This is a genomic window from Nostoc sp. XA010 (assembly GCF_020829625.1).
In the GTDB taxonomy this organism is placed as follows: Bacteria; Cyanobacteriota; Cyanobacteriia; order Cyanobacteriales; family Nostocaceae; genus Nostoc.
Window position 1 is genome coordinate 57672 of record NZ_JAIVFX010000007.1, and the last position, 57671, is coordinate 115342.

At 40.4% G+C, this 57671-nt stretch carries 53 protein-coding genes and 3 pseudogenes (1 of these 56 only partly in view); 16 read left to right on the forward strand and 40 right to left on the reverse strand.

The annotated features are described in order from the left end of the window. On the reverse strand, window positions 1-1114 hold the 5' portion of the coding sequence (locus LC608_RS12645; protein ID WP_229553890.1) for a polysaccharide biosynthesis tyrosine autokinase. The gene continues 1073 nt to the left of window position 1, outside the view; only the first 1114 of its 2187 coding nucleotides appear in the window; it begins with the start codon at window positions 1112-1114; its stop codon lies beyond the left edge, outside the window. A gap of 604 nt (window positions 1115-1718) precedes the next feature. Further along, entirely contained in the window at window positions 1719-3146 is a 1428-nt protein-coding gene (locus tag LC608_RS12650) for a transposase (RefSeq protein WP_229553891.1), read from the reverse strand. A 74-nt stretch (window positions 3147-3220) separates the two neighbouring features. Here LC608_RS12650 and tnpA (LC608_RS12655) point away from each other — a divergent pair, with 74 nt between their 5' ends. Then, window positions 3221-3631: an IS200/IS605 family transposase gene (gene tnpA, locus LC608_RS12655; protein WP_229553892.1), complete on the forward strand. Its 411-nt coding sequence runs from the start codon at window positions 3221-3223 to the stop codon at window positions 3629-3631. 227 nt (window positions 3632-3858) lie between these two features. Here tnpA (LC608_RS12655) and LC608_RS12660 read toward each other — a convergent pair whose 3' ends face one another. The 22 genes and pseudogenes from LC608_RS12660 to LC608_RS12760 form a co-directional block, all read right to left on the reverse strand. Beyond that, on the reverse strand, window positions 3859-4398 hold the full coding sequence (locus LC608_RS12660; RefSeq protein ID WP_229553893.1) for a WcaF family extracellular polysaccharide biosynthesis acetyltransferase: 540 nt from the start codon (window positions 4396-4398) through the stop codon (window positions 3859-3861). 197 nt (window positions 4399-4595) lie between these two features. After that, a complete protein-coding gene (locus tag LC608_RS12665; RefSeq protein WP_229553894.1) occupies window positions 4596-5570 on the reverse strand; it encodes an SGNH/GDSL hydrolase family protein in 975 nt (324 codons plus the stop codon). Between the two features lie 361 nt (window positions 5571-5931). Beyond that, window positions 5932-6057 (reverse strand): hypothetical protein, encoded by a 126-nt coding sequence (locus LC608_RS36855; protein ID WP_267871067.1) that lies wholly within the window; start codon window positions 6055-6057, stop codon window positions 5932-5934. A gap of 76 nt (window positions 6058-6133) precedes the next feature. Further along, window positions 6134-7345, reverse strand: a complete 1212-nt coding sequence (locus tag LC608_RS12670; RefSeq protein ID WP_229553895.1) for a glycosyltransferase — start codon at window positions 7343-7345, stop codon at window positions 6134-6136. 34 nt (window positions 7346-7379) lie between these two features. Then, a complete protein-coding gene (locus tag LC608_RS12675; RefSeq protein ID WP_229554092.1) occupies window positions 7380-8552 on the reverse strand; it encodes a glycosyltransferase in 1173 nt (390 codons plus the stop codon). A gap of 37 nt (window positions 8553-8589) precedes the next feature. Next, the gene (locus LC608_RS12680; protein ID WP_229553896.1) at window positions 8590-9852 is read right to left on the reverse strand and encodes a glycosyltransferase family 4 protein; all 1263 of its coding nucleotides are present in this window, start codon (window positions 9850-9852) and stop codon (window positions 8590-8592) included. Beyond that, complete coding sequence (locus tag LC608_RS12685; protein ID WP_229553897.1) at window positions 9812-11239, reverse strand: hypothetical protein; 1428 nt, start codon at window positions 11237-11239, stop codon at window positions 9812-9814. Before LC608_RS12685 ends, LC608_RS12680 begins: the two co-directional genes overlap by 41 nt. A gap of 177 nt (window positions 11240-11416) precedes the next feature. After that, on the reverse strand, window positions 11417-12547 hold the full coding sequence (locus LC608_RS12690) for a glycosyltransferase family 4 protein (RefSeq protein WP_229553898.1): 1131 nt from the start codon (window positions 12545-12547) through the stop codon (window positions 11417-11419). An 11-nt stretch (window positions 12548-12558) separates the two neighbouring features. Then, the gene (locus tag LC608_RS12695) at window positions 12559-13242 is read right to left on the reverse strand and encodes a bifunctional 2-polyprenyl-6-hydroxyphenol methylase/3-demethylubiquinol 3-O-methyltransferase UbiG (RefSeq protein ID WP_229553899.1); all 684 of its coding nucleotides are present in this window, start codon (window positions 13240-13242) and stop codon (window positions 12559-12561) included. Between the two features lie 27 nt (window positions 13243-13269). Further along, window positions 13270-14361 carry a glycosyltransferase family 1 protein gene (locus tag LC608_RS12700; protein ID WP_229553900.1) on the reverse strand — a complete coding sequence of 364 codons (1092 nt, stop codon included), beginning with the start codon at window positions 14359-14361 and terminating at the stop codon, window positions 13270-13272. A 9-nt stretch (window positions 14362-14370) separates the two neighbouring features. Next, window positions 14371-15174: a bifunctional 2-polyprenyl-6-hydroxyphenol methylase/3-demethylubiquinol 3-O-methyltransferase UbiG gene (locus tag LC608_RS12705; protein ID WP_229553901.1), complete on the reverse strand. Its 804-nt coding sequence runs from the start codon at window positions 15172-15174 to the stop codon at window positions 14371-14373. A gap of 13 nt (window positions 15175-15187) precedes the next feature. After that, window positions 15188-16045, reverse strand: coding sequence for a glycosyltransferase family 2 protein (locus LC608_RS12710; RefSeq protein ID WP_229553902.1), 858 nt, complete (start codon window positions 16043-16045; stop codon window positions 15188-15190). After that, window positions 16042-16659, reverse strand: a pseudogene (locus tag LC608_RS12715) (hypothetical protein); the annotation flags it as partial. The gene LC608_RS12710 and the pseudogene LC608_RS12715, both read right to left, overlap by 4 nt. A 45-nt stretch (window positions 16660-16704) precedes the next feature. Beyond that, entirely contained in the window at window positions 16705-16920 is a 216-nt protein-coding gene (locus LC608_RS12720; protein WP_229553904.1) for a hypothetical protein, read from the reverse strand. 174 nt (window positions 16921-17094) lie between these two features. Next, window positions 17095-18213, reverse strand: coding sequence for a glycosyltransferase family 4 protein (locus LC608_RS12725; protein WP_229553905.1), 1119 nt, complete (start codon window positions 18211-18213; stop codon window positions 17095-17097). Between the two features lies 1 nt (window position 18214). Beyond that, window positions 18215-19072: a methyltransferase domain-containing protein gene (locus LC608_RS12730; protein ID WP_229553906.1), complete on the reverse strand. Its 858-nt coding sequence runs from the start codon at window positions 19070-19072 to the stop codon at window positions 18215-18217. A 65-nt stretch (window positions 19073-19137) separates the two neighbouring features. Continuing rightward, window positions 19138-19491, reverse strand: a complete 354-nt coding sequence (locus LC608_RS37260) for a DapH/DapD/GlmU-related protein (RefSeq protein ID WP_308189864.1) — start codon at window positions 19489-19491, stop codon at window positions 19138-19140. Between the two features lie 191 nt (window positions 19492-19682). Further along, window positions 19683-20963, reverse strand: a complete 1281-nt coding sequence (locus tag LC608_RS12740; RefSeq protein WP_229553907.1) for a lipopolysaccharide biosynthesis protein — start codon at window positions 20961-20963, stop codon at window positions 19683-19685. Between the two features lie 109 nt (window positions 20964-21072). After that, window positions 21073-22029, reverse strand: a complete 957-nt coding sequence (locus LC608_RS12745) for a GDP-mannose 4,6-dehydratase (protein WP_229553908.1) — start codon at window positions 22027-22029, stop codon at window positions 21073-21075. Between the two features lie 245 nt (window positions 22030-22274). Further along, the gene (locus LC608_RS12750) at window positions 22275-22703 is read right to left on the reverse strand and encodes a hypothetical protein (RefSeq protein ID WP_229553909.1); all 429 of its coding nucleotides are present in this window, start codon (window positions 22701-22703) and stop codon (window positions 22275-22277) included. Window positions 22704-22833: 130 nt separating this feature from the next. Next, entirely contained in the window at window positions 22834-24183 is a 1350-nt protein-coding gene (locus tag LC608_RS12755; protein ID WP_229553910.1) for a glycosyltransferase family 4 protein, read from the reverse strand. 879 nt (window positions 24184-25062) lie between these two features. Then, complete coding sequence (locus LC608_RS12760; protein WP_229553911.1) at window positions 25063-25683, reverse strand: hypothetical protein; 621 nt, start codon at window positions 25681-25683, stop codon at window positions 25063-25065. A gap of 241 nt (window positions 25684-25924) precedes the next feature. On the opposite strand from LC608_RS12760, the gene LC608_RS12765 reads away from it, so the two are divergent. Next, window positions 25925-26398 carry an MEKHLA domain-containing protein gene (locus tag LC608_RS12765; RefSeq protein ID WP_229553912.1) on the forward strand — a complete coding sequence of 158 codons (474 nt, stop codon included), beginning with the start codon at window positions 25925-25927 and terminating at the stop codon, window positions 26396-26398. A 348-nt stretch (window positions 26399-26746) separates the two neighbouring features. After that, entirely contained in the window at window positions 26747-27466 is a 720-nt protein-coding gene (locus LC608_RS12770) for a rhomboid family intramembrane serine protease (RefSeq protein ID WP_229553913.1), read from the forward strand. Window positions 27467-27514: 48 nt separating this feature from the next. Here the strand turns inward: LC608_RS12770 and LC608_RS12775 are convergent, their stop codons facing one another. After that, window positions 27515-28627 carry a transposase gene (locus LC608_RS12775; protein ID WP_308189871.1) on the reverse strand — a complete coding sequence of 371 codons (1113 nt, stop codon included), beginning with the start codon at window positions 28625-28627 and terminating at the stop codon, window positions 27515-27517. 1 nt (window position 28628) lies between these two features. On the opposite strand from LC608_RS12775, the pseudogene tnpA (LC608_RS12780) reads away from it, so the two are divergent. After that, window positions 28629-28859: pseudogene (gene tnpA, locus LC608_RS12780) on the forward strand (IS200/IS605 family transposase); the annotation flags it as partial. Between the two features lie 182 nt (window positions 28860-29041). Here the strand turns inward: tnpA (LC608_RS12780) and tnpA (LC608_RS12785) are convergent. Beyond that, window positions 29042-29444: pseudogene (tnpA, locus tag LC608_RS12785) on the reverse strand (IS200/IS605 family transposase). Window positions 29445-29490: 46 nt separating this feature from the next. Here tnpA (LC608_RS12785) and LC608_RS12790 point away from each other — a divergent pair. Both LC608_RS12790 and LC608_RS12795 read left to right on the forward strand, forming a co-directional pair. Further along, entirely contained in the window at window positions 29491-30615 is a 1125-nt protein-coding gene (locus LC608_RS12790; RefSeq protein ID WP_229554093.1) for a transposase, read from the forward strand. Window positions 30616-30706: 91 nt separating this feature from the next. Beyond that, on the forward strand, window positions 30707-31390 hold the full coding sequence (locus tag LC608_RS12795; protein ID WP_229554094.1) for a rhomboid family intramembrane serine protease: 684 nt from the start codon (window positions 30707-30709) through the stop codon (window positions 31388-31390). Window positions 31391-31603: 213 nt separating this feature from the next. On the opposite strand, the gene tnpA (LC608_RS12800) is transcribed toward LC608_RS12795, so the two are convergent. Then, the gene (gene tnpA, locus LC608_RS12800) at window positions 31604-32017 is read right to left on the reverse strand and encodes an IS200/IS605 family transposase (RefSeq protein WP_229553915.1); all 414 of its coding nucleotides are present in this window, start codon (window positions 32015-32017) and stop codon (window positions 31604-31606) included. 66 nt (window positions 32018-32083) lie between these two features. Here tnpA (LC608_RS12800) and LC608_RS12805 point away from each other — a divergent pair, with 66 nt between their 5' ends. Further along, on the forward strand, window positions 32084-33472 hold the full coding sequence (locus tag LC608_RS12805) for an RNA-guided endonuclease TnpB family protein (RefSeq protein WP_229553916.1): 1389 nt from the start codon (window positions 32084-32086) through the stop codon (window positions 33470-33472). 45 nt (window positions 33473-33517) lie between these two features. On the opposite strand, the gene LC608_RS12810 is transcribed toward LC608_RS12805, so the two are convergent. The 5 genes from LC608_RS12810 to LC608_RS12830 all read right to left on the reverse strand — a co-directional run bounded on the left by LC608_RS12810 (window position 33518) and on the right by LC608_RS12830 (window position 40471). Continuing rightward, window positions 33518-35692: a tyrosine-protein kinase domain-containing protein gene (locus tag LC608_RS12810; RefSeq protein WP_229553917.1), complete on the reverse strand. Its 2175-nt coding sequence runs from the start codon at window positions 35690-35692 to the stop codon at window positions 33518-33520. 104 nt (window positions 35693-35796) lie between these two features. Beyond that, complete coding sequence (locus LC608_RS12815) at window positions 35797-37155, reverse strand: polysaccharide biosynthesis/export family protein (protein WP_229553918.1); 1359 nt, start codon at window positions 37153-37155, stop codon at window positions 35797-35799. A gap of 210 nt (window positions 37156-37365) precedes the next feature. After that, complete coding sequence (locus LC608_RS12820) at window positions 37366-38088, reverse strand: cyanoexosortase B system-associated protein (protein WP_229553919.1); 723 nt, start codon at window positions 38086-38088, stop codon at window positions 37366-37368. A gap of 171 nt (window positions 38089-38259) precedes the next feature. After that, window positions 38260-39156 carry a cyanoexosortase B gene (gene crtB, locus LC608_RS12825; protein WP_229554095.1) on the reverse strand — a complete coding sequence of 299 codons (897 nt, stop codon included), beginning with the start codon at window positions 39154-39156 and terminating at the stop codon, window positions 38260-38262. A gap of 124 nt (window positions 39157-39280) precedes the next feature. After that, the gene (locus tag LC608_RS12830) at window positions 39281-40471 is read right to left on the reverse strand and encodes a DegT/DnrJ/EryC1/StrS aminotransferase family protein (protein ID WP_229553920.1); all 1191 of its coding nucleotides are present in this window, start codon (window positions 40469-40471) and stop codon (window positions 39281-39283) included. A 525-nt stretch (window positions 40472-40996) separates the two neighbouring features. Here LC608_RS12830 and LC608_RS12835 point away from each other — a divergent pair. Together LC608_RS12835 and LC608_RS12840 are read left to right on the forward strand one after the other, a co-directional pair. Further along, the gene (locus LC608_RS12835; protein WP_229553921.1) at window positions 40997-42550 is read left to right on the forward strand and encodes a GAF domain-containing sensor histidine kinase; all 1554 of its coding nucleotides are present in this window, start codon (window positions 40997-40999) and stop codon (window positions 42548-42550) included. A 267-nt stretch (window positions 42551-42817) separates the two neighbouring features. Then, window positions 42818-44236, forward strand: a complete 1419-nt coding sequence (locus LC608_RS12840; protein WP_229553922.1) for an IctB family putative bicarbonate transporter — start codon at window positions 42818-42820, stop codon at window positions 44234-44236. Between the two features lie 239 nt (window positions 44237-44475). Here LC608_RS12840 and LC608_RS12845 read toward each other — a convergent pair whose 3' ends face one another. Together LC608_RS12845 and smpB are read right to left on the reverse strand one after the other, a co-directional pair. Further along, the gene (locus tag LC608_RS12845; RefSeq protein WP_229554096.1) at window positions 44476-44772 is read right to left on the reverse strand and encodes a WGxxGxxG family protein; all 297 of its coding nucleotides are present in this window, start codon (window positions 44770-44772) and stop codon (window positions 44476-44478) included. Window positions 44773-45150: 378 nt separating this feature from the next. After that, on the reverse strand, window positions 45151-45618 hold the full coding sequence (smpB, locus tag LC608_RS12850; protein WP_100900463.1) for an SsrA-binding protein SmpB: 468 nt from the start codon (window positions 45616-45618) through the stop codon (window positions 45151-45153). A gap of 638 nt (window positions 45619-46256) precedes the next feature. Between smpB and LC608_RS12855 the strand changes: the two genes are divergently transcribed. After that, a complete protein-coding gene (locus LC608_RS12855; RefSeq protein WP_229553923.1) occupies window positions 46257-46940 on the forward strand; it encodes a response regulator transcription factor in 684 nt (227 codons plus the stop codon). A gap of 81 nt (window positions 46941-47021) precedes the next feature. Here the strand turns inward: LC608_RS12855 and LC608_RS12860 are convergent, their stop codons facing one another. The 4 genes from LC608_RS12860 to murC form a co-directional block, all read right to left on the reverse strand. Continuing rightward, on the reverse strand, window positions 47022-47492 hold the full coding sequence (locus LC608_RS12860) for a low molecular weight protein-tyrosine-phosphatase (protein WP_229553924.1): 471 nt from the start codon (window positions 47490-47492) through the stop codon (window positions 47022-47024). A gap of 62 nt (window positions 47493-47554) precedes the next feature. After that, entirely contained in the window at window positions 47555-47902 is a 348-nt protein-coding gene (locus LC608_RS12865; protein ID WP_100900466.1) for a YbaB/EbfC family nucleoid-associated protein, read from the reverse strand. Window positions 47903-48114: 212 nt separating this feature from the next. Beyond that, window positions 48115-49116: a UDP-N-acetylmuramate dehydrogenase gene (murB, locus tag LC608_RS12870; protein ID WP_229553925.1), complete on the reverse strand. Its 1002-nt coding sequence runs from the start codon at window positions 49114-49116 to the stop codon at window positions 48115-48117. A 123-nt stretch (window positions 49117-49239) separates the two neighbouring features. Next, window positions 49240-50703, reverse strand: coding sequence for a UDP-N-acetylmuramate--L-alanine ligase (murC, locus tag LC608_RS12875; RefSeq protein WP_229553926.1), 1464 nt, complete (start codon window positions 50701-50703; stop codon window positions 49240-49242). Window positions 50704-51105: 402 nt separating this feature from the next. Between murC and nadD the strand changes: the two genes are divergently transcribed. Both nadD and LC608_RS12885 read left to right on the forward strand, forming a co-directional pair. Further along, on the forward strand, window positions 51106-51732 hold the full coding sequence (nadD, locus tag LC608_RS12880) for a nicotinate (nicotinamide) nucleotide adenylyltransferase (protein ID WP_229553927.1): 627 nt from the start codon (window positions 51106-51108) through the stop codon (window positions 51730-51732). A gap of 116 nt (window positions 51733-51848) precedes the next feature. Continuing rightward, on the forward strand, window positions 51849-52862 hold the full coding sequence (locus tag LC608_RS12885) for a type I glyceraldehyde-3-phosphate dehydrogenase (protein ID WP_229553928.1): 1014 nt from the start codon (window positions 51849-51851) through the stop codon (window positions 52860-52862). 68 nt (window positions 52863-52930) lie between these two features. On the opposite strand, the gene thiL is transcribed toward LC608_RS12885, so the two are convergent. Further along, complete coding sequence (gene thiL, locus LC608_RS12890) at window positions 52931-53953, reverse strand: thiamine-phosphate kinase (RefSeq protein WP_229553929.1); 1023 nt, start codon at window positions 53951-53953, stop codon at window positions 52931-52933. A gap of 89 nt (window positions 53954-54042) precedes the next feature. Here thiL and LC608_RS12895 point away from each other — a divergent pair, with 89 nt between their 5' ends. Then, window positions 54043-54630 (forward strand): Uma2 family endonuclease, encoded by a 588-nt coding sequence (locus LC608_RS12895; protein WP_229553930.1) that lies wholly within the window; start codon window positions 54043-54045, stop codon window positions 54628-54630. 38 nt (window positions 54631-54668) lie between these two features. On the opposite strand, the gene LC608_RS12900 is transcribed toward LC608_RS12895, so the two are convergent. After that, complete coding sequence (locus tag LC608_RS12900; RefSeq protein WP_229553931.1) at window positions 54669-55775, reverse strand: peptidylprolyl isomerase; 1107 nt, start codon at window positions 55773-55775, stop codon at window positions 54669-54671. 187 nt (window positions 55776-55962) lie between these two features. On the opposite strand from LC608_RS12900, the gene efp reads away from it, so the two are divergent. The 3 genes from efp to LC608_RS12915 all read left to right on the forward strand — a co-directional run bounded on the left by efp (window position 55963) and on the right by LC608_RS12915 (window position 57610). Next, complete coding sequence (efp, locus tag LC608_RS12905) at window positions 55963-56520, forward strand: elongation factor P (protein WP_196523208.1); 558 nt, start codon at window positions 55963-55965, stop codon at window positions 56518-56520. Between the two features lie 109 nt (window positions 56521-56629). Beyond that, on the forward strand, window positions 56630-57187 hold the full coding sequence (gene accB / locus LC608_RS12910) for an acetyl-CoA carboxylase biotin carboxyl carrier protein (protein WP_229553932.1): 558 nt from the start codon (window positions 56630-56632) through the stop codon (window positions 57185-57187). A gap of 75 nt (window positions 57188-57262) precedes the next feature. Continuing rightward, window positions 57263-57610, forward strand: a complete 348-nt coding sequence (locus tag LC608_RS12915; protein ID WP_100900476.1) for a metalloregulator ArsR/SmtB family transcription factor — start codon at window positions 57263-57265, stop codon at window positions 57608-57610. Window positions 57611-57671: the final 61 nt, after the last annotated feature.

Here is a 57671-nt window from a genome sequence, read left to right on the forward strand (position 1 = left end):
GTGCTAAAACTGGCAGTTGCTTGCGTTTTTGTGCAATTTTCTGTTCTATTTTGGCAAGTTCTTGGCTTTGTACTTCTAACCCTTGAAGCTGCGTCGCCACTTCTGCAAACTTTACAGCTAATAATTGCTTTTCTTCTTGACGTAACAAAGGTAAAAGATTAGCTCGTTTTTCTTTCAGTGCTTGAATGATTGGGTTAGCATCTTGAAAACGAGTTGATTCTATAGCAATCTGAACATCAAATTGGCGAATTTGAGAAACCATTTGCTGATACAAAGGAGAATTATTCAGCGTTGCTAGTACCCCATTCTCTCCTTGTAAGATAGCAAAATTGGCACGAGCTTGAGCTAATTGTAGATCAATTACTTGCTTTTGTTCAGATAACTCAACAGTTAGTAAACCAATTTGGCTGTCTTGGCTTTCTGGATCATTAAAATTATGCTTTTGTCGAAAATATTGCAAATCTTTTTGGATTTGATCAACCCGATTCTGGATAAATGGCAGTTGTTTTTCAACAAACTGAACCCCTTGACGTAACTTGGTTTGCCTCTCTATTTGACTATAGTCTAAGTAATTATCTGCAATTCGTTCTAGTACAACTTGAGTCTGCTTTGGATTGGTACTTTGATAACGAACTTCTATAATCTTGGTTTCTTCTAACCGATTAATCTTTAGAGATTCGAGAAGAGAATAATAGTCGATTCCTGGATAGGAGGCTTGCAAATTTTTAATGGTTGTTCTCATGAGTTCTGGACTCTTCAGAACTTGAATTTGGCTTTCATAATCTAAACTAGACTTCTGTAAGTTAAAGTCTTTGACAACATCTACAGTTTTGCTTTCATCATTTACAGGTTCCACCAACAGTTGAAAACTGCCTTGATATTCTGGGGGTTTCCGGTTTAGCGCCAAGTTCGTAACTACAATTGTAAAAACACCAATAGTTACACCTGCCAAGATTACCGATCGCCGCCGTAAAACACTCAGAAATTCTTGTAAGTTCCAATCGTCTTCTTGTTCTTCAGCCCACCGAACAGGCTGAATTTGAGGTAATGGAGGGGCAGTGTTATTACTGCGATTAGAATTTGAAAGTTGAGAATGAGAAGTATAATTTTCCATGATGTGTTTAATACTTGGTAATACACTAAAGCTGACTCAGTACAAAAGCTTGAAAAAAATTAAGTAAGTTAGTAGAAGCATTAGTATTAATATATACAAAATTATATATTTGTTTGATCCTCTCTTATGAGAGAAGCTCAGTATCTATTCTTAAATGCAGTACGTAAGAGAGGAAATCAGAAATATAAACTTAGTATATTCTTGCTTCAACTATACCAATAGAATCTAAACATTGGTAGGAAATTTAAAGTACCAAATATAACATACAGATTTTAGCTACTAAAACTTGATTTTTCCAGGCTTTTTCAGCGATAGCAGGGTTTGGCTATACCTGGGCTACTTATCAAAGGATAATTCAGAAAAGCATGAAATGTCCTATTTTAAGTAGTGTCACATAATTAATTACACAAAATATGGGCTGAAATTACTGCTTAGTAAAGAATCGTAATGTAATTAATTATGTTGACTTACTTAGTATCCAGTTAATAAATCGGGGTAAGCAATTATTCTGATTGCCACGACCAACCGAAGAGATTAAAAATGCTTTTCTCCCGAATAATAGTCGCCACGCCAGAGATGAGATTGTTCCAGGTAACTACGTGAACTACCTACACCGATTTGGATTACCAAATACGGTATAGGCTTCTGGTACATCTCGCAATGCTGCCAGAACTTCCTTTGAGGTACTATTAGTAGTAGATTCACCCACTACCGGATTCCCTTTACGGCGCTTTATCGTCGGGAACAGTCCCAGCCCGACGCGCTTAATGTTCACAGCAGAATTAATATCGCGGTCAACATTAAGCGATTCTTGGGGGTCAAAATAATTCCTGATTGAGCAATCAGTAAACACAAACTCATCTCGATAGCTCAACAACATTGATGTGTAAGCAGGATTTACCTTCACTACTACTGCTCCAGCTTTTGAGGCTATGTAGCCCAGAGTAGTGAAGAATTGACCAAAGGCAGCATCATTCCAAGACTTGTTTAGTCCTGATTTAGCTGACTGTCGATTGGAAACAAACTTTCCATCCTGATCTTTTTTAACTTTGTTTCGTTTAGTTAATCCTCGTAAATTCAAGTCTTCGTGATAAAAAACTTTTTTGCCAGTCCTGATTATTGCATGAGCAGTTTTGTAAGCATGATCTTTACGGGAACGGGCAATACGCTGATGATGTCTGCCTTCACGTAATGCCAACTTTCTTCTAGACTTAGAACCTTTTTTCTTAGTCGCTTTCCGCTTTGAAGCAGAAGCTAATCGTATCTGATTTTTGCGGAACGATTTGACAGAAGGTAACTTGGTATTTTGGGAAGTAGCGAGATAATCATCTTCAAATAGTACTGCATCCATCCCTAACGAGTTATCCCAAGTTGGAATAACGTCGTCAAGGTTAAATGTTGGTACGGTTGGGTCAAAGAGTGCTATTGTTGCATACCAACCATCAGCTTTATGGGTGAAAAGAATATTCTTTAACTGAAAACCTTGTGGTAACGGTCTATGCAAACGAATTTTTAACCAACCAAAAAGTTTAGAAGCTGAGATGAATAGCCAGTCTTTTTCTGTCCTCTCAATAGTTATAGCTTGTCCTTCTATCTTTAATGTGCGAAACGAAGCAGTATTTTTAAAACGAGGTTTACCACTTCTTTTGCCATTAGAATCACCAGCCAAAAACCTATCAAAGGCAATACCTACCCGCCGAGAAATATCTTGCATTGTCTGAGAGGGTAACTTCGTGTAATCAAGCAATTCGCCTGAATGTTTAACTCTCACGAAGTCTTTTTTTAATGATGGGAGTAGTTTTTTCTGACTATAATAATTTGGATTATCTCGAAGCGTTAATGGAGGTAAAGAGCATGATATTTGACAGAATTCTCCTTGCGGAAATACTGCATAATCACGGTTATGTTCCCACCAATTAAATCTATCTCCTAGCTGATAATTGTACCAATATCGCCCAATCCTTAACCACTCGCTTAGTTGTATTTTCTGTTTAGTGTCTGGATAAGCACGGTACTGATAGTTAAGCAGCATAAAGAAAGCACCTGCTTGGTTGTATTTAGTGTCGGCATCTACTACTATAAGGTATTTAGAAGTTAGAGTCAACCATGAACAGTGATTATATCTCCCGCGCTAGGGGAGTTTCAGTCCTCAAAGCTCATTTAGTGTTAACAACAAAATACCGTAAGAGGGTATTGACAGGAGAGATGATTGATAGATTAGGTGAAATACTGAAAGACTTGCTTTTAAAATGGGATAGCAAGGTAGTGGATTTTAATGGAGAATCTGACCATGTTCATCTATTGTTTCAGTACACACCTCAAACAGACCTGCCAAAATTCATTAACAATATAAAAACAGTCACAAGTCGTTATTTGCGAAAAGAATTTCCTGACAGAGTTAATCAATTTTATTACAAGGATGTCCTATGGAATGGTTCTTACTTCATAGCATCTTGTGGAGGTGTCACAGTTGATGCTCTCAAAAAATATGTTGAATCGATAGACTTGCCAAAATAACAAGATTATTAATTACTCAACTGCCCCAATTACCGAATCAGCCTATGGCTAATATTGGTAATTGAGGCGTTTCGCAATTAATCGTCTTATATCCCGACACCAAATCCTAAGCGGATTATGGTGCGGGGCTTACGACGTAAAAGCTAAACGAGCGATGTCTAGCGACAAGCCGCGTTGCGTCTATGCTTCCACAGCCCAGGCAACTATGCGATCGCAAAAATTGGATATCAAAGCTTTCTCTGCTTGATGGGTTGAGCCGGATTACCTGCATAAATAGTCATAGGTTCTAGTGAATTGCCAGTCACGCCACCTAAAGTCAGTACTGCACCTCTACCAACAGTAACTCCTGGGCCAATTACCGACTTAGCAGCAATCCAACTACTCTCTTGAATATGGATTGGAGCATCAATCAATTTAAAATTGGGATGATTCCAGTCATGATTTCCTGTGCAGAGATAGACTCCTTGAGATAGACAAACATGGTTTTCGATGGTGATAGGAGCAAGGTTATCTATCCACACATCTTCTCCAATCCAAACAAAATTACCAATGTTTAATCGCCAGGGAAACTTTACTCGTACTCCAGGTTTGATACGAACACCTTGACCGATTTTAGCCCCAAAACTGCGGAGTACCCAAAGCTTAAAATCTGAAAATGGTAGCCAATAACTTTCAACTAAGGGCGACCCAACAAAATACCAAAAAAGTTGCTTCCAGTAGGTTGTGCCTGGAGTATAGTTGCCAATAGTATATTGATCTAGACGCATATGGTGGGTAGGCAAGGTAGGTTAAACAAGAATTCAATTAGCTAAAAGTTAGAGCGCTGGTTTCCAGCGCTCTAACTTTTCAAGATACTGAGGGATTGATACCAGCGATCGCCTTGGCTGTGGGTATACGAAAATCTGAAGTAATTAGCAATAGGTGTTATGTCTGCTGTTGCTAGAAAACCCTTACTAATGATTTTTTATTGCTTGTGAAAAATCGGGGATACCTGCTGAAACAGTAAATTCGCTAAGGCTTGATTCCCTACCTCATTTGGGTGTATGCCATCTCGAAATAAGGTTTCCACTTTTTTGCTAGGCAACGTTGACCACTCGGACTCAGCGTCAATTAAAGGAACCTGTAAAAACCTTAACTGCTGAATAAATTCCAATTTATATTTAGGTGAATTGCTGGAGGGAACTAAGTTAGAAAGTTCAGGTACGAACAATACAAAAATAGGAATTTTTTGAATACGCACTAGCTGTACTGTAGTTTTTAGGAGCTGCATATTCTGTTGGAACTGGCGATCAGGTTCAACTGATGAAGGAGTTAACGGAAAATCAGAAGGGGCAGAGCCAATTTGAAAAATTTTTGATAACCTTGGCCAAGTATACCGAGTCCAAGCTTCTTGAATTGCCAACAGTGGAGGATGAGTAGGAAAATTAGGGTCATTTCCTACAGGTGCGCTAGTACTTGTGGGTTGAGCTAAATCGTTAGTGCCAATTTCGAGAATGACAACATCACTATTAAAAGTACCAAATTCACGTAAATATCCTAAGTGGTTGCCAATTCCCCAGGAACCAGCAGAGGCATTAAGGACTTCTACAGGATGTTTAGCAGCCAATAATTTAGACTTAAAAATCTCAGAAATTATTTGCTGTTGATCAGTAGGACTACCACCATTAAGAATGGAATCACCGATCATCAGAATTCTTAGTACTCCCTGGGGCTTTTGGGGATTAATTGGCTCTGAACGCTGGGAGTACTGGTTATATTCTATTCTTTTACGAAAGCGAAATAATTTTTGGTTTGCTTGAAAGCGATAACCTGTATAAGGATCTGCTTGACTTAATACAGGATTACCTAATCCAAGCAGAAGCCTTAAAAAAACTTCAGTGCTTATAATAGCAATTGTTATATAAATGAGTGTTCTATATTTACGAAAATTTCTCTTCATTAATTTCTACGAACCTCGTTTTGATCCAACTTTTCATATTCAATCAAGCGTATTGATAATAACATTTCGGCTAGCATTCGCTGGAAAGCGTAGTATCGCCGATCCGTCAACTATACCTCCTAAAAAAAAGATAGAGACTGGATCAACTAATAGTTCACTTATTTTTATAAATTTTCCTGTAATTAAATATTTAAATAATCTTAATGATAAATAAATTAAACTCCAACTTAAGTAGGGAATAATTACAAACTGTAATCTTGAGGTAAAAGAATAAGGTCTATCACTAAAGCAAATTTTTTGAAGTAAAAAATAAAAATTATGTAGCTAAAAAGAAAGGAACAGTAAACCCCTGAAATAAATCTCATAATTGGACAGTCCAATAGCTTGGGCTACCAAATTCTCCAGTTGTTGAATGAATGAAAACTACACCATAAGCTGCAATTCCTTTTAATAAATCTATGCCTGTCAATCTATGTGCTTTGTTCATTGAGTTATTGATACCAACAGAGGAAAATAATTAAGGTTTAATTTATCACCTTTTATCAAATAAATAGCTAGTAAATCTAGATTTTTACACTTGAGTCTACAAGATTTTCTGGTAAAAGTTTTCTTTCAATAATCGCATGATAAACAGAGGTAAGATTTTGAGCGATCGCTTCCCAGGAATATTGCTGTTTGACAAGCTGTTTGCCATTATTGCCTTGCTGTTGTCTCAGATTGGGAGATTTTAGTAATTGGGCGATCGCTTCTGCCAATGTTTCAAGTGTACCCTCAACAACCAACCCAGCTTGGGCAGCAGCAACTTCTGGAGAAATTTGAATTCCGGGAGTTATAATCACAGGCAATCCAGCTGCCATTGCCTCAGCGACGGCGATACCGAAATTCTCCGAAAAAGATGGTAAAATAAACATATCTGACCCTTGTAGCAGCAAGTCTTTCTCTTGCCCCACCACAAAACCAGCAAAGGAAATTTGATCTGAGATGCCAAGGGACATTGCCAAGTTTTTTAGTTCAGTTTCATATTCTGGTTCTCCTGAACCCGCTACGATTAGGTGAAAATCATAGTTTTGTTTTACAAGACGGCCAAGTGCCTGTAGTAGTAAGTCTGGGCGTTTTTTGTAGTGAAGACGAGAAAGAAACAGTATTACGGGTGTTTCTGTAGAAATGCCGTAAATGTGTCGTAGTTTTTGTTTGGCATCGGGTAAAGGGTGAGGAATATTCACCCCAAGAGGTAAAGTGAGGACGGGTGTCTTAACACCGAAGTTACGGATATCTTCTGCTTCACCAACAGATGTAGAATGAATAACAGCCGCACGATTCAGATTATGATGCTCAATCAGCCGACTATAAACCTGTTTTTTCAAGCGGCTTTGAGCTAGTGCCCAAGGTGATAATTGCCCCATTGTGCGAACTAGATAGGGGATTCCTTGGCAACGAGCGATCGCCGCAGCACAAGTAGGAGCATAGGAAAAAAGATAGTGAGTTTCCACTAGCTTATAATCCCCTATATGTTCCCAAAGCCAAGGTGCTAACTCAGGAGAGAAGATATATTCTTTCATTCTGCTGGAAATACGGGGGAAAAACCAGATTGGCACTTCTTTATACTCAATACGCTGACGAAGAGGGACATTCAACAAAGTATTTCCATCATCGTTGGTGGTGACAATTTCAATATCTGAACCAAGCTGGCGCATGGCTTTGACCAAGTTTAGAACAACTTCACTAGGTCCGCCCATAGTCAGGCTGATGGAGGGTATGACTTGTAATATCTTCATCTAATTTTTAGGTTAATTGTGTTGATCAACTTCACTAGGTAGTGGGTAGTAGTTTAGTTTGAATTAACTTAGCCAGAGTTTTTTGGAACTGTTCAAATCCAAATCTGGCAATCACTTGCTCGCGTAAAATTTGAGGTTGATAGAGGATGGGGTGAGGATAAGTACCTTGTAAGATTTGAATCAGTGTTTGGGCGATCGCATTTAGATCATCAGGATTCACCAATACACCTAACTCACCATTACAGAGAGCATCAATTGCACCATCTTGATTCCCTCCTAAAGTTGGTTTGCCACAAGCGACAGCTTCCAAATACACAATTCCAAATCCCTCTCCTTTACTAGGCATGGCAAAAACATCGCAGAGATTGTAATAGTCACAGAGTTCTGAATCTGGTATAAATCCTGCTAAGGTTACACAGTCGGATAAGTTTAATTGAGAAATTAGTTGCTCAATTCGGGGGCGATCGCTTCCTTTGCCTACTAAGATGTAATGAGCATTGGGAATAGCGAGGCGAATCTTAGGCATTGCTAGTAAGATTTGGTCGTAGCCTTTGTAGCGTTCACTATTGTCTAATCGAGCTACAGTGAGAATGACAGGCTGATTAGATTTTAAGCCATGACGCTCAAGTAAATAATTTGGTTTAGGACTGAGATGAAATCGTTCAGCATCAAAAGTAACTGGTAAAAGCTCAATCTTTTCTGGAGATAAATTCTGCTCATTAATTAGGCGATCGCGGGTATAACTACTAATTGAAATTATTTTTTCAGCAGCATATAATGCTTTTATTTTCCATATACTTTTAATTTCCCAAGCATCAATACCATAAACAATAATTCCATAAGGAATACCCGTAAACAGATGAATAAAAAATGCTACAGGAGCAAAATTGATATGTCCACATAAAATAAATTTTGGACGATTGATTAATGATTTTGTAATTACTTTAAAAGTAAAGTGTGCTGTTTTTAAAAAATCAGGAAAATGACCACTAAAAGTAAATGAATAATTGGTTGAATTGAATTTGTCTACAGGTTTTATTCTATCGAGCTTATCTAAAATACATACAGATAAGCTGGGTAGTGCTTCTTCTATAGCCTGTAGAACATCATGGAGATAAACCTGAATACCACCCTTAAACTCAAACAGGTTAGGAAACCAAAGATGCAGAGAGCCTGGCGTTGCAGATTTTGATTTTTCAATATTCATTATTTGCATATTTATACCTCTAAAAATGTATACTTAGTTAAGTATTTAGATAATTGATAATTTCCTGAACTCGGCTAGCCAATCTCTGGCGATATAGACCCCAATTCAACTGTTCTGCTTTGCGTCGGGCGGCTCGTCCCATTTCTGCTAACTCTTGAGGATGGGAGTAGCACCACTCTAGTTTTTCTTTGAGTGCTTGTACATCCCGAATGGGAATAATAAACCCTTCTACCCCATCGGTTAAAATATCAGGGCCTGCTGTATGAGGGGTTGTAATTACAGGAATGCCACAAGCCATCGCTTCTAGAAGAACCAGTCCAAAGCCTTCTACTAAAGAAGGAAACACAAACACATTGGCATTACTGTAATATTGATTCAGCGTAGTATGGGGTACTGATGGGATGTAATTAACTCCATGAGGAAGTTGGGAAAGCCAGGTTTCTGGAAATTCGTTCACTCCTACCAGTATTAACTCTGCCTGGGGAAGTTGGAGTTCTTCCCATGCCTTAGTTAGGTAGTGAACTCCTTTGCGAGCACCGACGCGACCGACAAACAAGGCACGAAAAGTTTGATCTAGCTTGGGTTGGGGTTGAAAATAATCAATCGGTGCGCCGTAAGGGATAACCGTAATTTTGTCAGGACTAACCCCTTCCCTGAGTAAGGATTGCTGGGTAATGGAAGAGGCAACAAAAATATGATCAGCAAGAGCTACTTCCTGCTCTTTGCGTCTCAACTTCCAGTCAGGTTCTCGTACTGCTTGCAATGATGCAGACAGTGCTGGGAATCGTTCGACCTCCTCTTGTTGAATTTCTCGCGCCATGCGGTAGAACAGGATAGGCAAGTCGTACAGGCATAAAATTCCCTGCTGTTTGGCAGCCTCAAAGGTAGTAGCAGCGCCATCTTCATAAGCATAAACTGCTGCCAGACCCTGGAGGTGATGCTTGGCAACATGGCGATCAAGAGAAGCATAAACCCAATCTATGGGACCTTGAGAACCGAAGCCAAAACCCTTGCTGAGTCCAGTTTTAACCAAGGTCAACCGCATTGCTTCGCCCCAAGGGTGCGATCGCATGGCTACACCGTTTGGAGGAATCCAGGTACGCCGCCCTAATTCATTAGCAATAGAATTACTAATTTGAGCAGGAAGCCGCTTTAAGTACTGGCTGATATTTCCTTCTGGGTTATGGGCAATGGTTGTAATCACTTCCTGAAGTAGGCCTGCTTCTCCTAACGAGATTGCAGCGTTGCGGGCGAAAGGATTACCTGTAGGATGTATGAGGGCGATAGGTATCTGGACCATTGAAGTATTCCTGTTGTTGTTTCCAGTTCTCCATCTGTTCGAGTCGCGGTAGAAGGAAAATAAATCCTGCCAGGGACCAGTAGTAAACTAAGAGAGTATGGTTGAACACAAGCTGACTATTAAATTGGAGCGCATGAATCAAAAAAGCCGACAGCGCTAGCTGTCGCAACAGAGGGCGCTTTAATTTCAGGAATGTGCGCCATAGTACATAAATAAGTATGAGTCTTAGCAAATACCACAAGAAAAAACCGATAGGACCAATTTCCAAAACTATTCGCCCCATTTCCGACTCATAGTAGACAGGAATGGTTTCTCCTAGAGGTAAATTTAGAATCTTATGCAATACTGAAGTGGCTGGATGAGTTGCGCCTAGACCATAACTATCCAGTCCTTTTAACTTCATAAATTCAAATGGCTCAATGAAGCTTCCCGAAATGCGACTAGATACATCATTATTAGAATTAATGCGGAATAATAAGGAATTGATAGCAGGCTGAAACCAAGTGATAGTTGCAACAGTTATGGCGATAATAGGTACTGTAAACTGTTTTATCAAGGGAACAGCTGTTTTCAAGTTAGTTAGTAACTGTGCCCCAAAATAACCAATTAAAAACAGGATTTCACTGATAAAAAGAGCACGGGCACCGGTCATAAACGAGGTGCCAATAATTAGCAGTAATTCTGCAATTGTTGCCCAACGCCACCATCGAGATTGCGGAACTGCTAACAAGGGAACTAACAATCCAAAAGAAATAATTGCGTAAACTGAATAGCCATTAATGTAGGAAAAAGTCCCTGTGACACGAACACTCGTGGAATTTCCATCTCCAAAAGTTGCAATATCTTGTTTTATATCTTGGGCATAGGTGTTGAGGGGGCTTAAAGGGGGGCTAAAGAACTGTGCTATTGCTAATAGCCCCACTGGAATGACCAAAAGCAGGTAGGCTCGTAGAAATCTATATAGTTCTTCTTCTGAACGAAAGAGATTGGGTAACATCCATATTAAAGGAATGTATAACAAGTATCCTCTTATTCCAAAAATACCAATAATTGGAGAACCCAAGCTGGGATTAAAAACTTGTAACAGACACCAAGCAGTTAATAGCAAAATTACCGAAGCGATAGTTTCAGCTGCCGAATTACCTTTGATCCGAAAGGTTTTTTGAGTAGATGAGAAAATGTAATAACGAAGATAAGCCCCTATTAGTATAATATCTTTTAAAAAATAGATGAATTGACTGCTTTGGGGTAGAACCCATTTCCGTAAAGCACCTTCAACTACCACTAACACTAATATAGTTTTTATAGAAGTCCGCCAGTTTTGAGCAGAAAGATAGAGGATAAGGAGAATGGCAAAGGGAGCTAAAACTATAATGTACTCTTTCACGAAATTGTTGCCTCAATTACTTCTAAATTATTTTTCATAACTATATAGTTAAAGTTTGAAAAATTTTTTGACTAATATGGGATAAAGGCTAATTTTAAACATAAATGATCTCTAACTTACAGAATATGTTTTTTATAACTACTTGCCCCTAATTATGGCAATCATTTCTAATACATTTTATGTATAGCTCTTAATGACTTTGGCATAAATTTCTACGTATTTTTCTGTAAGTTTCACTTCATCAAATATTTCAAGCCTAGTATCAGATAATTTTAATTGTTGTTCAGCTAAACTTTCTTCAGATAGAATTACCTTCATACACTCATAGAGTGCATCAATATCTCCATTTTGGAACTTAAGACCAGCATTTCCAACACATTCTGCAAGACCTCCAGACTCAGAAACAATAACATTCTTACCTGCTGCGAGTAATTCTAACGATACTCCTCCCATTGGTTCTTCATAAGCTGAAGGAATAACCCCAATCTTTGCCGCACTAATAATATCAGTTAGTTCAGAACCATACTTAGGCCCTAGAAAAAATACATTAAGCTCCAGATTTAATTTATTAACCATTTCTTCCAATTTGGCTTTCATGTTTCCAGAGCCTACAATTGCAAGACTTTTATTTTCATATTCAGGTGTTGTGATTAATAGTTTAAATGCTTTAATTAAATCAGGTAGGCCCTTTTCGCTGACTAAACGGCCAACATAAATAAAGTCATACTTCCAGGTATTATTAATTTTTTTGGTATTTTTAAAGCGATTAATTGGGTAGGGTGTATAAGCAACAACCTGGTTTTTCAAGGGTTGGCGTTTTGCAACCCAGTAAGTTGCTGCAATGTTCAAGTCTACGTGATTTGCAACGTAACGCCTTACTCCAAGTTTTACAGACTCTTTTAAGGCATGAAATAAACCTTTCTTCCGAAAGTGGTAAGCCAGAGATGCAAGGGGAGTCATTGGTGTTGGTTCACCATCCAACCATCCTAATCCATCCACACAGGAAACCTGATATCCGTTGTGTGTCCAAATAAATGGTTTATTACTTAATTTAGCAAAAGGATACAGAGCAAGACTGGCACCGTTGGAGTGGACTATATCGGATTCACGAGTTAATGTGAATCGCTCTTTCCAAGTTGGTTGTCGTATAACTTTATAACTATTCTGTTCACTAGTATTAGTAGGAGTTTCAGTGATAACTATACATTCATGACCCAGCTGAGAGAGATTTGCCGCTAATGTTGCACTAATAGTTTCAATGCCACCCAGAGAAGGAAAAAAAACTGAGGAGTATAGTAAAATCTTCATGGTTGAAATAATTATGCTTTGTAAGCAATAGTTACTAAATTATCGCTGTAGCGTAAACCCTTAAGTAGTCCTCCTGAAATTTGTTGCCATTTAAATTGAGGAAATTTTGGAATACCTCCAAGATTAGTAAAAATAAATGTTGGCTCAGAAAAGCCTGCTTCATCTAAAATGCGCCGAATATCTTTGCGAAGAAGCGCTGTAATGTGCGCCGGATAGCAAGTATCACTGAAAAGTACAAAATGTCCTTGTATCAAAAGAGCAATTAACGCTCGCCAACTTTCATTATTAGGCGTGCTAAAAATTATAATTCCATTAGGACGTAGTAATCGAAACCATTCTCTGACAGTTGCTCTGGGATTTTCTAGATGTTCAATAACCTCAGCAGACACAATAACATCAAATTGTTGACTAGGTATATCTAGTGATTCATTAAGATCCCAGCTAATCCACTTAATTGAATTATCTATCCCGACGACAGGACGCTGCATTATGTCAGTAGCAGTAATAGAATTAAAGCAGTCTAGACTTTGAAGTAGTTGAGTTAAGTTTCCTATACCTGCTCCAAAGTCTAGGCAATCACCTTGAATATTTAACTTCTCTATTAATTCCAAAAAACTATCATATATTGGTTGGTTGCTAATGCCACCACTAGCTGTAGATGCAGCTTGTCTTTTTGTTTTTAAATTTAAGTTCATTTGATCTCCTATTAATTCGGGACTTAATTAGTTATTAATTAGTTCAGCAAAACTTTTAACAGTTATTGATAGTCTATGGGTTTGATACCAGGAATAAGCATTGTCTGCGATCGCCTGCATCTCCACGTCATTTCCTAAGTCATTCCCTTGAGGATTAGGAACCCAATAATGCTTGCCTGGTTCTATACCATCAATTATTGAGGTACTACCTTTGGCATTGATAGGTAATACTCGGTGAGCACAGTAAGAAGCAAAAATAGTTGACTTAGCTAAAAAATCGGGGTTATAGTCCGAGAAAGCAGCAACAGAATTTGCTAAAATATTACTCACATTTTCGGCAGATTGTTGTCCCATTTCTAAGATAGGTACTTTAATAAGTGAGGATAAATTTACTTCCGTTGGAGTTCCTACATCCCAAATCTCTTGAATATTTAACCTTTGACAAACGTACTCCAAAACTGCTTGAGACTCTTGGTAAACTCTTGCGCGGTTGGCAACACCTCCAAAGACAACTAACCTTTGTTGGCGTTTTAACAAAGGAAGTGCTTTATTAGGTTCACCAATGTTTGAAAAAACTGGTAGAAATGGAACTTGATTATGTTTTCCTTGGCTGATGCGAGTAATTATGTCAGCATAGAGTTGTTTACTAGTAATACAGCGATCGCTCATTTGTGCCAAACGTGCTGCTAAACTTCTCTGTAAGGATGATAGCCAAAAAGAACTTGTCCAAGGTGGGCCTGAAGCAGAAATTTCGTGGAACATGGTAACGAGCGATCGCTTTGGAAATAAACTTTTCCAACGCTGTAACCCATCGACTAACCAAACTGGACAGCCTCGTTGAGCATAGCCGTAACCTACGTAATGTAAAAGGATGCTGGATGAGTCATCGGTTGGTAACAAATTTAGCAGTGCATCAGGGGAGCGATCGCTAATTTTGCTCACAGGAAATCCTTCAATTTCTTCTGCACCAGTCCATGTGCGATTGCATACAATAAAATGAGTTTGAATATTGAAATCTTTGTGAAGCTGACGAGCTAAATTTAGCGCATAGTCTCCTACGCCATCAATTGCAGGAGGTAGCCTTGGAACGATTGAGATTACAGAAGCAACATTACTCATAATTCATCACTAATTAGCATGAGTTAATAAAGCAACTGTAGTCGTGTGCAATTTGCGCTTGATTACTAAGGGCATGGAACTAGTCAGCTTTTCACAAGTTTCAATCCAGAATTTTGGCAGCAGCTTTAATAAATAATGTAGTTTTATATGGCCGTTAGTTAATGGATTAGTAACTAAAGAAGTCTCCTTAACAACCAATCCAGCTTGATGTGACAACTGTTCTATTTCATCTGAGTGGAGTAAGAAAATATGCCCATCCGAGTTTGGCTTAAATTGTATTGCTTCATACTGACTCGGATCGGGGCAGTCTGAAAACCTGGGTAAACGATTGTTGAAATATTCGCCGTTAGGTGTGCTTAGTACTATATAACCTCCTGGTTTAAGCATCTGAGCAATGTTTCTCAAGAAATCGTCAGGATGAGCCACATGCTCAATCACCTCAGCAATTAAAATGATATCAAACTGAGCATTCAAGCCGAGCGTAAAAATATTGCCTGGTGCATAGTGAACTATCCCATAATCCCATTTTAATTTGACATAATCAATCAGTTCTGCTCGTAAATCATTCCAGGTAACTTCATATCCTAGTTCTGCCAATAATAAAGTAAAATTTCCTTGGGCAGCAGCTACATCTAAAACTTTTGCTCCTGGTTTAGCAACTTTATGGATTAACTCCAAAGTATGTTTACGACGGTTCTCATAGGAGTAAGAATATCCACATAAATTCTCATCTTTATAGACTTCTAATAAGTCGTATTGATAACTATATTTCCAACTATCATGCCAATCTTCTTGATATTGAATTTTTTTCATGTATTGAAAACAACTATAAAATTGATGTTCTTTGCTTTCTCAAAAGTATTATCACCATTTGCAAAAATACAATATGTTCTAAACAAGCTGACCAAAGACCTCGACCACTAAACTTTATGATGCCAGGTAATGTACTTTTAACAAAACCAGTTAATAGAAATTTCAAGTAGTATACAGAATTAATTCTCTGTGATTCATCAGGATGAATTGATAAATATATAAAAGTAGATTTTTGATGGTGTTTAAATTCTTTCCAACCTTTGTTATTTCTCCAAGGATGACATAATGAAGCAGCCTTAATAAATAAAATTTTATAGCCAGCTTTTGTCAGCCGTAGTTTCATATCTACATCTTCCATCGCAGCGTAAGGGAAGCGTTCATCAAAACCATTTAAATAATCAAATAGTTCTTTTTTAACCGCAAAGTTACATGACCAAAGATATCCACCCGATTCATTAACAGGAGATTTTTCTGATAAAGTCTGTTTAGGACGATCAACATATACTCGACCTTCAAATACAAGGTAGGAAGCTTCCTTTATAATTGCTTCAGCATATGATGCTAACCATTGAGAGTCAGGTAAACAATCGTCATCTGTAAATGCTAACCATTGACCTTGAGCATACTTTGCCCCATTATTTCGATTAGCAGCCGGGCCTTTGCGGGGGCCAGCAACCCACTTTGCCCAAGGATAGCATTGCTTAATTATCTCCTCAGCAATAGTTTGGGAACCATCATCTGTGACAATGACTTCATATTCTTCTGTGGGTAATGTTTGCACTTGTGGGGCGAGGCAATCTAGGCATTTTGCTAATAAATCATTGCGATGATAGGTTGGAACGATAACAGAAAAAAGAGGTTTTTGATTCATGATTGGACTAAGATTTTAATGGCCTGTTTCACTCTTTGAGCTACTGCCCGCAAAGAATGATTTTTTGAACTTTGTTGTAATTTCAAGTTTTTCAGTTGCTCTTCCCACTCAGCTATTTCAATTGCAGTGAGAAAGTTGTAGAATATTTTGTCTATGGGACGATTTGAATTTCCTGGTTTTTGTCCAGCCCAATGAATTAAATACGGTTTACGCTCTATGTCCGTCCAGTAGCATTCATATTCATTTGTATAATCACCTGCCCAAGTTGATTCCATCCGGACTGGAGGAAGTGTAAGATTTGAAATTTCACTTCCAGAATTCCAGACGAGTAAATTAAGACCTGGTTGTTCATGATGTGGGAAACGAATACAGGTTTCGATAAAATCAGGATGCATTGCTACTGATTTTAATGTCTCTACTGTGTAAAGAGAGCGATCGCAAGCAAATTGTCCTGTATTAAATACTTCTCTTTGCCAGACAGTGCTTCTTTTAGCTACCCAACGCTGAGATTCAGATGTATAAGTATGTTCAGTATTATGCCAATGTCCACAAGAGGTAATGAAGCCAGTCAAAGGCTGTAAAACTTCTTCAGGACTCCTTAAAAAGCAAATATCTGTGTCAACAAACTGGTAGTTACTAGTTGTTAGACATTGATATTTTCACATCATTGGATGGGATTTTTCAACTCTCAGCCAGTTAGTGATTTCAGGAATTTCCCACCAGCTTGAGCCTTCAGGTAATTTAAATAAATGATCATCGTATGGAATAACTAAAATAGGTAAATCGCAACCAGTAGTTCTCAGAGAGCGTTCCATTGCCAGGAACATTAGCCGAACTTTGCTATTTGCTAGTGAGATAATTTTGTCTATTTTCATAATATTAAAATTTTCACATCATAAATATTACTTAGGTGATTTCTGACAAAGAATATACCTGGGTTGACGAGTTTCGACTTCGCTCAACTCTCGACCACTCAGTTGGCTGAGCGAAGTCGAAACCAACGGTTATGGTAATTTTATTACTAGAATTCTCCTTACTACTCCTATTAATTAGCTTGAATAAGCAGCTACATGGATCATTTCTACATAGTCTGAGCATAATTTTTTCCAACTGAAACGCTCGTCAACACTTTTGTGTCTTCCTTGGCGCTGAAGATCATCATCACCTTCAGCCAAAACTTGACAGATTAGATTGGTTAAATTTCTTGGTTGCGTAAAGTCGGTGAAATAAGCTTTCTCACCTAAACTAAAATGGGCAACACTGTAATCATGAGCTATGCAAGGCAAACCATAGGACATTGCTTCTAGCAAAACTCTCCCCAAACCTTCTCCCAAAGAGGCTAGCACAAACACATCTGCCACTTGATAATAGTCTGCAATTTGATTAGGAGTAACGGTTTTAATTTGAAACTGATTTGGCTTTAGTAACTGTTTGCTCAATTCAACAATCTCTGGAGACTCTGCATCCATTTGTCCCAGCATTAACAAATAAGGACGTGGCTCTGGCAATTGAGCAACCTCACGGATTAGATAATCCATGCGCTTATGCGATTTGTTTATTGCTCCTACAGATAAGACAATTGGAACATCTTGTGGCAATTCTAACTTTCGTCTCAGAGTAGCTTTTTCTTCACCAGATAAAATCTTTAATTGAGAATCCATTTGGATACCATAGGGCACTAAACTTTGCTTCTTTAAAGGTTCTCCTGCTTCCACCGCAGCCTGAAGATGGATGGGTGCAACCTGCTGCACATGATCCCAGCGGTGAAAAGGTGGTGATAGAGGGCCGCCATTAGAAAATAGGAGTTTGTAGCGTTGTCCTGTTAGTTTTCGCCAGTGCCAAAGGATATTTCCTACTGCGCCGTCACTTAAGTAAATTACATCGGGTTGCTGTTGATAAATGTGGGGTAAGAGGCTACAAAAAAATGATGCCTGCTCAATAAAGTAACCACCTCTACCTGTAAGTTTACCCAGATAAATTCCTAGCCAACTGTCACGCGGAAAATTCCACAAAGTAATTTGGCGATAATTAGATTTTCCTCCCCCCTTAAAAAGGGTAATATCCAATTCTGGCTCTTGAGATAAGGCATCAAAGCACTCTTGAGTAAAAGATTCAAAACCTCGTTTAACATTACCCAGTCCAGAACAAACTAAAAAAACTTTTATCACTTTATAACCCCCGAAGCATTAGCAGGAAACGGTCTACGGGAATTGGCAATCTCGCGCAAAACTCAATCAAGCGAGCATTTCTTCTCATTTGAAGTGTGACGTCAGAAGTTTTTACAAAACCGTAAACAGTGCTTCCCCGACGTTCAAACCCATAAAACCCAAATCCCAGACTGCGAATAATCCAAAACATTAACGATCGCAGATGAAAATTTTGCGGTAAATGGCATTGGATACAGGGAGCAAAACTCCAACTTGCAGCAAAAGCACCACCTATTCTTAACAAACGATTGATCTCGATGATGGCCTCAATTGGCTCAATGAGATGTTCTAACACCTCTGTTGAGATTACAGCATCATAAAGTGGTTCTGGTTTTTCTAAAATACGAATGTTTTTAAAATCAGCCAAATGTTGTTGGATAATGTGGCGAAACTCTGTGATGTCTACTAAGTCAATTTTTTTTGCTTGAGGTAAGTTGATCGAACACAAACGAGAAACTGTCCCAATTCCTCCTCCAAAATCCAAAATTTTACTTGGCTGTACATGAGAAATTAAACGTACTGCTGCTAGGCGATCGCTAATCGTAGATTCATCAGATTCTGAAAACGCGGCATTGATTAACCAAACTGGATGCTGATAATAATGATGTAATAAATCTGGCAATTCCAACTCAATTTGTTCTGTGTGGTTTTTGTCTTGTAATTCCTGCCAGCCTGCATCTAAAACTGTCCAAAGTTTTTGTAATTTGAGACCATTTATCTGTTCTGATGGTGTCAGATATTTTGTCGCTTGCTGCCATCTGTCATCTATACTAAGGCGTGAAGTTGCCTCTTCCCAGCTATAAACTAGAGGTTGATTCATTTTGGTAAATTTAATTGTCAATTTATATATTTTCTTGAATAGCTATAAAAACTTTAGTCACCTTTTCATTGCTCATCGTGACATGCTAGAGTTGTTACATTCTCAAACTTGACTTCTTTTAGAAATTTAGCAGGATTACCAACAAAAACTTGCATCGCCGGAATACTTTTAGTAACTACTGCACCAGCTCCTACAACTGAATAGTCTCCTATCGTCACACCTGGAAGAATAATTGCACCAGTCCCAATCCAAACATTTCTACCAATAGTTACTGGTTTAGTAATTCCAAGCGAACGATCCGCAGAGTTAATAGAGTGTGTTACTGTTGTGATTGAACAATTACGGGAAATCATTGTTCCACTCCCAATTTTTACTCCTCCCAGCAAAAATATGGGTGAATGCATGAATACAAGCATCATTTCCTATTTCAAGACAATTTTCTGACCAGATAAAAGCTTTTGAGCTAATGTAGACATTATTTCCACAATATTTTAAACGTTTTTTAATTTGCTTTACCTGAAAACTATTATATTTATGCATTAAAGAATTTAAAATTTTAAATAATAAATCCATGCTGTTTGAACAACTTTTCATTTTAGCTCTTAGACTTTTAAACCGTGTTAGTCAACTGACGACTACCATAAATAAACCCATAAATAGAGCCAATTATATGTACAATTAATACAACTATGCCCGAAGCTAATGAAAATTGAATAACACCAAGAGTAGTATCTAGTCTCATAAACAATATACATATAGCTTGAGCTACAAGCAAAAGCACAATATATAAGGTTGTATGCCACCAATATATCCATTTACGAGCACTACTTATTGTCCATATTACTCCACCAATATAATTAATGCAGGATGATAAAATTAACCAACTAGTCTCGTTTTTTAAGTGTTGATATTTAGATCCCAAAACCCATAGTATAATTTCTGGAAATAGAAAAGCAATAGCATATAGCATAATACAAATAGTGAATGCTACACTCAATATCTGAAAATATGAAATTACAAGTCTCTGGCGCGATACTTTAGCAATATAAGGTTCAATAATTACACTATTAAATGCATTTAGAAGTAAAAATATTTGTGCAATACGGCTCAACGCAGCAACTTCAGCAATACTTTTAATATGTCCAAAAATAGTGATTATTAGAATAGAAATTTGTCCTTGGAAAGCTGTGAATATAATTACAGGAATTAAAGGTGCAATGTATGCTATCATTTCACGTTTAATTTTACTATTACTTGCATCAGGTTCCTCAATCCATTTTTCAGCATTTCTCTTGTAAAGAATAGCATTTACAACAATTACTCCAGAATTAATCCATAAACTTATCCAAGAAAATAAAGCAGAAATTATATAAAAACCAAAATTAAGAATTAATCGACCTCCTGCACTGGCTATTTGGACTTGGTAATACTCCCGTATCTGCTTGTGCATTAGTAGAGGTAGTGCATAGTAAGATGCCCATCCCTGAAAAAATAACGAAATCATAATAGAACTCAAAAGAAGTAATTGAGTTATCCAAGTCCAGTGATATTTAGCAGTAACCAAGGGAAAAACAATTATAATTATGGGTATTAAAATAAAAAACAGCAAATTACGAAAACTTTTTCCTGCATAAATATACGCTCCAACGGTATTTTTATCATAAATTCGATCACCAACTAAAGCAATAATTGTCCCTGAAAAACCCAAGTCAATCAAAATACTAAATGTACTTTGGAATCCAAATGTCACGCTGTATTGTGCATAATCCTCAACGCTTAACCAGCGTAGTAATAAAAATCCAGAAATTAAATTAAGTAGGTGTACAGAACCTTGCCCAGCCAAGAAACTAGTTAATAAAACGGTTAATTTATTAAATTTAGATAAGGTCACAGAAGTACTAAGTATTTTGATGTTTGCCTTTCACTCAGAGGATATTCTTGAAGTGCGATTGCTCGACTATATTTCACTCATGCGACCGCAAATATCAACATCTAGCAAATTAATTTGATAACCTTGCTCCCACCATCATTCGCACTACATCCTGCATCTTAAATTTCGCCTGCCAACCCAGCTTGTCCTTCGCCTTAGCTGGATTCCCTCTACCCACTGCCAAATCTGTAGGTCGCAGCAGGCTATTATCTATCACAACATGGTCACGCCAATCTAAATCTACAGATGCAAATGCTGCTGATACAAAATCCTCTAATAAAGAACTTTCTCCCGTAGCAATCACATAATCATCCGGCTGTTCCTGTTGCAGCATTAAATACATCGCCTCAACATATTCAGGTGCCCAACCCCAGTCACGCTGAATCTGTATATTGCCTAAATACAGTTTTTCATTACTACCTTGAGCAATACGACAAGCACCAGCAACAATCTTTTGTGTCACAAATCTTTCAGGACGTAAAGGAGATTCATGATTAAACAGAATCCCAGAACAGGCAAACAAACTATAAGCTTCTCGGTAATTAGCAACTTCCCAAAAAGCAGTAGCTTTAGCCACTGCATAAGGGCTTCTAGGCCGGAATGGCGTTGTTTCATCAGCGGCGATTTTGCCAGTATCACCAAAACATTCACTAGAACCAGCATTATATAGTTTGATTGGAACACCCAAAAAACGAATAGCTTCCAGTAAATTTAGAGTACCAGTGGCTATGCTTTCTAAAGTTTCTACTGGTTGTTCAAAAGACAAACCAACTGAACTTTGTCCTGCCAAATTATAAATCTCATCTGGCTGGATTTTTGTCAACACTTGCAACACGCTGCGAAAGTCATTTAGAGCCATTGACTCTAACTTTACTTGGTCTTTAATACCTAAGTTAACCAAATTTCGGAAAGAAGAAATCTGGGCATCTCGTGAAGTACCACAGACGATATAGCCTTTATTAAGAAGTAACTGTGTCAGGTAAGCTCCATCTTGACCTGATATTCCACAAATGAGAGCTTTCTTCATTGAGTTATCTTAGTTAATCCAAATTGTTCTCAGTGTTTTAGAAAGAGAGAAAACTTGATTTTGCAATTTATCTTTAAGAGGTTGTTTGAAAACTGTTTACCTGTGACTTTAGGCACTTTTATATCCCCCCTACCCCACCTTTTTAAGGGGAAATCGGAATCAAAGTCCCCCAATGGATCGAGGGATTTAGAGGGAGCTAGAACTTTTAATACCCAAAAGATAACTTTTCAAACATCCTCTAACACTTAACTCACAAACTGGAAACCTCTAAGACCTTCATAACCAAATTGTCTGGCACTCTTACGAGTAAACTCCCCAACGGAAGGGTTACCCAGACAATCAATAACTCCGCTTACTTGTTGCCATAGTTCTTGTGGTGCTACCGAAATATCATAAGTACCATCATCACGCTTGCGAACGTGATACCAAATTGTTTTCTGACAATCTTCACACCAAAAAGCTTCTAACCATTCTCCTTGTATCGCAACTGTGGTTTGAGATGCTACTAACATTAAGGCATTCCGTCGGCTCATACCTCGTTGCTGTAACTGACCTGCTTGGTCAGCAAACATATTATATTTCTGACTGACGCTATCGATATAGCAGCTATGAATTGGGCAAAAAATAGCCCGTCGTTTAGAACGTTTCCGATTTCGGTCACACCTTTTCTGCAATTTCACCTCCTGTATAGACAACACCTATGAGCAAGGAAGGCTATGTTGGAGGGACTGAGATCAATAAGACCATCGAAGCCCAACTCCTAAAAAATACTACAAAATATTCAATTAACTTCAATATCTTTACTTAGTTTACATCCGTTTGAGGCATAGTTATTAACTCATCAGATAATAGTGCCTGCTGTAAAACATGTAAGTATTGTTGAGAGATAACTTTCGGTGTAAAGTGCGATCGCAAATACTGACGACCTGCTTGGCCTATCTGCTTTGCAATTTGAGGATCTCGACTCAGAAAGCGAATAAATTGCGCTAGACCATGACTATCTCCATTCTCAAATGTCCCACCACAATTAGCTTCAGTCACCAGTTGTTTGAGATATGAAGTTCGGGAGCAAATTACTGCTATTGGTCGCCCAGAGGCTAAACCTGAATAAAATTTGCTAGGAACAACCAAACCCTCTGTAGTTTCATCTACACTCACTAGTGAGAGATCGCAAGCTGTTAATGAATACGGTAGCACCTGCTGATCTTGGTAAGGTAAAAACGTAAAATTTTTCAGCCCTAACCGATTTACTTCCGTGATTAATTCTTCACGTTTGGCACCACCACCAATGCAGACAAACTGAATTGGCTCATCTCGCAGTTCCTTGGCAGCTTCCAATATAGTATCGATGTCATGGCAACGACCCATATTGCCAGAATAGAGTACAGTAAATTTCTTAACTAAATTGTACTTCCAAGCAAACCAGTTTTCTCGCTTGGCAATCGGCACGATCGCTTCTGGGTTAGCCCAACTGTGAATTATAGAAATCTTATCAGCTATTTCCGGACAATGGGCTACTACCTGTTGTTTCATCGCTGGGCTAAGTACGATAATCCCCTTAGCATTTAACCAAACCTGCTTGTTGATTTCACGCCACAAGCGCACTAGCCAGCTATCTTTGGAAATTACACCTAGTGCGATCGCAATATCAGGGTATAAATCATAAAGTATGCACACATAGGGCAATCGGAACAATAAATGAGCCAAATATCCGATAACTGGCAAAAATGGGGGAGCTGTAGTTACTAGTAATATATTGTTGCGACGCCAAGCTTTTAGGACATAGAGCGTAGCGCGTAAAGTATATAGTACCCCATTAATAGCTTTACCACGAATCCTTCCCGGCCAGAGTTGGGCTGTGCGCGATCGCTGAATTCTGATTTGGTCAGCCCATTCAACCGCTGGGGCCGTATGAGAGCTAAACGCATATCCTGGCTGACTTGTAAAAACTTCAATATCTACCCCTTGTGCCCCTAACTGTTCCACTAGCTCTTCGAGCAATTGCCCTGTAGCTGCATAATCTGGGGGAAAAAATTGGGTGACTACAGATAATTTAATTGATTGTTGAACTTTTACAGAAGGTTTATTGTTTGTATCTAACTCAGTAGAAATGGATGGCAACAATTTTTGGTTAATCCATTCATTAAGTCTCATCAGTTATGTTCCTAGTCTAGAGCAAAAAATGCTTGTTTAATCTATCAGTGAAACTCAATCATTCAACCAGTTTTAAAGACGCATTTGGGCATTTCTTAAATTTGGGTATGTCTAAAAAATAATTGAAGTTGTCATCCCTTGAGCATATTGAAGTGGATGACATTGATTTAGGAAATTAGGAATTAAGCTTGTTAATGCTTCCTGCCGTACTTGATGATCTGTCGTTTTTACATGATATGTTTTTGTCCCCAAGTGACTCTTGAGGATATACTATGTTATTTCACAAGGGTTTTAGTAAGCGCAAGATTACGTAATTAAAAAATAGATGGCGGAAAATTTCTGTATATTTACTTAGAAAATTAGTTGTCCAATCCAGCCACACATGAAATCTATATATAGCGTTTCCTAGTCTACTGATAAGCTGGGGCGCGTCTAAAGTATATAAACACTCTTGATGGTCGTTAACTGTTGACTGTTGACTGTTGACGGTTAACAGTCAACAGTCAACAGTCATCAGGTAAATGTACAAATTAAATGCGTAACAGCTTACCCTTTCTGTATGAAGCTGCGCTAAATTATCAACAAGGGTGTATTAGGTACAAGTGCGATAGGTCTCAAATTGCAAGTTGAGATTAAATAGAGTCGAGAAGAATTGAACAAAGCTGTTCAATATGCCGCAGAAGCTAGTAGCAAGCAGCGATTACAAATGCTCTCCTGGCTAAAAAATGCCCAAGCTACAAGTAGGCGATCGCATTAAGCACCTATGCAATAAAATATTAAGAACTTATAATTAATAATCTTCAATCACTCATAAAAAACCTCTTCCCTATTCCCTATTCCCTGCCTCCACAACTAATTTCCTAACTAAAATAATATTTCTTATCGCCATCCTCGCAGATTTTTATGTACCTGCGCTAAATACCACATATAATCAGCAATTTTGTAATTATCAACAGCTTTAACTATATATTCCTGAGCTAAATCTTGCTTCTTCTCAACTTCGTAATATAATCCCAAGTAAAGATGACTGTAAAAATTTCCCTTTATCCCTTCTGATTGACCAACAGTTAAAACATCATCTGGGGTACAATTTCCTGCATACAAATCATACACACACCGCATAATAAGTCGAGGGTCATTTTTTACAGTTAGCAAAGAATGACGCGCCTCTTTAACACCTAACGAACGAGCTATGCAGAGATATCGCCATACTGTTTCTTCTACATCTTGAGCATTCACAGTCAAATCTATTTCAAATTGTTGAGCGCCCTCAGCAAATCTTTCTGCGTAATAATACGATAATCCCCGTTGCCACAGATAAGGTTTAATACGGGCATCTAATTGCTCTGCTATATCAAAATCTTGAATAGATTCATCAATCTTAGCCAGTTGAAAGTTAACCATGCCTCGCCGAATGTAAGCATTGGGATTTTTCGGCTGATTACGAATGGTTTCGTTCCAGCGCTGGAGTTGATTTTCTAGAGAATTTGAAAAAAACATGAGTTTGCCTAGTTAATATGCATTAAATATAGGAATCCTATTTGATTTTTGAAATTATCTACGTGGGCGGGGAGTGGGGAGTAGGGAATAAAGAATTAGGCTTTTCGAGCTGTATCGAGCTTTTTCATAAATCCAATATTAGTCCAATACAATATTTTCAGGCTTAGAGAGAAGTCGTCAATCCCTAAAATGAGTCAAGTTTTGTCATACTAAATTTTTGGTGTTATATTTCTACTTTTCCATGACCAGTGTGATTGAGTTTCCTTGGCAGCAAGAGGCAATTATTCTCCATAGTCAATATCTAATAAATAGTTTTCAGCATTGGACGGGAAATTCTTTGCTGGATGCCAATAGTTCACCACTTGAAACAGCACAGGCGCTATTTGAAGCACCATTTGCCTTAGTTTCTCATGGCACTGAGTCAGACCCAATTTTCAACTACGGTAATCGTAAAGCGTTGAAACTATGGGAGCTTTCTTGGGAGGAATTTACTAGAACGCCTTCCCGAAGATCAGCTGAAGAATTAGTACAGGAAGAACGCGATCGCCTCTTAAAAGAAGCAGCAAATAAAGGGTTTAGCTATTTTTCTGGTGTGCGGATCACCAGCAGTGGTAAACGTTTTAAGATCCAAGATGGCATCCTCTGGAATCTCTTAGATGAGCAGAATAAATTGTGCGGTCAAGCAGCAGTTTTCTCTAATACCGTTTCTTTGTGAAGCTGCATATATTTACCCCCCGGCTACGCCGTCCCCCCTTACCAAGGGGGGACTACAGGGGGGTCTTATTATGTGCATCTTCATGCAGAATTTGTATAAGTGTACGTTTATTACATGATCAATGGCTCATACATAATTAGGACTTACGCACGAGTTACGGAATAACGAACCGCAGAGGCGCAGAGGACACGGAGAAATCAGAGTTTGAGAGATATTTTGCGTAAGTCCTAATAATATAAATACTAATTAATTACTTAGTGAAAGCGAGATCCATCCACGGGGTAGAAGAAACTACTTACAAAAATTAGTATTGTGATACTGCTGTCTTAAAATCAGGAAAAAACGCTCGTGGTTCCCATTAGAGATAATAATCCGACAAAAATCACGCCTTATGTAACTTATGGGCTGATTGCTGCTAATGTCCTCGCTTTTCTTTATGAAGCAAATCTTCCCCCCCAAGCATTAAATGGGTTTCTACGCCTTGCGGCTGTAGTACCACGAGAACTGACTTTAAGCTTTGGTGGTGTCTCTCTACATCAACCAGTGCCAGAGTGGGCAACTTTAATTACCTCACAATTTTTACACGGTGGTTTCTTGCACTTAGCAGGTAATATGTTGTTTCTCTGGATTTTTGGTAACAACGTTGAAGATAAGTTAGGCCATGCCAAATATTTACTGTTTTATTTATCTTGTGGTGTTTTGGCATCCTTGACGCAGTGGTTCTTCGCTCAAGATTCTAGCATTCCTTCTTTAGGTGCAAGTGGTGCGATCGCAGGCGTTTTAGGAGCATACATTCTCCGCTTTCCCAACGCCGAAGTTCTCGGCATAGTGCCTTTAGGGTTTTTCTTCCCGACTTTCCGCGTCCCGGCATATTTCTTTTTGGGATTTTGGTTTCTTGAACAAGCTTTCTACGGGCTTGCTAGTCTGCAAACACGTACCAACATCGGTATGGAAAGCGGCGGTATTGCTTACTGGGCCCATGCAGGCGGTTTTATCTTTGGAGCAATTCTCGGCCCACTGTTGGGTTTGTTTAACGATAAATCAAAGGAAGAAGCTTGGTATCAGTAATTTTCAGAGTATCATCAGAGCTTTCAATCAGACTAATTAATTAAATAGTTAAGCTTCCCCGGCATAAATGCGCGGGGATTTCTGAAGAGTCCACAATCGAACTTTCTTAGGCTGACTTAAACAACCTCTACCTACTCCACTTAAGTCAAACTTAAATATCGCAGCTACTTTTTTGATTATGTTGATTGCCCCGTGGCAGTCTGAATTTATTTTGATTCCAGTTGAGGTTTGAAATTGACCTCTTGTTATCCGAATGCCACCGCTTTTCCATCCTTCGGGTTTCGCGCCAAATGTAGGTAGAACATCATTATCGATAAACGAACTCTTAGAGGTATAACTCTCTTCAGTTTCAATAAATTCAATACCGTACTGTTCACATAGTTGCTCAATACGCTTTTTCAACCTAGCTGTAGGGATTTGAACAAACTTTTGATTGTTCTTTTTACCCATATTAGCACCGTCTTTTTGCCCTTCGTTCCAACCAAAAACGATTGAACCAATTCGATTGTCTATGCAATGATTAATTACAATTCTAGCCGCTTTGTTAACAGCATCTCGCATCTGACGATTACGTTTTTCAGTAATTGCTGCAAGTCTGTTAGACCAAAAGCCTTGGATTTTCCCTTCTTTTATTTTGGCAACTGACTTGTTATACCACTGATTAATACTTTTAAGATGCAACCCATCAACAATAAAAGATGTTCCGACATTAGAAACACAGGTTAACCAGTTATCTATGCCGTGGCCGATTCCCAAGACTTTAGATTTATCAAGCGAAACTTTTGTTGTGTCTATCTTGTAAACAAACTCGGCATAAAAGCATCTATTTCTTGGCAGTATTCTAACTTCCCTGATAGTTTTAAAATCTAAGTTTTTAGGCATAGGTAGATAAAAAGAATCGACACCGAACCAGATATTTACTAAGCTACCTAATGGAAATCTGAGCATCCCATCCTTTAATTTTAGAGAACGCCCTGTAAAGGTAGCTAAGGCTAAACCTCCAGATAACCTGTAGTTAGGTAGTTTTGGTTTTTGAGTAACTGTCCCTTTTTTTATCCCCTTAACTAAACCAATGTAAGACTTAAAAGATTCAGCCACACTAGTTAATGTCTGCTGTGCTGTATCTGAATACAAAGCTTGATAATGCTTATTCTTTTGAATAGTTCAAATCGCTCCCGATCATATCCATTTATTTGTAGAACATCAGCCAGATATTGCTATTAACCAGATAGTAAAAGCATTTAAGGGACGATCATCTTATATGTTGCGTAAAGAGTTTCCACAATTATTGAAATTGCCTAGCCTGTGGACAAATAGCTATTTTTACTCTACTGCTGGGCAGGTTTCAGCAGACGTAATTAAAAGATATATTGAAGACCCGCATCACGGATAATGTTGACGGCGAATTAATTCGCCGTTGGCACTTCCTCCACGCATCTATTGCCAAGTGCCTTCCGTGCCGTTCAGCGAAGCTTTTGTGAAATTATCTAAGCTTCGCAACTGCTAGCCTTACAAATGTGATGCGTAAAGCCCCCGGTTGGAAACCGGGGGATATAAGCGAACGGCTGAATTCATTCAGCCATGATGAGGATCGTTAATGTATTCCAAAACTCTTTGAGTACTAATTTTCCCAGTCGTATCAAACATATAAGAGTGTGTCCACAGACTAGGAAGTTTTAATAATTCTGGAAACTCCTTTCTCAGATACCTTGAAGATCGCCCTTTAAATGCTTTCACGACTTGAGCAATTGAATGATGCGGGTCATACTCTACTAATAGATGTATATGATCTGGCGCAATTTCTAAGGCTTTAATCACCCACTTGTTATCATTAGCGACAGACTGGAATATTTGAATACAACGAAGCTTCAAGTCTTCCTTGTTGGCAAATACCCTCCTGCGTCTACATGGTATCCAAACCAAGTGAACAGTCGCTAATCCACAACGCATGATTGTAATGATTGTATACAGTTTTTATGTAGATGAGTATTGATTATCTACATGATAAATGGTATCATACCTATATGAAAACCTTGAAGTTTAAACTATACAGTCACAAGCGCAATAAATACCTCAAAGCTAGTATCAATGCTGCTGGAGTTATTTATAATCATTGTATTGCCCTGCACAAGCGGTATTACCGTCGCTGGGGCAAACATTTGAACTGTGCTAAACTTCAAGCTCATATCGCCAAGCTACGTAAGCGCAAAGAGTTTTGGCAGTCCGTGGGTTCTCAGGCAGTGCAGGATATTTGCCAACGCATTGAGAAAGCCTACCAGTTATTTTTCAAACATCATAAAAAAGGGGTAAGACCGCCGAATTTCAAGAAAGTTAAAAAGTACAAGTCATTCACTTTAAAACAAGCAGGTTATAAATTCTTAGGTGGTAATCGGGTCAAGATAGGGAGCCGAGTTTATCAATATTGGAACTCCACAGAGGTAGAAGGAAAAGTTAAGACTTTGACCATTAAACGCACACCGCTAGGTGAGTTGTTTTTGGTCGTTGTCGTTGATAGCATTGATGAGCCAGGAATCAGACTCACGACTGGTAAAATAGCAGGATTTGATTTTGGGCTAAAGACATTCCTCACTTGCTCAGATGGTACAACTATTGTTTCTCCCCAATTCTTCAAGCAATCACTCAATGTCATTAAAAAAGCAAACAGGCATCACTCTCAGAAGTTGAAAGGATCTTCTAACCGGGAACGAGCAAGGAAGAACTTGGTACGCGCCCATGAAGACATATCCAACCGCAGAACTGATTGGTTTTGGAAATTAGCTTTATCCCTAACTAATAGATTTGACGTTCTTTGCTTTGAGACGCTTAACCTCAAGGGCATGAAACGTTTGTGGGGAAGAAAAATTAGCGATTTAGCATTTCAAGACTTTCTGAATATTCTGGAATGGATAGCAAAAAAGAAAGGGAAACTTGTGGTCTATATCGACCAGTGGTATCCTTCTAGTAAAACTTGTTCTTGTTGCGGACACGTAATAGATCCTCTAGATTTATCGGTCAGAGAGTGGCGTTGTCCAAGTTGTCAGTCGATTAATGGACGTGATGACAACGCATCTAAAAACATTCAATCCGTTGGGGCATCAATGGTTGGCTTAGGCAATGTCAGACAGGCTATGCCTGCAATTGCTGTTTGAAGCTAGAATCCCCCGAATAAAGCGCGAGCGCATTCGGGGGAGTATGTCAAAAGCTATATTGCAGTTAGTGAATAAATTAGGAAAAACATTTGTGTTTCCCCTCTACGATGAAAATCCGACGCGAGCCACCCCGTATTTCACCTACGGGTTAATTGGCATGAATATTTTAGTTTTTCTTCACGAGGTGAGGCTGTTAAATGCATCGTCAAATGTACAATTGAATCAGTTTTTAAGTGAGTATGCAGTAATACCTCAACAGTTAACCACCAATTCGAGTGGAGAGTGGATAACGTTATTTACATCGCAATTTTTACACGGTGGTTGGTGGCACTTAATCTCGAATATGTTGTTTCTCTGGATTTTTGGCAACAATATTGAAGATCGATTGGGTCATGTTAAATATCTAATTTTTTATTTAACGTGTGGTGCTTTAGCTGCCTTGTGTCAATGGTTTATTGGCATGAATTCTGAGATTCCTTCCTTGGGAGCAAGTGGTGCAATTTCTGGTGTTCTAGGTGCTTACATTATCCGCTTTCCCCAAGCTAGAGTCATGACCCTAGTATTTTTGGGGTTTTTCATCACCACAATTAGAGTGCCAGCACTAGTAATAATTGGACTTTTTATTGTGCAAAATGTAATTTCCGGTCTTGTTACCCTGCAAACAGCCGCTAACATGAGCGTGGAAACTGGTGGAGTTGCCTACTGGGCACACATTGGTGGTTTTGCTTTTGGGATAATTCTCGCTCCCCTATTTGGGTTGTTTAGGCAGGACTAAGTACAAAATTTCCGAAATCATTAGCGAAACAATTGCTACCTATCAATCGTCTGCGTATCCTCTGCGTTGAAATTTCCCCCTCGATTCACCACGATTTTACTCAAAGCTGTACTAAGCAATTCAAAACTATTCCCTATCGTACCTATGCTGAGAACCTCCGGCTTTCAGCCGGGGGATGAAAGCTATCCGCCTGATTTATCAGGCATTTTAGTTTTAATTGCTTTTTTGATTCTCAATATATTTTCTCACAACTTCTGTACTTGCTGCGCCAGTTGAAGCAACAAAGTAAGTAGGACTCCAGAGGGAAGGAAGTTTTTTCAGGTGCGGGAATTCGCGTCTTAGATGATGAGATGCCCTTCCCTTGATCCATCTTGCTACATCAGCAGGTGATTCATGCGTTGGGACATTCACAAAACAGTGAACATGGTCTGGCATTATTTCTAATACGATAAGTCTCCACCCATGCTCAACTACTAATTCTAATATAATTTCTTGTAAACGCTGTGCTACTTCTTTTATTAGGACAGCTTTTCGCCGTTTAGGAACAAATACAAAATGGTAGTTCAGGGATGAAACTGAGCCACTTGTGCGCCTGTATTCGTAGTCTGATGGTGATAGTTTAGCCACTAATTAAATGTTGTTGACCTAGGTTCTGACAACAATTATACTAAAATACAAAGGAGGTAAAAACAAGTGTATAAAACCTGTTCAATTAGAGCTAAATTCAATGATGAAGAAACAGCCTTTTGGTTAAATCAGTGTGAGAATGCTAATAGCTTGATAAATTGTGCCTTGTACGAAACAAAGAAAATTCATTACGCCAAACTACAAGAAAATGGCAATGCTTTTACTACTTATTGGCGTGGCGATGATTTACGTAGTGGCTGGAAAACTTACAGATGCAGCACAACTTACCCAGAACTAGATTTAATTCTCAAGCAGAGTGTGCATTACAAAGCAATGGCTGCTCAATCAGCACAGCAAACATTAAAGTCCGTAGGTGAGTCGATTACAGCTTATAACGGATTAGTCAAAGCTTATTACAACGGTGAGGTCGATAAACCATCTTTGCCAAAATATCGTAAGAAGGGAGGTCTATCTGCTGTTACGTTTCCGCGTCAGGCTCTAAGTTTTAATGAGGGATACTTTAAGCCTTCAATCAGCAAAGAAAGCAAACCGGAGTTACTGACTGAGATTAAGTTATATCTCCCAGATTTTATTGATTCTGACTGGGTTAAAGAAGTAACAGTACGACCAAACTTTGGGCAATTATGGATTGATTGGGTAATTGAGGATGGCAAAGAACCGATAGAAAATAATCCCCAGTTAGATTACACGCAAGCATGGAGTTTTGACCACGGTGGATCTAATTGGCTGACAGGCGTTTCAACTCGTGGGAAAAGTTTGATTATTGATGGACGTAAGCTTAGATCATTGAATCAAGGATATTCCCGTTTAGTTGCTAAATACAAGCAAGGAAAGTCAGATTTTTATTGGGATTCCAACCTTGATAGAGTGCAACGCAAACGGAATAATCAGATGCGAGATGCAATTAATAAGGCTGCTAGATTCATTATCAACCAATGCCTTAACGACCGAGTTGGCAACATTGTTATTGGTTGGAATACTGGACAGAAGCAAAGCTCGAACATGGGAAAAAGAAATAACCAGAATTTTGTAGTTATTCCCACCAGCCGATTAATTGAGCGACTTAAACAACTTTGCCCGGAATACGGGATTACTTTGACAATTACTGAAGAGGCATATACCAGTAAGGCATCGTTTCTTGATTGCGACTCCCTGCCCAAACACGGCGAAAAGCCGGAAGGGTGGAAAGCTTCAGGGAAACGGATAGAACGAGGTTTGTACAAAAGTCGTGATGGCTTCATTGTCAATGCAGATTGCAATGGAACTGCCAACATCATGAGAAAAGTAGCCACACAGCTAGGGTTAGACTTAGCCAAGGTGGGTAGGGCATCTTTGACAGTGCCACAACGATTTGATTTGTTTACGCGATTAAATAAATCATATCGCAAAGGTTGCGTAGTGGGTCTTTTAGACCCCGTAGCAACATCAGTTTAGAATCCCCCGATTTTCAATCGGGGGAGATGTCAATTGGGAAATATATTAGTTTTTGTTGGCACTTGCTGAAAGTTCTTCTGATTCTTCTGTTTTAGATGTAAATGTTGATGATTCTACGATTTGTTCAGGTAAAGAAACAATGATATCAGTGCCATTGATAATTGCCCCCAATAACCCCAGTTCCGATTCAACCAATTGATCAATAGCTTCACCTAACATGTTCTCTTGTGTATAGTTTGGTCGCGCCACAAGTACCATGCCATCGCTGTAGGGTTGGATTAACAAAGGGTCATTAGATATGCTGAGGGAACCAGTATCTAAAATAACTAAATCAAAACGTTCGCGGACATCCTCCATCAGGCGGCGCATTTCGCTAGATTCAAGAATAGCGGCGGATTGCCGCACAGGGCCAGGGCTGGGTATGATATATAAATTCTCTACATGAGGAACTAAACGAATGCATTCACTTAAGTTAGCGTAATAACGCAGGGGTTCAATAGTGGCGTCGGGGTCAGGAATTACATTCAGTGATGCACAACGGGAAGGCGATCGCAAATCTGTTTCAATAATCAAGGTTCTTTTACCAGCACGAGCTGAAGCTACACCCAAGTTATAAGCACTTGCCGTTTTACCCTCTAGGTTACTGGTGCTAGTAATCAACACCACCTTTAAGGCTTTACCACCAATCCGGCGCAGATTACTACGGAATTTCTCATAAAATTCTAAATAAGGAGAATCAGCAGAAAGTACTACAGGCACTGCATCTTGAGGCAAATCATCAACTGGCATTAAAGGCAATTCTCCCAACAGTGCCACTTCTCGTTGCTTGAGGCTCTCGCGGATATCCTCCCTGGTTTTGAAAGTACCTTCCAGCGCTCCTAACAAAAATATCACCCCACCACCAATTAGCACACCTAATAAACCACCCACAGCAAGGATAATGGGTACACTCTTGGGGGGGTTAAGATCGACAGCGACTGTGGGGCGTCTGGCAATGCTAAGGCTGCTGGTAGTTTCTGCCTCTGCGGTTTTAGCATCGGTTAGCTTCGCCTGCATTTGGTCATAGATGGCTTTTTTAAGCCCTACCTCTTGTTCTAAACGCGATCGCTCTAACTGCTTATTGGGTATTAGAGAATACTCTCGCCGTAGTCGCGCTTCTTGTTGTATTTCTTGCGTTAGTTGTTGTTGCAGCGTCTCCCGTTGGGTTTGCAAAGACACCATTTGGTTTGCCAACTGCTGGCGGGCTGGATCTAAGCTACTTTGGGCGCGAATACCTGCAACACTACCCTGAAGCGGAGCCGCCGTTCCATCGCCACCTAATACTTCCGCAGCCCGTTGTTGCAACAATTCCTCAGCAGCTTGTTTCTGACGCAGCAATTGAACCATCGTTGGGTGTTCCGGTCGTAAATCTTTCCTGAGTACGGCGATTTGCGACTCACTTTGATAAATTTGCGATCGCAAATTGCCAATAATTGGATCAGCGCTCAAAGCAGAAGAAATATAAGCCTGTCCGACTGTTAAGCCTAACTTATTTTGTAAACTTTTAACTTGACCATCAACCCCAGAAATAGTTAATTGAATTTGCCGTTGGAGATTTTGGCTGTTAGTAATGCCATTTAGCAAGCTGCCGTTCTCCGCTGCTAATATTGCCGTTCGCTCTATGCGATCGTACTGTTCCAGCTTCTTTTCGGCAATTTGCAATTCCCGTTTAGCTTGTGGTAAGCGCTCGTTAACCTTTTCAATAATTGCTTGTAATCGCCCAGTATTGATGTCACTGCTCAACTTAATCATTGATTGCATCAATTCAGTCAAGACCTCTATGCCTCGTTTGGGGTCACTATCTACATATGTCAGTTCAAAGATACTCGTTTCTAATTCTCCAGTCTTGGGATTTTTTTTAGGTAAAGAAAGGACAACACTTGAACCAAGTTGTTGCGGTTTGACATTTACTTTCTCTGCCACTGTCGCAAGTATCTGGTTTGATAATAAAACATCCTCATTTAGTTCCTTTCCTTGCTGTTGGATTTGACTACCAGTTGCAGAGAAAGAAACTGGTGGACCAGCATAGGTAAGTGCGGCAGATGCTATGTAGTTAGTCTGTGGTTCTGGCTGCATAGCCACTACCGTTGACCCCACTACGACTAAACCAAAACTAGCTAGTCCAATCCACTTGTATTTTTCAAAAGCAATAAGATAGCGTTTAACAATTGGTGGAGTCATGGCAAGGGCATATAGAATCAGTTATTAGTTATCAGCTTTATATTTGTCACTCTCAGTTTCTCCTCTTTCACATCCGGTAACAATCAGCGAAGAGGTGAGAGTTACTAATTTCGCCTGCCACCGAAGTCGTCAAAAAATCGGAGAAAGGACTGGACATTGAAGAAGGGTTGAGTAATGGTAGTCAAGAAATTAGTAATTTTACCGATGAGGTTCCGACCAACAACAAGAACATCATTATCTTGAAGGGCGACATTTTGAGATGCATCGCCTCCTAGAGCTTTTTTCGCATCAAGTTTCTGGGTAACAGCTTTACCTTGTTCAGGATCAAAGCGAACCAGAGCGATATCTCGGAGATTAGCAGTGTCGAGATTTACTCCTCCCAAAGCATCTACAAAGGTACTCCCGTTAGGTAGTGCTTGAATGGCAAGACCTCCAGCAGCGTAGTTTAAAACCCGGACTCTAATCTGTGGTGTAGCCAAGGATGAACGTGCTACCAAATTACGGTCATAATCGTCATTATTACCAACTTCACGACGGGGGACGAGTATCGCATCTCCGTCTTGTAAGCGTAAATTAGGGATTGAACCGCCATTTTGCAGTGCTGCATATAAATCAATAGTTTGTGAAATCACAGAACCATCGATTAACTTCCGGCGTACTTGCACTTGTCGCAGGTCTGCATTTAAAGTTGAACCACCAGATATTAGTAAGGCATCAGCAACGCGGGGTGTTGTTGAATTAATCGGATAAATTCCAGGTCGAAATATTTCTCCACTAATGGTAACTTGAACTGGTCGCGTTCCTGCCAGGGATACTACTACGATTGGATCGGGTAAAATACTACTTAAACCCAAGCGAATTTTTTCTTGAGCTTCTTCTAAAGTTAAGCCTTGTAATGACACCGTTCCCACTTGTGGCACTACGATGTTGCCTTCTGGACTAATTACAGCTTGAAAACTTAAGTCTTGACGCTGCGTTGCCAAGGCTAAAACTATTACTGGATCAACCACATAACGATTTAAACCCAAGCGAATTTTTTCTTGAGCTTCTTCCAAAGTCAAACCTTGTAAGGAAACTTTTCCCAGTAGCGGCACCACAATGTTACCTTCTGGGTTGATTAAAGCTTGAAAGCTCAAATCTGGAAAGCGCTGCACCGAAACGCTAATTCCATCTCCTATTCCTAAACGGTACGGCCCAGGAGGACGCTGAAGCACAACACCAATCGCATCTCCCGGCCCCAAGAGATAGCGGCTGAGTTGGGGAGAAATTTCGTCATTTGCACCTAAAGGTACAACCTCAGTACCTGGCACAGGCGCAGGGGGTTGCCTTGGTAATTGTCCTTGAGGTGGAAAAGGCTGGGCAACAACAAGCTGGATAGGTGCTGTTAAAAAAACTCCTACTTGAAGACTGACAAAACACAGGGCGCTGAATGCACGCATATAAGAACTTTGATCTATGAACATCGGTGCAGGAAAACTGAGATAAAAATTAGTTGCGCCGAGTGGTAATTTTACTCTAAAAATATCCTAAACGTTTCTTTTATCTGCGAGTATTTTACCAGCAAAAAGTAGAAAAATTTTACCAATTCTAATTTATAACTTCATATTTTTAACCTAAACGTGATTATAGAGATACAACTGAAGAATTTTGTACAAATGCATATGTAACAGACTTTACAAAGAGTCTGCTATTAATTTAGCTTGTACTGTTTCTCCAATAGACTGTGCTAAAGGCCAAGATGTTTCTACCTGCCCCAAAGGTTCTATTGGAATCAGAATACTCACCCCCACCCAAGGAGTGCGTTGCTTACGCCACTGGGCCAATTGATCTACCAAGAACCAGTGGAAAGGTGATGGATTTCCGCCGTCTGGCATAGCGTACCATTGCAAGACAGCGAACGTTTGCTGTGGTGTCACAGCGCGAAAGAACCTAGCTTTTACTTTTGTTTCAACCTTAGATGTCAACTTTGCAGACGGTTTTACAGTAAATTCAGCAGAACGATATTGAGCTATATCCCACTTTCCCCAGCGTGATCTTCCCCAGCCGTTAACGTCTGTCCACTCTACCTCTGGTTGATCCATAGGTCCATTTTGCGGCAGCAAAAGCAAGATTGCCTGGGATTCGGAACCTTCTTTTTTAAGAACCTGCAAAGACCATTTATGTTCGCCAATTTGCTGTTCTACTTGTTCAATAGTTTGCCAACCAGGAAGGGCTAACCCAGTCTTGCGGATCTGTTTTAACTCCTTGAGGGTACTGACAGGTGGCGGCTGTTTCCATTGCCATTGTCCTGTCAGGTATCCGGGAACCCCTCCTATCGCCAACAAGAGTAGCAATAACAAAAGTGCTGCCACCTGGCTCAATTGGTTTTTCTTAAAAAACTTAGAGAAAGAAATCATCAGTAGTAATATTTATAATACTTAGGCAAAATTTTACTTCATAAAATCACACCATGAGTTCAGTAATATTTATTAGTAGAGAAAAAGCAGGGGGCAGGGGGCAGGGGAGGTAGGGGAAGCAGGGGAAGAATTTTTAACTCTTGACAAATGATCAATGCAAATGACAAATGACTAATGACTTTCCCCTTCTTGTTGAGTTTCCAAAGATTCTGAAAAATAGCTATTAATCCAATTCAGTAAGGGCACTAATGACACCAGCATACAAGCTGAATAGAGATCGCCACCCCAACCATCATGTAGCCATTTAAAAGCCGCTTCTTGACCTGTGCCGTGAAAGAAAGTTAGTAAAGTATTACGAATGATATTGGCACAAGTACTAACGATCGCAGCAAGAGATAAAAACGTTATAACTGTGCGACGTGAAGACAAAGCATCTGTCCAATAAAGCAGCATCAAGCCGACGTAGAGAGTAGTAAACAACATTTTCAGCCCTGCACAATAGGGAGCAACTTCTACAATTCGTCCTCCCACGTAGAGATTTATCTCATCTACGGTTACGTCCATACCAAATTGATTCAGTATAAAGCCTGCTGTGCCAGCGATAAAGCTTTGAAGGGGCAAGGTATAGGGAGCAATGAGATAGGGTACTGCCGTTGGGGTTGCCAAAAATACTAGTATCAGAGGGAACCCTTGCGATCGCAAACCTGGTATTCCCTTAAACCACAAGCATAATCCTGCCAGTATAACGGGCAAGGAAAGGTTAACCCACTCTGTAACACCACTAAGATAAAACACTGCCCCGAATAACAACAAAACAGGGCCCAAAGGATGGATGGTATCTGGTAAACGTTTCCACTTTTTCCGGTTCATCCAGCCCAGATAAGCCGCAAATGGTAAACCAATAATCCCGTGGCTGAAATATTCGTGTTCTGTACTGATATTTTTGTTCAGCCAACCATCCAACCAATGTAGCAATATAGGAGCATAAAGCAGCAGCAAAACGCCTAAAATAGCTAGATTTAATAATTCTGAGGCGTTTCTGTTTTTAACCTGTTGCGGTAGTACCATGATTTTCAGTAATTCAAAAACTTTGGTCATTAGTCATTGGTCATTAGTCATTGGTGATTAATTTGAGACAAAGCACAAATGACTAATGTCTAATTGTTAGATGCACATTAGGTATGAATTAACTTCAGGCTATCACGCTACCAAGGTCAGCATGAGAGCGTTTATCTGTTTTAGAAGTTGAGACTGCATGAGCGATCGCTGTTACAACTTCTTTAACTTGGCTACTGGTCAAACCAGGATACATCGGTAATGATAATATTTCTTTTGACAGTTTTTCTGCTTGAGGAAAATCTCCAGGCTGATAACCTAAGTTGGTGAATGCTGGTTGGAGATGACAAGGAATTGGGTAATGAATGCCAGTTTGGATTCCTACATCTGTAAGTTTTTCTTGGAGTTGCTGGCGTTCTATGGGGCAAGAATCATCAACTCTAATGACATAAAGGTGATACACATGGCCTGTATCACTTTGGTTTTCCATAGGGATAATACCAGCAGTTGCCAAGGGTGCTAGTTCTTCATCATACTGCTGGGCAATCGTCAAGCGATCGCGGTTCCATTGTGGCAAATATGGTAATTTCTGGTGCAAGACTGCTGCTTGTAAAGTATCCAAGCGGCTATTTGTACCTGGTTCAGTATGAAAATACTTTTGCGATGCACCATAATTTCGCAAGCGCATCATCTTCTGAGCTACATCTGAATCTCGTGTTAGCAGCATTCCTCCATCCCCAAATGCTCCCAAATTCTTGCTGGGATAGAAACTAAAAGCTGCTGCTATTCCGACTGAACCAGCGTGATATCCGTCTCTTTGGGCGAGGTGCGCTTGTGCAGCATCTTCAAAAATTAGTAGTTTGTAGGTATCGGCAAAGTTCAATAGTTCATGTGGTGATACCATTTGACCATAGAGATGCACAGGAATAATTGCTTTGGTATGAGGCGTAATTGCCTTTGCTGCTTGTTTTAAGTCAATTAAAGCTGTTTGGCGATCGCAATCTACCAGAATTGGCTTCGCGCCAGATCGTTGTACCCCAATCAAGGTTGCTATAAAAGTGTTTGCTGGTAAAATCACTTCATCACCAGCGCCAATATTACACGCTTGCAAACCGAGAGCGATCGCATCTGTTCCTGATGCAACACCAACTCCATAAGCTGCCCCAGACGCTGCCGCAAATGCTGCTTCAAAATCTGAGACTGCTTGCCCTAAAATAAAATCTCCTTGTTCCAATACACATTGGATTGCATGTTGCAATTGCGTTTGAATTGGTTCGTGTTGTAACTTCAAGTCTACAAAAGGAACTCTAATGGTCATTTTATTCATTACCAATTGTCCTCAAAAAAATATTTACTCGCATGGAAAAAATAAAAACCCTACACAATTTTCAGGATAAAATTGTAATAGGTTTAATCTCTTGAATCGAGACTTCTATAAACTATCTAGGATTGTGAGCCATAAATACTAGCTGTTATAAGTAATTATTGCTAGAAAAGATACAAGATTTTAATTTGATCAGTAAATTTACTTTTAATATCCGAGTCAGAATTTTTCCTTCTGTGCATAAAAAATGACAGCCCCTTTGCATTGTATCCTTAGCATTAGCTTACCCTGGCTGAATTCAAATCTAACGCAGTCTGGCTGTAAAATCCCAAGCAACAAAGGTTACACCAGCCTTAAATAAAGAATATTCAGCACCAGTAACCCACTTAATGTAAGAGATAAAAAATTTTTGCTCCAAATTTGTTTGTCAGAGGCAAAATTAGGGAATGCTTAAAAATAGCAATTGATAACCCAGAATAGGGCTTATATCAATTACAGTATCGAGAAATTATTAAGGTAGCAGTGGCAATGGTAGAGCCTGAAAATAAATTATTTGCTCTAAAGGATGGTTGGGACTCTCATGAATCAAGAGAACAACAACGCCTTAAAGCTTTGTCAGATTTAGGTTTGCGGCAACCAGAGACGATTCCGGTTTTTGAAGAAGCCACACAGACTGCTGCCCACTTTTTGGAAGCACCAATTTCCATATTGGGATTTGTGGATCAAGAACGTCACTGGTTCAAGTCGGCGGTGGGCTTATCTAGGCTGGGGCTAATGAATCATTTAGCACAAAGCCGCCAACTGTCACGTCGGGAATCCTTTTGCACTCAAGTAGTAGAAAGTCTTCAAGTATTTGTAATTAATGATACGCATAACCTGACAGACCCAGTACTTGCTAGCAGCAAGTTAGTGCAGGATTATGGTATTCGTGCTTACTTAGGAGCGCCACTGATTGATGCTGAGGGGCATTGTTTAGGTGCATTGGCGGTTATAGATTTAGTGCCGCGCAATTTTACAAACCGAGACATTGAATTTTTACAAATTATAGCTCGTTGGAGCATGAGTGAATTTGAACGTAACCGACTTCTACAACGGAGAGTCGAATCAAGTACACCCGTAATCGCTCCGATATTTTCAATCAATGACGAACGGAATACTGAAATTAAAATCACCCCAGCCACTACAGATAGCGGCTCTGTTTCTACCAAGGAACTGAAACTGGAACTTTTAGATCAGCTAACTCAGGAGTTACGCACGCCCTTAACATCTGTACTTGGTATGGCTAGTGTTTTAGGACGTGAGATTTATGGGCCTTTGACGACTAAGCAGAGAGAATATTTGGAAATTATCCAACATAGTGGTCGGTACTTACTTTCTTTAGTAAACGAAATTACCGAACTAGGAGCTATGGATGAAAATTCAACTGCGCTAAATATAGCTCCTGTGGATATCGAAATGCTGTGTCAACAAGCTATCAATACCCTTGAAGAAGCGGCTAATCGCCGCGAACAAGATATTCGCCTCTCTATAGAACCGGGACGCACTCGCATTTGGCCTTTAGATAAAGACAAGGTGCGGCAAATCCTCTATCACCTGGTTTTCAGTGTGATTCAACTTTCGGCTACAGGTAGCATTGTTCGTATTCATGTTTCTTACAAGGAAGATACGCTCAACATTACTATTTGGGTTTCCCACCCTTGGCTAGGAGACGGTATTACTGAAGTTGATCCCTACTTCCGTCTCAATTCTTTGTCGCTGCTGGAGCTAACAGGTGAAGTAGCAACTTACAATACTCATGGACAAAACCAGGAGCAAGGAGATATTTCATCAGTAGCAGTGGATAATTCAAAAAACTTGAGTGCGAATCACTCAAATTTCTTTGCTGCTAGTTCAGGTATAAATTTAGCTAAATCACATGGAAATATCTCTCGTGAAAGTTTGGGTCTGTTGCTGAGTTGTCAACTGGCAGAATTGCATAGTGGACAAATTTTGATTCAAGGTTCACCAGAATCAGGATATCGTTATGTGCTTTCTTTGCCACTGCAATTAGCAACTCCTTCGCAAGCAATTAACGATGTTTGATTACAGCTAGTAGGGAACATACAGATTACAGATAATAGGGAAATACAAATTAATGCTTTCTTATGTACTAACTAGGTGAAGGGTTAATTTAGGGCTATCTTCACTTAGTATTAGCTGAAGTGCTTAAGATTACAGGTGGTGGCTGATCGCTATGAGTAAGAGCATCATCACTAAACTGCAATTTTCGTTATTACCTTTTTATAGCCATAGGCATTATGATCAATTCCAAGTTCTGCGTCGGCAGGCTAATTGATCGCAATGTTTTTTATGAATTTAGTCTGGCAACGATTTACTTTATCATCTTTCCCGCTCAAAGAATACCTTGCTACCAGTTACGTACATCGTTTTCTGGTGGGACTGTTAAGTTCTTGGCGGCAAACCAGCGTCTTGATTCAGTGGGGAGATGCGATAGCAGCTGCTTTACTCAGTTTAGTATATGCGCTTGCACCTTTTGCTTCGAGTACATTGATAGGCTTGTTGCTGGTGGCTTGTGTAGCATTTTGGCTGTTGTTGACTTTATCTGATGAAGCAACACCAGCAAATGTCTCCTCAGTCACTCCCATTCACCTACTGGTATTGCTCTACTGGGGGGTTGCCGCAATCGCAACGGCATTATCACCAGTGAAAAAGGCGGCACTTAACGACTTGGCAACGTTAACCTTGTATTTGCTGCTATTTGCCCTTTGTGCCAGGATACTGAGGTCGCCTCGCCTCCGGTCTTGGATTATCATCGTTTACCTACACGTATCGTTAATTGTCAGCGTATATGGTTTGCGGCAATGGTTTTTTGGAGCCACAGCACTGGCAACTTGGGTTGATCCAGAATCTCCTCTGTCTAAAACTACCAGAGTCTACAGTTATTTAGGCAATCCCAACTTATTAGCTGGATACCTCTTACCAGCAGTAATTTTTAGCTTAGTGGCAATTTTTGCATGGCAAAGCTGGATCAAAAAAGCCCTAGCATTAACAATGTTAATTGTCAATAGTGCTTGCCTGATCCTCACTTTTAGTCGTGGCGGTTGGATTGGACTAGTGGTGGCAATTTTAGCTGTGATGGCATTGCTAGTTTATTGGAAAAGCGTGGAAATGCCTCCTTTTTGGCGTACCTGGTCGCTACCGATTGTCTTGGGAGGTTTGATCGGGGTATTGGTGCTAGCAGTGATATTTGTAGAGCCAGTACGTCTACGAGTGTTGAGTATTTTTGCTGACCGTCAAGATAGCAGTAATAATTTTCGCCGAAATGTCTGGGATGCTGTTTTCGAGATGATTCGCGATCGCCCAATTTTTGGCATTGGCCCAGGACACAACTCTTTTAATCAAGTTTATCCTCTTTACCAACGCCCTCGTTACACTGCTTTGAGTGCCTATTCGATTTTGTTTGAAGTGACTGTAGAAACTGGCTTTGTTGGTTTAGCCTGCTTTTTCTGGCTAATAATTGTCACATTTAATACAGCATTTCTACAAATGCGACGACTGAGACGATTGAGAAGTGTAGAAGGATTTTGGTTAATTGGAGCGATGGCTATTTTGTTGGGGATGCTAGCTCATGGAACCGTAGATACTGTCTGGTATCGTCCTGAAGTTAATACCCTCTGGTGGCTCATAGTTGCCTTAATTGCTAGCTATTGGACACCCCTAGCTCAAAACCAGACAAATTCATCTAACTCAGAACCAACAGTAAACTAACATGATTAAATTGTCAGTTGTTTTTTACAGAACAACTGACAATTTAATGAATTTTCTATTGTCTAGTACAGGTGGGCGGAAATAAACCTACTATTTCGTTCAACCAGAAAGCACTAAAGAATTAAAGCCTTTTGACTTTTGAGAGGCAGTTGCTTCTCCCAAGGTGAAACGCTGCGCGAACAGCGCTCTTGAGCCGCCCAACACCCTGGCTGGCTCCTTTTGACTTCCGCCTTGCGGTACTAATCTCTGTAGGTAGTGGCGCTTGGAGCATTAGGGTCGCGGTAAGCAGTAGGTTGGTTCTCACTCTTTTTACCACCCAAACCAGCCAAACCAGCTAGACCAATTAATCCTAGCCAACCCCAATCAAAACCGTTGCGATCATTGTTGCGATCATTATTGTAAGTGGTCGTTCCTGACCCAGTATTGGCTCCGGGGTCAGTTGTCGTTTGAGCTTGTGCGGATAGAGTTAAGGGTAAAATTCCCATACTCAAAGTGAGAACGCCAGCACCAATAGCTCTAATGAAATTATTTTTCATAATTTGTGACAATTCCTTATGCCATCCGAAGTTACTCACCACTTTATCAATTCTCAACTTTAAGAAAATCAATCTGCGGCTATAAACTAGGAATTTTCGCAACTCACGCTGTGGACGTACAACATACTTTTTAGAGCAATTCATTTCTCACTCTAATGGTCTATCACATTAATTCTGAGGGGTGAAAAAGTTCGTAGTAAGGACTTTAGTCCTGGATTTTTAAGCACTGAAATGCTTACTACGAACTTATCAAGTTTAATGCGATAGACCAATAGTACAGTAAGGCGTAAATAAACCACCTATTCCAAATCGCCAAAAAGTCTGCCCTATAAGCCTTTTGACTTTTGATTTTTGACTTCCGCCATCTGGTGCTGACGCTCAATAGTTTTTCATTGCCCGTTGAATGTCACGCTGGTCTTGGCGTCGTTTCAGGTCTTCTCGCTTGTCGTGGAGCTTTTTACCTTTACCAAGGGCTATACTCACTTTTACCCAGCCACGTTTGAGATACATTTTCAAAGGAATTAAAGTTAAACCCTGCTGTTCAACTGTGCCAATTAGCTTGCGGAGTTCTTTACGATGCAACAGCAGCTTCCGTGTACGCCGTGGTTCATGATTAAAATATTGTCCACTAGCGTTATAAGGCGAGATGTGGACATTGATCAACCATGCTTCACCATTGCGAAGCAAAGCATAGCCATCTTGGAGATTGACTTTACCCGCACGAATCGACTTAACCTCGGTTCCTGTCAACTCAATTCCAGCTTCGTAAGTTTCTAGAATTTCATACAAATAACGGGCTTGGCGGTTGTCGCTAATAACTTTGTAACTGTCGCTCTTGTCGCTCATTGATAATTTTGTGTGCTTTAAATGTACCTAAAAAATTATTTAGATTTTTTGTTAATTATAGGCTGTATCTTAGAAGCGCTATAAATTATGAACTGTATATCACTAATTTAGCTTTTATTAGTTCACAATTAAGAGTTTTCTGGGAACTTTAAGTTATATGATACCGATTACCTGTGAGTTAGGTAAGACTTGAGGCTTAAGCCCTAAGTCTTACCTAACTTGATTTTGTGTAGTTTCACAAAGAATTGGTATGATGCCAATAATCATTAGTGATTAGATAAAAATTAATTACAAAGGACAAAAAATAACAGATATTTATCCCTACTTAGCTTTTAGTAAATTATTTATTAAGTTAATATTAATTTATACTATGGTAGTATTTACCGTGCTTTATTGATGAGTTGTTACAAACGACAAAGCTTTCTATGCCTCCCAAAGAGAGCGAGTCAAAGGTGAGTTACACTTCTTTAACCTTTTTTAAGGATTTAAGATTTTCTTTATAAATCATCCCTAAAAACATCATTAGGTGGGAATCCTGTCATAGTATGAAACATAAGAATATTATTATTGTCTGTGTTCACTGATGAAGCGCGTAAAAGCAAATTTCTGAGTAAAAAAATGCTAGGGGTGTATTGTCCATGCCCTTGACGATCCTTGTAGTGGATGATGATTTGGGCACTCGCCTGTCTGTTAGTGACTATCTTGAACTGTCTGGCTACTCAGTGATTACGGCTAATGACGGTCAAGAGGCTTTGGTTATGGTGGATAAGCATCATCCAGATTTGATTGTCACGGATATTGTGATGCCACAGATGAATGGCTATGAACTAGTACGTCGGGTACGTGAACAACCAGTGTTTCGGTTATTACCTGTAATTTTATTAACAGCCCGAACTAAGACCCAGGAAAGAATTTTGGGCTACCAGTCAGGGTGCGATTTATTCTTACCCAAACCTTTTGAACTGGAAGAGTTAGCAGCAGCAATCCGCAATCTTTTGGAGCGATCGCAAATTATTCAATCGGAGTATCGGTTTTCTCATAAAGAGAGTTTGGGCATTTCCGCTTCGACAAAAGCCGTGGATGCCCATAATTCTCTTTCCACTCAAATTCAGAAATCCCACTTGCACTCATCCCTAACTCATAGAGAACAGGAAGTTTTAGAGTTATTGACTCATGGTCTTTCTAATGCCGAAATGGGTCATCAGCTACACCTGAGTCCTCGCACCGTGGAAAAGTATGTTAGCAGTTTATTGAGAAAAACCTCAACCAGCAACCGAGCGGAATTAGTGCGTTTTGCGATAAAGCATGGTTTGGTGGAATAAAAAAGTGAGGAGGAGAGACGCGATTAATCGCGTCTGTACAGGAGTGAGGAATTAAAACTCCTAATTTTTAACTCTTAACTCCTAACTCCTAACTTTTGTCAGCAGACCTTCACAAGCATCGATCAGTAAATCAATAACCCGATTAAATCCCTCTTGACCACCGTAATAGGGATCTGGAACTTCCTTCAAGGTGTATCGAGAGCAAAACTCGCACATCAAACGCACTTTATGCTGATACTGCTTAGTTTGATCAAGAGTGAGGATGTTCTCATAATTTTCTTGATCCATCGCTAAAATTAAATCAAAGTCTTGAAAGTCTGACTTTTGAAACTGGCGTGCTCGACCACTTAGTTTAATTCCCAACTTTGTAGCAGCCGCAGCACTCATGCGTCTGTCAGGTGGACTACCAAGGTGATAGCTAGATGTACCAGCTGAGTCACAGAGGATGCGATCGCTCAAGCCAGCCTGCTCAATTAGATGATTCATAATGTTTTCTGCCGATGGCGATCGGCAGATGTTACCTAAGCAGACAAATAGCAACTTGTAAGCCATAGATATTTTTTGTCCTTTGTCATGAGTCAAAAGTCATTTGACCAATGACCAATGACAAATGACTAAAATCCAGGAAGTTCTAGTCCACTGGTCAATTCTTCCATACGTTCCCGCATTGTTGCTGTGGATTTGTTATAGGCTTCTTTCATGGCCACTGTCACCAGATCAGAAAGTACTTCTGCACCTTCTCCTAAAGCATCTGGAGAAATTTCTACTCGCTTGGGTTCTTGGTTACCACTGACAATCACCTTCACCAGGCCACCGCCAGATTCTCCTAGAATCTCCATTTGCTCCAATTCTTCTTGGAGTCGCTTTGCGCCTTCTTGAACTTGCTGCGCTTTCTTAAAAGCGTCAGCCAATTCTTTCATTTTTCCTAAGCCAAAGCCGAATCCTTGTCCTTTACCTGTCATAATTAGTTTTACGCGTATGCGTTGAATAACAAATCAAATTCAATTATAGATGCGGTAAGTAATTTGCCTCTTTTTTTACCAATAATTAATGCGTCATAGAATGGGGAGTGGGGAGTAGGGAGTAGAGAATAGGGTATCAGTTATTTCTCTCTCTGGCTGCCCTGCTTCCCTGTTCCCCCATCCCCCACTTACCACTCCCTACTCCCCATTCCCTATCCACAAGCACCTTGAAACTCTCCGAGCATTTTGACTTCTGGCTCTAAATTAATAGACCAACGTTCTTGTACTTGATGTTGGATATGGCGAATGAGACAGAAGATATCACTAGCTTTTGCTCCACCACGGTTAACGATGAAATTAGCATGGAGTTGTGCTACTTGCGCTCCACCAATTTGGTAGCCTTTGAGACCAGTTTGTTCAATTAACCAGCCAGCACTGTAAGGTTTGGGATTGCGGAACACACTTCCACAACTGGGGAAGTTGTATGGTTGGGTGCTCAAGCGATGCTTTTTGTGTTCTTTGGTGATTGCCACAACTTTTGCTGGGTCTGCACCTGGTGCGAGTTGTAATGTGGCTTGGGTGACTATGCGATCGCCACCTTGCAATAATGAAGTTCGGTAACTATAACCTAACTGATCGGGGGTAAGAGTTTCCAACGTACCATCGGGTGAAAGTACCTGGGCACTAACTAACATATCTGCGATACAGCTATTATGTGCCCCTGCATTCATCACCACCGCACCTCCGGCTGTTCCAGGGATGCCAACAGCCCACTCCAATCCTTGCCATCCTAATTCTGCTGCCGCCAATGCCAAGCTAGGAATTGATTCTCCAGCAGCAACGGTTAATTGACCGGTTTGGGGGTCAAAGTTGCTGAAACGGAGATGACGAGTAGCAATAACTAAGCCTGATATACCGCGATCGCTCACTAGCAAGTTAGAACCTGCTCCCAGTGTTGTCACCTTTAAATTACGTTCTTTTGCGTATTTAAGACTGGCTTGCAGTGCTTCTAAGTTTCGGGGGGCAACATACAAATCAGCTGCTCCCCCAACTCGATAGGAAGTAAACGCTGACAAGTAAGCCTGGGACTTAATCGCACAATCAGTATTGGGTAAGTAAATTACTTCACTCTCCACCGAATTAGTTGTTTGGGGTTTCTTTGTATTCAAAGCAGAAACTGTGCAGACGTTTCCAGCTGCCTGGGAAATGGTCATCTTTACTTTTTTTGGTAAAATTTTTACATTTATTTACCGCAAAGATACGGTAATAGAGTTAACTTATGGAACCGTTGCTAGACGGGTGCTTTGCTCAGAAATAAAACTTCGCAAAGTCTCCACTTAAGATGTGGCTTTAGCAGGTTCGCAAAGTGTCGTAATTATTTCAGGAATCACCTGATTCAAGTTCCCAGCCCCTAAAAACAGCGCCAAGTCTCCTGGGCGTAGTGTTTGCAGCAAGAACTCACACACTGAGGGTAATGTTGGTTGATAAACTACAGGAGAATGCTGTTTAGCAATTTCCGCCGCTAGATGTTCACCAGTAATTTGTCCTAAATTTGGTTCACCTGCACTGTAAATATCAGTCAGCACAACCAAATCAGCATGGGTAAAGGAATCGGCAAATTCTTCTAAAAAGGTGAGTGTACGGCTATAGCGATGAGGTTGGAAGATGGCAACCACTCTTTGTCCTGGTCTTGCTTGTAAGCGGGCTGCGGCAAGAGTAGCGCGAATCTCGCTAGGATGATGAGCATAGTCATCGATGAAGGTAATACCATCGACTTCACCCCGGAACTCAAAGCGGCGTCTTGCTCCCTCAAAGGTGGCGATACCTTTAGCAATTTCTCCAAATTCTAAGCCCAAGACGCGACCAACAGCTACTGCTGCTAAGGCATTGCTGAGATTGTGCCGACTTAGCAGGCGTAACTTCAATACGCCCAAAGCTTTGCCTCTTTCCCAAACTAGAGCCGTGGTGCCATCAGCACGATAATCAATATTAGTAACGCTGTAATCAGCGTCGGTATCTGAGTATAAGCTATAGCTAATTGTGGGTTGCAAGCGATCGCGTACTGTAGCACAATCAATGCTACCTATTAACGTTTTACAACCTTTAGCAAATGTCTGGAAGATGTCAATGACTTCTTCTAGTGTCTCGTAATGGTCTGGATGATCGAGTTCAATATTGGTGATGATACCAATCTCTGGAGCGTGTTTTACCAAGGAACCATCAGATTCATCTGCTTCGGCTACCAAATATTGGCTTTGTCCCAATCGAGCATTACCTTCCCAAGCATTGACTTCGCCACCAACTAAAATCGTTGGGTCTAGACCTGCTTCCAGAAGCATATAGCCAATCATGCTACTGGTTGTAGTTTTGCCGTGTGTTCCTGCGACTGCAATACTGTGGTAATCGGCAATTAAAGCTGCCAGTAGATCTGAACGATGTAAAATTGGACAACCTAATTCTAGCGCTGCTTTGTATTCTAAATTATTCGTGTTAATTGCTGTTGAACAAATGACTTGAGGCAGTATTGAGTTAGTAGCAGTAGGTAATTCTTCTTGCGAATTTAATACTACTGCATTCGCTAATACCTGAGGACGAAAGAATTCGAGATTGCTTGCCTCTTGTCTACTAAAAATATGAGCGCCGATAGATTCCAATTTGTGCGTAATGTGGTTAGGACGAAGATCCGAACCTGATACTGGAAATTGACGCTTGGCGAGAACGTATGCCAGAGCAGACATACCTATACCACCGATGCCAATGAAATGAAATGGTCTACCACTAAAATCTACAGAATTAGTCATTTCTTGCTCCTTTTACACCACACCACACCATAATCACAAATGACACGCGTATCATAACAGGAATTTGATTTTTACCGTAACTGTCCCTTAATCATGTTTATGTTTGATGGCCAGATGATATTTCTGCTCTGGTTTTGCTCGTTCAGAATGATTTTACCTTGGTTGGAGGTTTTTACTATTTCTAAACTGTTTTTAAGATTATTCTGAAAATTTTGGTCGCATCGGGAAAGAAATTCTTGTAATGTCAAATACATCTTTTTGGCTACCTTACTGGAATTGGCTACATCATACATTGTTAGTAAAGCTGATTTTAAATTGCATCCAGTCTAGGCATGAATTGACTACAATAGTACATTGGTAATGAAACTATTTTTCAATTGCATAAAATCCACGCATAACTGGATGGAGCAACTAGCAATTTTTGGTGGCACATTTGATCCAATTCATTGCGGACACCTGCTCGTAGCCGAGAGAGCTTTGCATCAAGTATCCCTTGAAAAGGTAATTTGGGTGCCATCCCTAAATCCTCCGCACAAACAAGCAGCTTTGTTTGAGCATCGTGTGGGAATGCTGCAATTAGCCATAGAAGATAACCCAGCGTTTACTGTCTCATTAGTGGAGACAAATCGCTCTGGGACTTCCTATGCCATTAACACCCTGATAGACTTATCTGCTTCTTACCCAAATACTCACTGGTACTGGATCGTAGGCTTGGATACTTTCCAAACTTTACCCCGTTGGTACCGTGGACACGAACTAGCACAAATGTGTGATTGGTTAATAGCACCCCGAGTGCTAGGTGGTGAGACTATAACTCAAAGCAAATTAATCTGCAAGCAGGTGGAGCAACAACTGAGGGAGCAGTTAATTACCATTCAGTGGCAACTCTTAGATATACCTTTAGTAGGAGTTTCGTCAAGTATAATTCGCAAATTTTGCCGCAAACGCCAATCAATTCGTTATTTAGTCCCGGAATCGGTTAGATCATATATCACTAACAACAATCTCTACTCGAACAAATCTGAATAAATTATGTGTTTTTTTATTGATCTAACACTTTATCGTTAAAAGTGCCCCCCCCCTTTGCGATATGATTGGGGTCAACGATATCAACATATAAGCATAAATACAGAGGGCAAGACACTGTGATTAGAGTTGCAATCAACGGTTTCGGGCGGATTGGACGTAACTTTGCACGCTGCTGGGTGGGTAGAGAGAATAGTCAAATCGACCTTGTGGCCATTAATGACACATCAGACCCTAGAACCAATGCTCATCTGCTGAAGTATGACTCGATGCTAGGGAAGATCAAGGGTGCTGAGATTAGTGCCGATGATAACTCTATCATCGTTAACGGTAAGACCATTAAGTGCGTGTCCGATCGCAACCCAGAAAACTTGCCCTGGAAAGAGTGGGGAATTGACCTAATTATCGAAGCAACCGGGGTATTTACTAGCAAAGAAGGAGCGCTCAAGCATGTAAATGCTGGAGCCAAGAAAGTTCTGATTACCGCTCCTGGTAAAAACGAGGATGGCACTTTTGTCGTTGGTGTGAATCATCACGACTATGACCACAACAAACACCACATTATCAGTAACGCTAGCTGTACTACCAACTGCTTGGCACCAATCGCCAAGGTGTTGAATGATAAGTTCGGCATCATCAAAGGCACGATGACCACCACCCACAGTTATACAGGTGACCAGCGCTTGCTAGACGCTTCTCACCGGGATTTGCGACGGGCCAGAGCAGCAGCGATAAACATTGTACCCACCTCTACTGGTGCAGCAAAAGCAGTGGCGCTGGTTATCCCAGACCTCAAAGGCAAGCTAAATGGTGTTGCCTTGCGCGTACCTACCCCGAACGTCTCAATGGTAGATTTCGTTGTTCAGGTTGAGAAGCGTACTATTACTGAAGAAGTTAACCAAGCTCTCAAAGATGCTTCCGAAGGGCCACTCAAAGGCATTTTGGACTATAGCCAACTAGAACTGGTATCTTCCGATTATCAAGGTAGTGATGCTTCTTCGATTGTTGATGCTAGCTTGACTTTGGTTATGGGCAATGACCTTGTAAAAGTTATGGCGTGGTATGACAACGAGTGGGGTTATAGCCAACGAGTTTTGGATTTGGCAGAATTAGTAGCCGCAAAGTGGCAATAATTTGTTATTAGTCATAAGTCATTAGTCGTTGGTCATTAGAAAAATAACAAAGGACAAATGACAAAGGACTATTGACCAAAATGTTGAAATCCCTGGCTAAGACTTAGAACTTGGTCAGGGAATTTTTTTTGTTGGTCGTGCAATACTACTGTTGATCCCGAAGTAATGCTGCCTACGATCGCAGCACCTTGACCAAGATGTTGGACTAAAACTGATGCTGACTTTTGTGGTAAGCACAGCACTAATTCAAAATCTTCGCCACCATATAGAGCATATTCCAGCGCTTGCTCTTGTGTCAGCCAATGGTTAAAAGTTTTTGGTATAGGAATTTCTCTTCGTTCTAGCACAGCGCCAACACCACTGGCGCGGCAAATTTGAATAATCGCATCTGCCAAACCATCGCTGCTATCCATACCAGCAGGCGGGAGTTGGGAATCAGAAGTTAAAATTTTCCAGAGGATTGGTAAGACATCTAATCGTGGCTGTGGGCGTTGGTGGGCGCAGATTAAAGCCATCTTTTCTTCGTCGTTGAGGTCTTGTCCTAATTCGGGATGTAAGAGCAGTTCTAAGCCAGCTTTTGAGGCTCCATGAACGCCTGTAACAACGATCGCATCTCCCACAACAGCAGCAGAACGGCGGATAATTTGATCGGGGTAAACTTGACCAAAAGCAGTAATTGCCAGAGTAGTCACAGGCGATCGCACCACATCACCCCCGACAATTGAGGTATTGTATTTTTGCAGGCATTCTGTCATTCCCTGGTATAGCCGCTCAACCCAACTTACCCTAACTTCACCGGGTAGCCCCAACCCGACGGTAATTCCCAATGGGGAAGCACCCATTGCTGCTAAATCTGATAAATTGGCAGCAGCAGCCCGCCAACCAGCATCTTCTGGGGAAGTGGTTACATTGCTAAAATGCACGCCATCAATCAGCACATCTGTTGTCACTACTAAAGATTGACCTGGTGCAGTCACCAGCACTGCTGCATCATCGCCGATCATTTCTGGAGGACAAAAGCGCTGCAATTTTTTTAAAAGACCTTGTTCACCAATGTCTTTTACTTGTTGAGAAGATAACTCACTGTTCACAATCGGTTTTTCGTGTTGCAAAATTACGAAGAAAACTGATGATTTGTTTTAGTGTTTAAGATAAGGGTATCGTCTAGGAGTCAGTTGGGATGGTAACAACACCAGTAACCAGCATCACATTTGAGGAGTACTTAACCTATGATGATGACAACGGTTTACATTATGAATTGGTGGATGGCAAGCTAGAGCTAATGAACCCACCAACTATTGAACATTTTCTGATTGTCGATTTTTTGGATACTGCCTTGAAAGCAGAAATCAAACGTTGTAATTCTACTTGGCTGAGTTTTCGGGAAAGTGGGGTGAGAACGGGTAGAAATAAATCTAGGTTGACTGATTTGTGTGTAGTGACAGTGGAACAAGCCAGAGAATTGTTGAATGCCTCAGCAGTATTTGAGTCACCGCCGTTACTAATTGTCGAGGTGGTTAGTCCTGAGTCGGTGAAACGGGACTATCGCCATAAGCGATCTGAATATGCGGCCTTAGAGGTTCCTGAATATTGGATTGTAGATCCTCTAGAAGGGAAGATTACAGTGTTATTACTGGAAGATGGATTTTACGAAGAAACAGTTTTTACTGCTAATCAGCAAATTGTATCACGGACTTTTCCAGAATTAGCGATCACTGTTGATCAAGTGTTCACCGCCGGGAATCTGAATCAGGGGAGACGCGATTAATCGCGTCTGTACAGGAATTTTTCTCCCCTACTCTCTTCTTACGCTGCTTGCGGCTCAACCAGATTTTCTATTCCTTGAACGACTGTTGCCGATTCAATTTTGTCACCCGCCTTCAGTTTATCCAAAACTTCTTTGCCTTCGGTGAGATAGCCAAAAACGGAATAGCGACCATCTAATAGGTTGCGTCCGGCGGGGGTGAGTTCTGGTTCAAAGAGGAAGAAGAAGAATTGTGAAGATCCACCATTCACTTCACTTTCGGGACGAGCCATCACCACTGCACCAAAGGCAGAAAAAGGTAGAACTGGCATATCAACGTAACGACCAGCTTCTTCTAGAGTAATGCCATAAGTAGGTGCTTTATCACCCTGAACTAAGACTTCTAAGGGAATAGAGCGATATTTACCTGTGTTTGGATCAATGAAACCCACGTCTTTACCTTCTGGATCTCCAGTTTGTAGAAAGTAAGATTCTTCAGAACGGGTAAATTCTAAGCTATTATAAAAACCCCTCTGCACCAAATCTACAAAATTACCGGCAGTGACAGGGGCACTATAACCGTCTACTACCAGGGTCAAATCGCCTTTGTTAGTTTTGATTTCTACTGTGGCACGACCTTTAAGTTGTGGTAGGTTGCTGTATTGGGCAGGCACTTCAAAGGGGAATTCTTTCACCATTGACTCTTCTAACCCAGTAACGAGATTCAGAAGTTTGCCTCTCTCTTCCAAAATTTGTTCTTTATCTTTACTCTTCGCCAATTCTTCCAGTTTTCCCACCCCAGATTTCAACTCGGTAATCCAAGCTTCGGCTTGGGGTTGGCGTTCTTGGGGAACGCTTGTTAAGATTTGGGAGGGTTTATCGAGAATGCGGGATGCTTTGCTGATGTCCTTGGAAATAGCACTCCACCGCCGATTTGCCCGCAGTTGGGCAGAGATGTCCTCTAAACTGGCTTGTAGTTGCCGTACAGGTTTGTTATCTATCGGGAGTGCATACCGCAACAAAGCCTTACCGTCGGTAATTGCATTGCCGGATGGCAGTGCGGCGCTACTGGAGGGAGTCCACCCAGCTGTAGTTATGCCTAAAAATATTGTTACCAGCAGTATTGCCATTAGGCTGTTCTTCAGCCAGGATTTTAATAAGTTAAGCATGGGATAACTCAAATGCAGCATTAAATTGTTGACTGGACGTAACCCATCAATAATCTTCCCACGTTAAGGGCGGAGGATAAATGACTAATGACTAATGACAAATGACTAATGACTAATGACAAATGCCCAATGACGACCCTAGAAGGGTACAATAAATGCCGATTGTCTTCCAAAATTTGAAAGTTTCATGATATCCAGTAACGACTTTCGACCCGGTGTTTCAATTGTATTAGATGGGTCTGTATGGCGAGTGCTTGAATTCCTACACGTCAAGCCAGGCAAAGGTTCCGCCTTTGTCCGAACTAAGTTAAAAAATGTCCAAAGTGGCAGCGTGATGGAAAAAACGTTCCGAGCCGGGGAAACATTGCCGCAAGCCACGCTAGAAAAAAGCACGATGCAGCATACCTATAAAGAGGGCGATGAGTTCGTCTTTATGGATATGGAAACCTACGAAGAAGGCAGATTGACCCGCGCACAAATTGGCGATCGCGTCAAATACCTGAAGGAAGGTATGGAAGCTGAAGTTATTAAGTGGGGTGACCAGGTGCTGGGAGTAGAATTGCCTAAGTCTGTGGTTCTGGAAATTATACAAACAGATCCAGGTTTAAAAGGTGACACTGCTACCGGTGGCTCAAAACCCGCGACTCTGGAAACTGGTGCAGTTGTGATGGTTCCTTTGTTTATTTCCCAAGGAGAACGCATCAAAGTTGATACCCAGGAAGATAAATATATCAGCAGGGAATAACTTTCATCTCTACGGAGATGCTTGTTCCCGATGGAAATCCCTACATAGGGATTTAATCCCTGCCACACTTAAGATGCTAATTTACGGATAGGTCGAGGTAATAAAAACTGTGCCATTGGACTTTAATGAAATCCGCCAACTTCTGGCAACTATCGCCCAAACAGATATTGCAGAAGTGACGCTCAAAAGCGATGATTTTGAACTAACAGTCCGTAAGGCTGTGAGCGTCAGCAATCAGATGTTGTCGGTAGGTCAAGCGACCTTCGGCGGTGTGGTGGGTTCTGGCTCGACATCGAGTTTATCTGGGGGAAACCAGGTGAACACTAGTCAGGTAACGGAGGTGTCCACATCTCGTGTGTTTGAGAATACTGGTACTAGCACACAATTGCAGTTGTCAGTAAATCCCCCCTCAACCCTTGACCAGAGATTAGTAGAAGTGCCTTCCCCAATGGTGGGAACGTTTTATCGCGCTCCTGCACCTGGGGAAGCGGCATTTGTGGAAGTGGGCGATCGCGTCCGCAAGGGTCAAACTGTCTGTATCATTGAAGCGATGAAGCTGATGAATGAAATCGAAGCCGAAGTCTCTGGACAGGTGATGGAAATTCTTCTCCAAAATGGCGACGCTGTAGAATATGGTCAACCTTTGATGCGAATTAACCCTGATTAAGTATTAATCTATATATGAAATGAGTCATCCTAAATGAGTCATCGTTAAAACTTCAGTCCTTGCTGGTTAATCCTGATGAAACAAACGTTGCCTTTACCGCCAGAAGTGGTGCAACAAGTAGCTGAATACTTCAGTCTGTTAAGTGAGCCGATGCGCCTGCGGCTGCTCCACTTATTACGGGATGAAGAAAAATGCGTGCAAGAGTTGGTAGAGGCAACACAGACTTCTCAGGCAAATGTATCAAAACACCTGAAGGTAATGTGGCAAGCAGGTATCCTTAGCCGCCGCAGTGAAGGAACTTGCGCCTATTACCGGGTGGAAGATGAAATGATTTTTGATTTGTGTAATCGGGTTTGCGATCGCCTTGCCACAAGGTTAGAACAGCAAGCCCGTAATTTTCGTGTGTTAAATAGCAAACGGTAATTCTAAGAAAGTTATGAGTTATGAGTTAAAACTTCTCACTTCTGCACAGACGCGATTAATC

Bases quoted from the DNA above. Each gene is read 5' to 3' on its own strand.
- LC608_RS12860 (WP_229553924.1), bottom strand. From the start codon at position 47,492: ATGGCTTACAAGTTGCTATTTGTCTGCTTAGGTAACATCTGCCGATCG.
- murC (WP_229553926.1), bottom strand. From the start codon at position 50,703: ATGACTAATTCTGTAGATTTTAGTGGTAGACCATTTCATTTCATTGGC.
- LC608_RS12680 (WP_229553896.1), bottom strand. From the start codon at position 9,852: ATGGTCCAGATACCTATCGCCCTCATACATCCTACAGGTAATCCTTTC.
- LC608_RS12720 (WP_229553904.1), bottom strand. From the start codon at position 16,920: ATGAAAATAGACAAAATTATCTCACTAGCAAATAGCAAAGTTCGGCTA.
- LC608_RS12745 (WP_229553908.1), bottom strand. From the start codon at position 22,029: ATGAAGAAAGCTCTCATTTGTGGAATATCAGGTCAAGATGGAGCTTAC.
- LC608_RS12815 (WP_229553918.1), bottom strand. From the start codon at position 37,155: ATGTTCATAGATCAAAGTTCTTATATGCGTGCATTCAGCGCCCTGTGT.
- LC608_RS12865 (WP_100900466.1), bottom strand. From the start codon at position 47,902: ATGACAGGTAAAGGACAAGGATTCGGCTTTGGCTTAGGAAAAATGAAA.
- LC608_RS12765 (WP_229553912.1), top strand. From the start codon at position 25,925: ATGACCAGTGTGATTGAGTTTCCTTGGCAGCAAGAGGCAATTATTCTC.
- LC608_RS12840 (WP_229553922.1), top strand. From the start codon at position 42,818: ATGAATTTAGTCTGGCAACGATTTACTTTATCATCTTTCCCGCTCAAA.
- LC608_RS12705 (WP_229553901.1), bottom strand. From the start codon at position 15,174: ATGAAAAAAATTCAATATCAAGAAGATTGGCATGATAGTTGGAAATAT.
- LC608_RS12665 (WP_229553894.1), bottom strand. From the start codon at position 5,570: ATGAAGAGAAATTTTCGTAAATATAGAACACTCATTTATATAACAATT.
- crtB (WP_229554095.1), bottom strand. From the start codon at position 39,156: ATGGTACTACCGCAACAGGTTAAAAACAGAAACGCCTCAGAATTATTA.
- murB (WP_229553925.1), bottom strand. From the start codon at position 49,116: ATGACCATTTCCCAGGCAGCTGGAAACGTCTGCACAGTTTCTGCTTTG.
- efp (WP_196523208.1), top strand. From the start codon at position 55,963: ATGATATCCAGTAACGACTTTCGACCCGGTGTTTCAATTGTATTAGAT.
- nadD (WP_229553927.1), top strand. From the start codon at position 51,106: ATGGAGCAACTAGCAATTTTTGGTGGCACATTTGATCCAATTCATTGC.
- LC608_RS36855 (WP_267871067.1), bottom strand. From the start codon at position 6,057: ATGAACAAAGCACATAGATTGACAGGCATAGATTTATTAAAAGGAATT.
- LC608_RS12895 (WP_229553930.1), top strand. From the start codon at position 54,043: ATGGTAACAACACCAGTAACCAGCATCACATTTGAGGAGTACTTAACC.
- LC608_RS12760 (WP_229553911.1), bottom strand. From the start codon at position 25,683: ATGTTTTTTTCAAATTCTCTAGAAAATCAACTCCAGCGCTGGAACGAA.
- smpB (WP_100900463.1), bottom strand. From the start codon at position 45,618: ATGAGCGACAAGAGCGACAGTTACAAAGTTATTAGCGACAACCGCCAA.
- LC608_RS12695 (WP_229553899.1), bottom strand. From the start codon at position 13,242: ATGAACTTAAATTTAAAAACAAAAAGACAAGCTGCATCTACAGCTAGT.
- LC608_RS12790 (WP_229554093.1), top strand. From the start codon at position 29,491: ATGAAAACCTTGAAGTTTAAACTATACAGTCACAAGCGCAATAAATAC.
- LC608_RS12755 (WP_229553910.1), bottom strand. From the start codon at position 24,183: ATGAGACTTAATGAATGGATTAACCAAAAATTGTTGCCATCCATTTCT.
- LC608_RS12690 (WP_229553898.1), bottom strand. From the start codon at position 12,547: ATGAAGATTTTACTATACTCCTCAGTTTTTTTTCCTTCTCTGGGTGGC.
- LC608_RS37260 (WP_308189864.1), bottom strand. From the start codon at position 19,491: ATGATGCTTGTATTCATGCATTCACCCATATTTTTGCTGGGAGGAGTA.
- LC608_RS12820 (WP_229553919.1), bottom strand. From the start codon at position 38,088: ATGATTTCTTTCTCTAAGTTTTTTAAGAAAAACCAATTGAGCCAGGTG.
- LC608_RS12730 (WP_229553906.1), bottom strand. From the start codon at position 19,072: ATGAATCAACCTCTAGTTTATAGCTGGGAAGAGGCAACTTCACGCCTT.
- LC608_RS12845 (WP_229554096.1), bottom strand. From the start codon at position 44,772: ATGAAAAATAATTTCATTAGAGCTATTGGTGCTGGCGTTCTCACTTTG.
- LC608_RS12810 (WP_229553917.1), bottom strand. From the start codon at position 35,692: ATGACTCCACCAATTGTTAAACGCTATCTTATTGCTTTTGAAAAATAC.
- LC608_RS12675 (WP_229554092.1), bottom strand. From the start codon at position 8,552: ATGAATATTGAAAAATCAAAATCTGCAACGCCAGGCTCTCTGCATCTT.
- LC608_RS12670 (WP_229553895.1), bottom strand. From the start codon at position 7,345: ATGAAGATATTACAAGTCATACCCTCCATCAGCCTGACTATGGGCGGA.
- LC608_RS12830 (WP_229553920.1), bottom strand. From the start codon at position 40,471: ATGAATAAAATGACCATTAGAGTTCCTTTTGTAGACTTGAAGTTACAA.
- LC608_RS12900 (WP_229553931.1), bottom strand. From the start codon at position 55,775: ATGCTTAACTTATTAAAATCCTGGCTGAAGAACAGCCTAATGGCAATA.
- LC608_RS12650 (WP_229553891.1), bottom strand. From the start codon at position 3,146: ATGCTGCTTAACTATCAGTACCGTGCTTATCCAGACACTAAACAGAAA.
- LC608_RS12660 (WP_229553893.1), bottom strand. From the start codon at position 4,398: ATGCGTCTAGATCAATATACTATTGGCAACTATACTCCAGGCACAACC.
- LC608_RS12835 (WP_229553921.1), top strand. From the start codon at position 40,997: ATGGTAGAGCCTGAAAATAAATTATTTGCTCTAAAGGATGGTTGGGAC.
- LC608_RS12710 (WP_229553902.1), bottom strand. From the start codon at position 16,045: ATGAATCAAAAACCTCTTTTTTCTGTTATCGTTCCAACCTATCATCGC.
- LC608_RS12700 (WP_229553900.1), bottom strand. From the start codon at position 14,361: ATGAGTAATGTTGCTTCTGTAATCTCAATCGTTCCAAGGCTACCTCCT.
- LC608_RS12915 (WP_100900476.1), top strand. From the start codon at position 57,263: ATGAAACAAACGTTGCCTTTACCGCCAGAAGTGGTGCAACAAGTAGCT.
- LC608_RS12855 (WP_229553923.1), top strand. From the start codon at position 46,257: ATGCCCTTGACGATCCTTGTAGTGGATGATGATTTGGGCACTCGCCTG.
- tnpA (WP_229553892.1), top strand. From the start codon at position 3,221: ATGAACAGTGATTATATCTCCCGCGCTAGGGGAGTTTCAGTCCTCAAA.